A 57,671-nucleotide genomic window follows, 5' to 3' on the forward strand; every position below is an offset into this window, starting at 1 on the left:
TTTTGTGTACTCTTTGCAATTGCTTTATTGATGATAAGTCATGAAAAGCGAAAACCTATATTAGTATTTGCAGAATCTTTATCTGCTGTTATGTTTAAGTTTACTGACATTGTAATGTATTTTGCACCATTTGCAGTTGCCGGAGCTATCGCTTACACAATTTCAAATATGGGTATTGAAGTGCTGCATAATTTATTATTACTATTAGCTACGTTGTATGCATCTCTGATTGTTTTTGTTTTTGCTGTATTATTACCTATCGCACTACTTTTTAAAATTCCGATAAAAAGATTTTTATCTCATGCCGCACAGCCGGTTACTATAGCCTTTGGCACCGCTAGTTCTGAAGCTGCTCTTCCGGTTGCAATGGAAAATATGGAACGTTTTGGAGTGTCTAGAGAAGTAGTCGCATTTGTTTTGCCAACAGGACTCAGTTTTAATCTTGATGGTACCACTTTATATTTATCAATGGCCACAATATTTGTTGCGCAGGCTGCAGGTATTGAATTGAGCATCGGACAACAAATTATTATGATGTTAACGCTGATGTTGACAAGTAAAGGTGTTGCTGGTGTTGCTCGTGCTTCTTTAGTGATCCTTGCTGGCATGGCTTCTTCATTTGGTTTACCAGATTGGCCAATTGCTGCAATTCTTGGAATTGATGCCTTGATGGATATGGGTAGAACAGCTGTAAATACACTTGGAAATTGCCTTGCAACCGCTGTTGTTGGAAAGTGGGATAATGAATTAACCATTCCAAAAAAAGAAGATCAATGGATTGAAGTAGATCACGTTATTGAAGAAACTAAGAAATGATTTCGATTTTAAAAATCGTACCATTTAATGATTAACAACTCCAAAGATTCGTTTTACAAACCATTCAATATCCTCCCCTCTGTTTTCTGGCGATGCTTGATGTTCTTGCATTTCCAGAATGCCATTTTGTTCCTTTAAGTCGAATTTAAAAATATGATTTTTGTCGCTTTCCATGTTTCCGTTAACAGAACCAAATCGAAGATCTGAATATAAATAGCATCCTTCACCTTTATCAATAACGCTATAATAACCATTACTAAACCAAGGCAAAACTTGCTTTGTTTCCTGTCCTTGAAACGAATTTAATAAGTGATGATTTCCACGAATACTGGCTAAATTTTTAAAGACTGGTTCTGCATCCATAATGGAATAATATCCATAGACATAATTGCTATCTTGTTTTGCGATTCCATACCAAAGTAAATTATTTAAAATAGTTGGAACGGTAATGTATGATTGGAATGTGATATTCTCTTTTTGCAAACTTTTTTCAAATATTGTATCAATATTTTTTTTATTAATAAAAGTCAAGATCAAATACATACTACTTATTGCAAGCCCTAAATAAGTATACATTCTCCTTTTAGAATTTATCCGTGGAAGCATCGCTGCACCCAAAATAAATAAAGCAAACGGAATGGTGTACAAAGGATCCGCAATTGCAATAGACGAAATGGAAACCCTGGTATTAGAAAATGGCCAATATAACCTGGTACCAAATGTTGTAAGCGTATCAAGTACCAAATGAAATGTTGCTGAAACAAAAAATAAAATAATCCATTCTTTTATAGACGCTATTTCAAAATGTGTTTCGTTTTGAAATATTTGTTTGTACCGTATGTAAAAAAAATAAATACCAATGGCCAATAATATTAATATAGTCAACCAAGGAAAACTACTTGTTAGCAAGCCTGCAAGTAAACTTAAAATCGTTGCAGCAGCAATATATAATATCACACCAATCGTAAAACCCGTAATTCTCCATGCAAGCTTTTGATGCCATTCTTTATGATATAGGTATTTTAATAATGGAGCGAGTAAAAAAGGAATCAAACAAACGAAAAGTAAAGAATGCATAGGACCTCTATGAAATGCTAGCGAACTCAAAGGGTCCATAATAAATGTTGCTAATACGTCAAAATCTGGTATGCTACCACCAATGCCACCCCAGATCATTGCACGATTACCCAGTTTTTTACCCAACACTACTTCTCCACAAGCAGCACCTAATACAATATGTGTAATTGAATCCATAGTAAGAATCTTATAACAACAGCAAGGAGCCTATAAAGTTGGATTTCATTTTAAACCAAATTTAAAAACTACTTTAATTGCATTTACTTAATTTTAGTTGCTTTAATTAAATAAATATGTGGAATTTTAAGTGCTTCATTCCCAAACTGATATCGATTTACTTCTATTTGTTTCATCCCAGGAAAACAATTATAGGGTGAAAAATCAAACTCTTTAAATACCGTCAATTGCAATCCATGATTTAATAAACTGTTGATTATTTCATCTAATGAATGGGACCAAAAATGAGAAACTATTTGTTTTTCATGAGTCGGATCCGCATAGGTGCCGCTTTCAACTTCAGTAAATGGATTTCCTGTATTAAAATAAGGATAAGAGAGCTGGTTTGTATTAAAATCAAACATATAGAGTGTTGGATGAAAATCGGCTATATAGAATTCACCATTTTTTCGCAATGAATCTGCAATTACTTTTGCCCATAGATCCAAATCCGGTAACCAACAAATAGTGCCATAACTCGTAAATACACTATCAAATAAGCCCAAACCCAAATCCAATGTATCATACACATTGGATTCATAAAATGTTGCATTTAGAGAACATAACTCATTGAGTTTCCGAGCTTCCTGAATAGCCGCATTTGAAAAATCAATTCCAACACAATCAGCACCTAACCGACTTATAGATAAGGTATCCATACCAAAATGACATTGCAGGTGCAATACTCTTTTCCCCGAAACAATTCCAAGGTATTTCTGTTCTATTTCTGTTAATGCAGATTCACCTTTTAAAAAGGCATCTACATTATAAAATTCCGATTTTAAATGAACGGGAACCCGGTCATTCCAGGATTCCATATTTTGTTCAAAATAATTGGAAAGTGAAAGCTTCTCGGTAGACATAAATGAATTCATTAAATTTGCATAAAATTAAAAAACATGAGCGATCAAAACGCAAATAACCAAAATCAATTAAATATTGAATTAACCGAAGATATTGCAGAAGGCGTTTATTCAAATCTTGCAATTATATCGCATTCGCATTCAGAATTTGTAGTCGACTTTATAAGACTTATGCCAAATGTTCCTAAAGCAAAGGTAAAATCCCGGATAGTCCTCACTCCACAGCATGCTAAACGATTACTTAAAGCCTTGAGTGAAAACCTCTTAAAATATGAAAATCAATATGGTATTATTCAGGATCCAGAACCCCAAATGATGCCTCCAATGGCCTTTAATACACCTACTGCACAAGCTTAGCAGGCATCCTTTCAAAAGCCTAAAATTAGCTATTCATAATTTAAACTAGATTAGTCTTTTAAACTTTTAAAAACCACTAAAATAAAAATGTTTGGGATGGACTAGAACCCGCTAGGCCTAAATGTTGATATGCTTTTTGAGTTGCAATTCTTCCACGTGATGTTCTTTGAATAAATCCTTCCATAATTAAAAAGGGTTCATGTACTTCTTCAATTGTACCTGCTTCTTCACCAACTGCAGTTGCAATCGTGGTAAGTCCAACGGGGCCACCTGCAAATTTTTCAATAATTGTGCTGAGGATTTTGTTATCCATTTCATCTAAGCCCAAACTATCTACATTTAAAGCATTTAAGCCATATTCAGCAATTTCAAGTGTAATTTTACCGGAACCTTTAATTTGAGCAAAATCTCTGATTCTTCGAAGTAATGCATTTGCAATTCTAGGTGTGCCCCGACTTCGTTTTGCAATTTCACTGATACCTTCCACTTTCACTTCAATCCCTAAAATTTCTGCAGATCTTGTTAAAATTTTCTCTAATGTAGCTTGATTGTAATAATCTAAATGACTCGTTATACTAAATCGCGACCGCAGCGGTGAAGTTAATAAACCTACCCGCGTAGTTGCTCCTATTAAAGTAAACGGGTTGACGGTGATTTGAATAGATCTTGCATTGGGACCAGAATCGATTAATATATCAATCCGATAATCTTCCATTGCGGAATACAGATATTCTTCCACAACTGTATTCAGTCGATGAATTTCGTCAATAAACAACACATCACCCGATTGTAAATTGGTCAACAAACCTGCTAAGTCGCCCGGTTTTTCTAAAACAGGACCGGATGTCATTTTGAGCTCCGATCCTAATTCGTTGGCTATAATATAGGATAGGGTAGTTTTTCCCAAACCAGGAGGTCCATGAAGCAGGACATGATCTAAAGCTTCCCCACGCAATTTGGCAGCAGCAATAAAGACTTTAAGATTTTCTACCACGTGTTCTTGACCTGAAAAGTGCTGCAATTCTTTTGGCCTTAAGGCTTTATCTAATTGCTTTTCTTCCGGGTTCAATCGTTGATTTTCGCCATCCAGTATGGGATTTCGCATAAATTGTAATTATATTTAGCTGATGGTCAACAAAAGTACTGCTTTCAAAATAAGTCTGCCCAATTTTAAAAATTCGATCCGAAGTCAAGCAAGAATTAAATAATATCTTAATGATTGCAATCCCGATGGAATCAGCACTTTGATTCTTTACATTTGCAGACTTTTAAATATTTAAAATTTTAATTCGAATGGCAGCACAAAAAATAACTTGTAGAGATGGTAAATTAACAGTTCCGGATCATGTAATCATACCATTTATTGAAGGCGATGGTACGGGTGCAGATATCTGGGCAGCTTCTGTTAAGGTTTTGGATGCTGCAATAGAAAAAGCCTATAAGGGTGTCCGTAAAATAGAATGGTTGGAAGTATTGGCTGGTGAAAAAGCATTTAACCAAACTCAAAATTGGCTGCCTCAAGAAACTTTAGATCAGATTCATACGTGTTTGGTTGCAATAAAAGGTCCTTTAACGACTCCTGTCGGTGGTGGTATCCGGTCTTTAAATGTTGCATTGCGTCAACAACTTGACTTATATGCTTGTATTCGTCCGGTTCGATATTTCGAAGGTGTACCTTCTCCAGTTAAAGAACCTGAAAAAGTTGACATGACAATATTCAGAGAAAATACGGAAGATATTTATGCTGGTATTGAATTTCAAGCTGGGACACCAGACGCCTTAAAATTTAAAAATTGGTTACAAACAGAATTTCCAGACCGATATAAAAAAGTGCGTTTTCCTGAAACTACTGGTTTTGGAATTAAACCTGTTTCTAAAGAAGGAACGGAAAGATTGGTCAGAGCAGCCATTCAATTCGCAATTGAAGAAAATAAAAAATCACTAACCATTGTCCATAAAGGTAATATTATGAAGTTCACTGAAGGGAGCTTTATGGAATGGGCATATGAATTGGCTAAAAATGAATTTGGTGGTCAATTACTAGATGGTGGACCCTGGTTAAAATTAGAAAATGGTTTAATAATAAAAGACGTAATTGCGGATGCATTTCTACAGCAAATACTATTACGTCCAGCTGAATATGATGTGATTGCTACCTTAAATTTAAATGGTGATTATATTTCAGATGCATTAGCTGCACAGGTTGGCGGAATTGGAATTGCGCCGGGTGCCAATATTAATTATATAAGCGGGCATGCTATTTTTGAAGCAACCCATGGAACAGCCCCTAAATATGCTGGATTAGATAAGGTAAACCCAAGTTCGGTCATATTATCTGGCGTCATGATGTTTGATTATTTGGGTTGGAAAGAAGCTTCAAATCTTATTGTAAAAGGTTTAGAAAAAGCGATTCATTCTAAACGAGTTACCTATGATTTTCATCGATTAATGGAAGGTGCCACCTTATTAAAATGTAGTGAATTTGGCGAAGAAATCATAGCAAATATGTAATCCTTTACTTACGCTGTTTTTTCTACAATTTATTTACTTATTGGAGTCTTTCCCAATACTCAGGGTTATTCTAAATAGTCGGTATATAAAACATACAGGTTCTAAATTTTATCGAATAAAAATTGTCGACAGAATCAAACATCTCATTTTTTAGAGCCCGGAATATTTCGGATCTCATTTAAATTTGGAGACAAAAAATACCATGGATTCTATAGTATAACCTTAGAATTTGATTTGAATTTTTAGCATAAAGACTTCTTGTAAGGTTGGCACATTCAAATTAAATCGCCTCCATGCAGCCCTCGCGGGCTTACAGTTTTGTTCAATAGGAGTGTTTTAACTTACTTACATAGCTTCCACTCGGCATCTACTGTATTTAGCCAGTTTCCTAGATTAATATTGCGACAATTCAATGCTTACTCCCCTATTTATAAAACTGATTTGATATTTCTTTCATTGAATAGAATAGGTATCTTGAAAATCCTGTCTAAATCAGTTCCAAAATTTGCTTTAAGCTTAAGCACAAAAAAAAAGTCCCACAGAAATTATCTGTGAGACTCCTTTATCTTATTTTATTAGGTATTAACTTTTTGGAGTTAAAACATTGCCTTCATTCTTAGGTAATGTCTGCTCTTCATCGGCAGAAATATTACCTTTAATAGTAACTCTGGTTTCTTCTTCACTTTCATTCGTAGAAACACTAACCGTTTTGTTGATAGGTCCTACGCGTTGCGTGTCATAGCGAATTTCGATTACACCTTTTTCACCTGGCATAATTGGATCTTTTGGCCAAGTAGGCACTGTACAACCACAGCTACCACGAGCACTTTTAATAACTAACGGCTCTGTACCAGTGTTTGTAAAGATGGCTTTACGAAGCGGGTCTGCACCTTTTTTAATTTCGCCATAATCAATTACAGTGGCTTCCCACTCAAGGTGTGGACCACCTGTCTTAGCTGGGGTGGAGTTTGAGGCTGGTGCAGCAGTTTGAGCAACTGCATATCCAACACAGAAAACCATCACAATGAGAGATAAAATGTTTTTCATGTATTTAAATTTTTTAATTTAGTATAACAAATGTAACGTAAACAACTCCTAAGTTAGTTACAAAAATAATAAAATTGTATGTTAACCCCGTGTTAAATATAAATTATACAATTTTATCATATATGCAAATAACAGTAAATCAATTAGTAAACTTAAACTTAACAATCTGTTTTCAAGCATTTTTATCCGTATTAAAAACGAAATTTCAGATTTTTTTAACAATAATTTAGAATTTCCTTTTTAATTAAATTCAAATAAAAAAACAGAAGGAATGTTTTAGGTATCAAATTATTCAAATAATAAGAATCTTAATAATAAGCTATTTTTGTACCTGAAACAATGTCTATGCATATATATGAACCCATTAATGACCTCTTAAGTTCCATCAAAGGAAAGTATGCTGATTATAAAAAGGAGGTTATAAAGGACTACTGGATCTGTTTGGTAAGTAGGGAATGTTCCATATTAGGACGTAAAGAAGTTTTAACTGGCAAGGCTAAATTTGGAATTCTCGGTGATGGTAAGGAAGTCCCTCAGGTTGCAATGGCCAGGGCTTTCAAAAAAGGTGATTTTAGATCCGGGTATTATCGAGACCAAACTTTTATGATGGCATTAGGGATTTGTTCGGTTAAAGAATACTTTGCTCAACTTTATGCGGATGCTAAAAATGATCCTTTTAGCAAAGGCCGTCAAATGAATGCGCATTTTGCGACCCCTTTTATAGATGTATTTGGTGAATGGTTTGATCTAACAAAAGTCTTTAATGTATCCGCTGACATTTCAAGTACAGCAGGTCAGATGGCTCGGGCACTTGGATTAGCTCTGGCTTCTAAGTATTATCGAAAGCTTACACCAGATTTAGAATTTTCTAAGTTTTCGAATTCAGGAAATGAAGTTTCATTTTGTACCATTGGCGATGCATCAACATCTGAAGGTGTTTTTTGGGAAACTTTAAATGCAGCAGGTGTAATGCAAGTTCCTTTAGCTGTTTCTGTTTGGGATGATGGTTATGGAATTTCTGTTCCCATTGAGTTACAAACAGTAAAACAAAGTATTTCAGAAGCTTTATCGGGTTTTGAAGCCAATCAAAATAAAGCCGGAATTAAAATATTTAAAGCCAAAGCATGGAATTATCCTGAGTTGGTAACGGTCTATAAAGAAGGAATTGATCTTGTAAGAAATCAGCATATACCAGCTTTATTTCACATCCAAGAAGTTACACAACCTCAAGGACATTCTACCTCTGGATCTCATGAACGATATAAGTCTAAATCCCGAATGGAATGGGAAGAACGATTTGATTGTATTAAAATAATGACAGATTGGTTAGTATCGAATGATATTTTAGATAAGCCCCAAATTGATTTAATGGTGGAATTAGCAAAACATCATGTAAAAGAAGAAAAACAAAAAGCTTGGAATGACAATTTAAATCCAATTCTTGAAAAAAAATTAGCTTTAAAAGAATTGTTTGAAGCCAATCAAGATGAACAAGAATTGCATTTTTTACAATCGCTGAAGGAACCTGGATTACAAGAACTTGTAGAACGTGTGAGAACTATAATTTTTGATCCATCAAAAAAATATTCAAAAGAAGAACTTAAATCCTGGCTTGAAGTACAACTTCGAGAAGCAGATGCTATTTATCACAATCATCTTTATTCTGAAACTCAATATTCAGCAATCCAAGTACAAGAAATACCTGCCGTTTATTCAGAATTTTCGAAAGAGTTGAATGGATATCAGATTTTAAATTTATTTTTTGATCAGGCAATTCAAAAGGATCCAAGAATTATTGCATTTGGTGAGGATGTTGGAAAAATTGGAGATGTAAATCAAGGATTTGCAGGATTGCAAGAAAAGCATGGAGAACACAGAATTTTTGACACTGGAATTCGCGAATGGACGATCATTGGGCAGGCCATTGGATGTGGCATGCGTGGACTTCGGCCGATCGCAGAAATTCAATATTTAGATTATATCGTCTATGCTTTATCACCATTAATGGATGATTTAGCAACGCTTCGATATCGCACTGCAGGGCAACAAGCTGCAAATGTAATTATCCGTACCCGAGGTCACAGGTTAGAAGGTATTTGGCATTCCGGTTCTCCCATTGGCATGTTAATTAATTCGTTACGAGGAATTTATATTTGTGTTCCCAGAAATATGACGCAAGCTGCGGGTATGTATAATACTTTATTAAAGGGGGATGATCCAGGTTTGATTATTGAATGTTTAAATGGTTACCGACTCAAAGAGTTCGTACCAGACAATCTTTCTGAATTTACGGTTCCATTGGGTATCGTTCAAAAATTAAACACTGGAAATGACCTAACGATTGTTAGTTATGGATCCTGTATTCGGGTAGCGCAAAAGGCAATAGAAAAACTAAATCAATTGGGGATTGAGATTGAATTAATAGATATCCAAACAATCCTACCATTTGATAGAACCCATGAAATTTCAAATTCATTAAAGAAAACGAACAAATTACTCATTCTTGATGAAGATGTACCGGGTGGAGCAAGTGCTTTTATATTGCAACAAATTTTAGAAGTACAAAGTGGCTTCCAATATTTGGATAGTCCACCCATAACTTTAACAGCCAAAGAACACCGTTCCCCCTATGGAAGTGCAGGAGATTATTTTACAAAACCCGGAGTTGAAGATGTTATTGAAACGGTTCTTAAAATAATGCATGAATATGACCCTACCAAATATCGTTTCTAATTGTAAAAAAAACGTTTGAAAGTTGTTACCTTTTTTTTTAACTACAAAATAGTGCATCAAATTAAGCTTATACCATAATTCATTCTTTTAACAGATTCACAAAATAAAATAAAATAAGAATTGGGAAGATTACTCGTCATAATTCCGACATACAATGAAATAGAAAACATTGATGCAATCATTTCAAAAGTACTCTCATTAACTATCGATGTACATATCTTAATTGTTGATGATGGTTCACCTGATGGCACGGGGAATGCAGTAAAAACAAAACAACTGGAATTTCCTGAAAAAATTCACCTCCTGGAACGCGCAAAAAAATCAGGTCTAGGGACCGCCTATATTGCAGGTTTCAAATGGGCTTTAGAGCATGACTATACCTGTGTTGCAGAGATGGATGCAGATTTTTCACACCCTCCTGAAAAATTAATTGAAATGTATCAAACCTGTTCAAATAAAATTGCAGATGTAGCTATTGGATCCCGATACATAAAAGGAGGTGGTGTTGTAAATTGGCCCATGATCCGGTTATTGTTATCGAGAGGTGCCTCCATATACGTGCAGTTAATCACGGGTATGGGTATAAAAGATCCTACTGCTGGTTTTGTCTGTTACAATCGAAAGGTATTGGAAAATTTAAATTTAGATCATATTATTTTTACCGGATATGCATTTCAAATCGAAATGAAATATGCAGTTTATTTATTGGGTTATAAAATGAAAGAAATTCCAATTCTTTTTCCAGATCGCGTCAAAGGAAAATCTAAAATGAATATTTATATTGTTAAAGAAGCATTAACCGGTGTTTTAAAAATGCGCTTTGGAAGATCAAAAAAAGATTACATCCATTAAATATAAACAGTCCTATTTAGCCAAATCTGATTACCTAAAGGAAGCTTTACTTTCTTCCAAAATCTGCAGGAATTTCACCCCAATTTTCGGTATCCCATTTAATAATTGGATTTTCAAATGAATTCTTATTCAACCATAAAATGGCTCGCTCCATTAAGGCTTGCAGCGGTTTGTTTTGTGCGGTAAACTGCAACTTCGAATTTGGTTTTTTAAGTTTAATCCAATTAATCGCTATTTTAGAATCTGAATATATAGCCGTTTTAGGTTTGTGATTCTTTTGCAATAATGCTAATGCATGCACGAGTGCTAAAAATTCTCCAACATTGTTTGTACCATAACTCAACGGACCAACATGAAATAACTGTTTACCTGAAAAAGGGTCTACACCCCGATACTCCAAATCTCCAGGATTACCACTACATGCAGCATCTACTGCAATACTGCCAATCGGAACACTATTTTTCCAATCAAATTTAGATTTTTGCTTCCGTTTGATACTATCATCATAGCTAGCATAATAAGCATCTTCTGCCTCTGCTTTACTAGAAAATGCTTTATATTTGGCATTTGGAAAAGCTTTAACTTGCGACAGACATTCTGCCCAAGAATTATAAATTCCTGGATTATTTCCCTGCCATACAACATAAAATTTTTGAGTTTTAGACATGTAATTATATATGAACTTTATTGATACCCATGCACATTTGTATTTACCAGAATTTGATACCGATAGAGATCAAATAATTGAACGCGCTTTAGAGTCAAATGTAAATAAAATAATATTACCAAATATTGATCAAAAAACTTTAGCCAATGTGATTTCGATGTCTACCAGGTATCCTGGAATTTGTTTTCCAAGTTTCGGATTACATCCTTGTGATGCAAAGTCAGATTTTGAGTCGATTTTAGCTGCGATGGAAATACATCTTTCAGATACACAATTTGTTGCTATTGGTGAAACGGGGACTGATGCCTATTGGGATACCAGCTTCTGGAATGAACAAGTCAAGGCCTTTTCGATCCAACTTGAATGGGCAAAAAATAGTAATCGTCCGATTATTATTCATTCCCGTGAAACCATCCCTCAAAATATCGAATTTGTAAGAAATCACCAGAATGGCAACTTAAGAGGAGTATTCCATTGTTTTACCGGAACATATGAAGAAGCTCAACAAATCATTGATCTTGGTTTCCTTTTAGGGATTGGAGGCGTACTTACTTATAAAACATCCGAGCTTAAATCGGTTTTGCCAAAATTGTCATTAAAACATTTAATTTTAGAAACCGATGCTCCCTTTTTAACACCCGTGCCATATCGAGGAAAGCGTAACGAATCCTCCTATATTCCACTAATAGCTCAAAAACTATCTGAAATTTTGGAAATTTCTATTGAAGATATAGCCCAGCAAACGAGTGCTAATGCCAATAGCCTGTTTAAAATTGACCAAATTGATTAGTTTTGCAGTCCCATTAGAAATTAAAAGATTAATTCTTCTAAACATTGGATCGTTTATTATTAGAATTTGTCTTTAATTTTTAGAAAGGAAGGTTGCAAGAGCGGTTTAATTGGCACGCCTGGAAAGTGTGTGTACTCCAAAAGGGTACCCAGGGTTCGAATCCCTGACCTTCCGCAATAATGTATCCAGTATTTTAAACTGTTACAAAATTAAAGTTCGAATGCTGACATGATCAGGCTTGTCAGCATTCAAACAAACCCATCTTCAAAATCTTTTTCATTGCTCCTTTTATATACAATTTGCTTATTCGTATTATACTAATCAGACATTCCACTGAAATCAGACATTCCACTGAGCCGAAATTAAAATTAATAATTTCATTAAAAATCACCGGACTTTAAATTATCAATGTATCAAAAAGAGCATTGAAGTATCCTAAACAAATGCTCTCCTTAGATTGATAAGGCTTAAATCCTGTATGGTAATAGAATAGTCCAGCGGACTTAAAAAGTAAAGGGAATTCAAAAAAAATAAATCAAAATCTATTTTTGAATTTTAACAAATCGCTTATAACCGATTTGATCTTTATTTTGCACAGATAAGATATATGCTCCTGCTTGTAAGCCTTCCAGGTCTATTGATTTTTGTTTTTTATGGATCAACACTTTTCCATAAAAATCCATCACTTTAATTTCATCAATAGGATCCTTTGTAATTATTTTAAACTTTGAAACGATAGGATTTGGACTTAATTCGAATTGCAATGATTCTAATTGCTTTGTTGAAACTGAACTTGCATTGACAAAAACAAAATATCCCGGGCTCACCCCTGCAGTAAAAACATACTTTTCATCTAAATTAGAATCATAAACATTGACTCTACCGAAACTTTTAAAATCTGTTTCAGCAGCACATATCAAGTTAGATTTTGAATCATAACTCATGCCATAAAAACTTTTACCAATATTTTTATAAAAAGCAGATTGTTTTGTATTTAGTTGAAATAAACCAAGGTCCTCTTTTCCGATTTCCTGATACAAAACAGACTCCCCTACGAGCGTTGATGTGCCACATAAAGAACTCACGTTGGTCAGATTATAATTATCGATTTGATTACTATTTAAATCTATCAAAGAAATTGAACTTCCGGTAAAATCTTTATTATTTAAACTAATCAATTGATCCTTAACCAACATTAAGTTTTCAGGATTTTTTCCTTCCGGTCCTAATTCTAAAATTGCTTCTAATTTCAATGTCGTTAAATTCAACTTTACAATTTTACCAACTTCTTTTCCAAAATCAAAACCATTATTAATTGCAATAAATGCATTATCATCCTTTACGATTATATTTTCAGCAGTATACGGTAAAACTTGATAGGGTACTTCGTAAATTAAATCAAATGTATGCTTATTATAGATTTGTATGTAAGCTGAAAGTTGCTTTAAATATTCACCTCGTGTAACAATGAGGAAGTCTTTATAACAAGCTAATTTTCTCACTCCTTCCAGGGTAAAGGATCTCAATTTTTGGTGCGATAATAAATCATACACAACTATTTCTTTGTCTGCAGCTACCCAATAACTTGATCCATCTTGAATTATATCCGAAGCAAAACGCGCACCAGCTACTTCGTTTAATTTTGTATAAATTCTGCTATTAATATCAAAATTTCCAATAGAAACAGGTTCAATAATGGTGTTTTTAGTATAATCAAAAGCACCTTCATTTAAAACTAAAATTTTAGTTAATTGTGCATTAATTAGAGAATTATATATTAAAATATAAAATAATATAAATACTATTTGTTTGCTTCGCATAGGTTTCAATTTTAGTCAAAAATAAACAAATAAATGAATTCATAGTGGTTGCTGATCCAATTATAACTTAACAGGATAAGCGGCATCTACAATTCCTTTGCGTATTTTATCCAATTTTTTCTGTAATATTTGACGCCTCACAGGCTTAATTTTATCAATAAATAAAATACCTTCAATATGGTCATATTCATGTTGAATAATTCTTGCATTCATTTCGTCATAAACTTCGATATGTTTTTTAAACTGTTCATCCAGATATTGGATTTTGACATGTGTTGTTCGTTCTACTTCTGCATTAATTTTAGGGATACTTAGGCAACCTTCTTCAAATGGCCACTCAGGGCCGGTCTCTTCTAAAATAGTAGCATTAATAAATACTTTTCTAATGCCTTTGTGAATTGATTTTTTTTCATAATAAGGAATTGAATCCACCACAAATAAACGAATCGGTAAACCAATTTGCGGAGCTGCCAAGCCTACACCTTTTGCAAAATTCATAGTATCCCACATATTCACAATCAATTCTTGCAAATTTGGATACTCTATTGGAATATCCCGAGCTTTCGTCTTTAAAATTGAATTACCGTATAAAATAATTGGAAGTACCATAATGAATTAAATATGACCTAGATATCGTTGTAATATTACGACTGCACTCATTTTATCGATAAGTGCTTTGTCTTGTCTTTGTTTTTTTCTAACGCCCGCTTGCACTAAAATTCTGCTTGCTTCAACTGAACTTTTCTTTTCATCATAATATTGGAATTCCATTTCATTCAACTTAGCAGCCATGCGTTCTTTAAATAAAATAATATTTGGTGTAATTGAATTTTCAGCTTGGTCTTTTTGAAAAGGATATCCAATAATTATTTTCTCAACAGGATTCTCAGCACAATACATTTGAATAAACGTTTCTAGATCTTTGGTCTCCACGGTAGTCAATCCATTTACAATAATCTGCAAAGGATCTGTTACCGCAATACCACATCTCTTTAAACCAAAATCAATAGAAAGTATTCTCGCCAAATTTTAAAATTGTCACACAAAGATATTGAATAGATGGATCTACTATCAAAAAAAAGACCCCCTTCGCAACGTTTGCGAAGAGGGGTCCCATCCCAAAAACAGTAAACTCTTTAGAACAAAACGAATTTAGCCTTACTTAATGACAATCATTCTCTTAGTAGCTGTGAATCCTGCCGCATCAATCTGATAGAAGAGTACGCCAGTGACTCCCAACTGAGCATTTTGAATCTCAATACTATTGTATCCTTTCACTGCAGCAATTTCAGACTTGTATAAGACCTTGCTATTAAGGTCATAGATAGTCAACGTTGTAGCAGCAGGCTGTAATAATTCGAAACCTATTACAGTAAGATCAGAGAATGGATTGGGTTGATTTTGGTACAGAATTAATCCTGAATTGTTTTCAACAATTCCGTTATCCGTTCTGAAACCAAGTTTAATATCTCTCTCCTCAGCATCCGTCGTAAATGCTTGAGCAGGAGTAATTATTGAATTTAATTGTAGTATATTTGATATTTGACCTTGCGAAAGAGCCTTGAATTTAAGCGTGAATAATGCTTCACTTTCAAGAATGTCGATATTCTTATTTGTATTCCAGCTAAAGCTAATATAGCCATCACTTGTCCTGATGAGACCTAAATTCTCAGGAGTAATGTTGGATTTTCCAGCTTCAACACCTTCAAATACCAATCTACTTGGATCAAATTTCAAGGTAAACTGATATCCCGCTAATTGTGTACTTTTCTCTAAGAACACAGGGATGGCTACCAATTCATCTTTTGCAAACTCTTTTTCATCAGCAATAAATAGGATTTCATCATTTCCATTTCTTGATGTTGCAGTATGAAGTCCTGCTGATGCATTTCCTGATACATCTCCTATTTTCACGCCTTTAAAGTCTACTCCATTTACATCATTATTAAATGGATTTACATTAAAGGTTCTTGGGTAATTTTCATCTAAAACTTCGACATCTGTTTTAATAAACTGATACGTTGCATCTATAAACGCCCAACTCTCATTATTTGAAAATTTGTCGACGATACCTAATATCAATCTTCTTAAATCACTAATATCTTTGGATGTGATTTTCTTATCATTATTAACATCCGCTGCAATGATTTTGTATGGGGAACTTAATAATTCCAATCCTAAAATATGTCTTTGAATTTTTACAATATCTGCAGTCGTAACACCATTTAATGGATCTGAATTTTTACCAGGCTTAATCGTGTAATTTCCACTATTAAAAGGCATATTTCCAAATGCATATTTACCATCGGCAATGGTTTTAATCGTAGACATGATTTGCTTTGTAGGCGTAGCATTGTCTGTCAATAAAACATCTACATCATTCATGGTATTGTTGTCCACATTATTAGACACTAATCCATTAATCGTTCCGGTATTTGTAATCGTTTGACCACATGCTTTATTATTATCCTGAACTTCAACAAAAGTTCTACAGAATGCTTGATTCCCTGTAAGTCTGTCTGTTACCCAAAGTTCAACCGTTTGTTGTCCTAAGGTATTGCAATCAAACATTATAGATTTAATCGTTGTATCACTTGAGAAACTCAATGTAATTGGATTTTTACAAGCACCATAAGACCCTTGATCTACATCACTTGCCCAAACTTCAATCATACCCCAATCAATTTTACCATCGCGATTTGTATCGATTGGCATTAAATCGATTGCAACTCCATTTATACAATAAGGTGTTGGAAGTTTACAGTTTATAATGGTAAATAATCTTTCTATTGCAGTTTTATTTCCGCAACGATCTTCAAATACATATTTAATTCTATGCGTACCTAATGGATATCTACCATCTGCGTTTATTGTTGGACCTACACCACTGCGAATGATATCATAAATACCATTGTTATTATAATCTATTAAATACTCCCATGCTAATTCAATTCCAGGTGTACAGATATCACTACCTGTTGCACGCAGACTAATAAATCCGGAAGTACAAGAATCTAATGTACAAACAGTTGTATCGGTTGTTGGTATTGGATTAACCGTTGGATCATCTAAATTATGTATTTTTATAATTTGCTCATGGGTTCTAAATTCATAATGAGCACCTGTGCCATTATAATATACCTGACACCAATCTAATGCCTTCCATTTACGTATGATTTTATAACAAGCATCACCACCTTGAACAATTCTGAAAAGATGATCTTCCGAACTTAAGCCGACCAAATCACACTTGTCTTCATTACGTAAAATAGGTTTGCTATTTAATTTTTCAGGTGTCAATTCATTTGGATCCAAACACATATATAATACAGTGTCTCTTGGCCACCAGATAGAATCAAAATTATAAGGACTATAATTATGGAAATAAATTACTTGCCTACAAGTATCCGATCCATTATTATCTGCTACAACCCAAGTTCTTACAATGGTACCCACGTTACATTGTGTTCTGTTATCAACAAATGAATGCGTAATTGTAAAATCACAATTGTCATGTGCAAATCCATCATGGAAGTTGACAACTTCTTGCAATCCTTTATTTCCAATAAATTTAATAGTTCGCTTATTATTGAATAATGCTGAATCTTTTTGCATCACTCCAAAAACGGACAAATCATTAATATTAAAATGGAAATCACAGGAAACCGTTAAATCAATGGGTGCTGTACAAACTGGCTTTAATTTATCTTGTACTTCAATCTGTACCATACAATCATTGAAATTGCCATGTTTGTCTTTTGCGCGGAAAATAACTGTGATTGTTTTACCAACATCTGCACAACAGAATTCTGCATACGGTCTAAACCATGAAATTTTTTGGCCACATGGCGCACCATTATCCATTCTTCTTACAAGGAATGAGTCGATATGGCAATCGTCATAAGATCCATCATCAAAAGTTTTTGCATACACATGTGTTGTACCATATATAGATAAGGATACGACCGTTTCCCGATCACAAATTGCAACCGGAGCTGTTCTATCCAATACATGAACAGTCATTGTTGATGTACTTGAATTGTAACAGTTATCATATGCACGATATTCTATTACATTATCACCTACTGGCAATATAACAACACCTCCATTTTTATTTGTAAGGATTCCACCAGGATAGGATACATCAACACGTACAGGTCCTCCACAACTATCAAAAACAATAGCCGGTGGAAGTACAACAGTCGCCTGACATTTATAACCACCATCTGTTGTTGCATCAAAATCATAAGGAGCATGTACATAAGGAGCTTCTCTATCTACGATTTCAAGAATCTGGATGCATACTCTTACAATTTCAGTATTACACCACCATTCCCGGATCGTCCACATACGCATATATTTGTGAACACATCCGATAATTCCTAAATCAATATCTTCATAGTTAACCGCAATATTGCAATAAATATCACGTACTGGATAAAGATCAATAGTGACCGGATTTCCACCTACTAAATCAGTATATCTTGGAACACCGGTATAACTTGGGCTGGGATGGCCATTCTTATCAAGTGGGATCCGATTGTAATAAATATCTTTACAACTAATCGGACAATTATTAGCTATTGTATAATTTTTTGGACATTCTACTTTGGACGTATCAAAACGTTTTAATAAAGTAGTATCAGCACAGATTGCAGATTTATTACCATGAATATCATAGGCAATGTATTTTCTAACAATTTGTTTGATATAATTTGGATTACAATTCAGTGGTTGGATAATTTCATCCACTAATAATACGGTATCTAAACCGCATCCATCAAATGCTTCTGGAATCCATTGAGACGCTACAAAACAAGGAATTGTATCCCGTCTGCAAATAATTGTTGGAGGAAGTTTATCTTCTATTTTTGCATATCCCCAACATCTGTTACCAGAAATATTATCTGTAACTTCCACAGTTAATGTTTTTCCAACATAGATACCTGTAACAACAGGTGATCCTGGAATAAGCTTATTATACTCAAGGACACGAACACTAAATTGTCCATTTGGACAGGTCGTAATCGTATCATTAAGCATCATTGAAGGTGTGATCGTAGCTACACAAAACGAATCCAATGAAACTTGAATGGTTCCATTGCAAGCCAGCGAACACTGAGCATTGATTGAACTGGTTTGAAATGAAAATACCAGCCACATAAGGCAGACAGAAAAAGCATGGCTAAAGCCAAGATTCAAATTTTTTAATCTGCGGATTTCAAACGTAAAGTTCGTTTTCTCCATGAGATCCTCTATTTAATTGTTAAAAAATGAGTAAATACATATCGTTTAATTCTGAACCACTACTGGTCAGAACGGTAATCCAAAATGGACGACTGTATCCTGAGAGAATCTCGGAATTGTTAGGTTAAAAAAGCCCGGATAGTCTTAGGAACAGACTAGAGGGTCTAATATCATTTGGTTGTAAAAAAACTAGGTGCTAAAACGAATGTTTTATAGAGAGGAACTTATCATTTTGGGTTGGGAAAGCGTACTTCCACCACAAAGGTAGAAAACATATTCAAACTTCCAACTATTTGTTAATTATTTTTTTTCAACGATTTACAAATAGCATTAAGTCGTAATACATTGCAAAGGTAAATTTTGAATATATATTAAATATACCTTTAATATGTGATATTTCAAATAATGTATTTTTATAATATTTAAAATACTGTAGCACAATATTTTACATATTGTGCTACAGTAAATTTATTATTCTGCTTTTACAACTTTTCCATAATATGTTTTATCACCTAATTTAAAATGATATATATAGCTGCCTGGATTCATTGATGTAGTACCATCTATTTGTACTGTATTGTTACCTTTTAAGATTCTTTGATTTCTATTAATGATTACTTTACCTGTTAAATCAAATAAAGTAAAATAGGCCTCTTCATCAACATTTGAAACAAAATTTAGATACACTCTTTCCCGAAATGGATTTGGATCTACATTCCAATTACTTAATTCTGGTATTAGTGTTTCAATTTGTTTATAGGTAAATAATGCTGTCAATGGAACATCTAAGTTTAAGTAAATTTCATTTCGAATTGCAAATGATGGTTTTAGAATCGCAGACACCTTATTATTCTTAGTAGCCCGAAACAAGAATTTAAGGAGCTTCCCCTGAGGTTCCACATGAACGGAAGCCTGATCTATAAGTAATGAAATATTAATTATCCCTTCCGAATTGGTATATTCATCTTGAACAAGCGGCCTGCCATTTTCATTATTTAGATATTCCGTTATTTGGAAAAGCTCTACAGAACTATTGTCTAACTCAAAGCTTAACTGCATTCCCTGAATATCACTTTCCTTTTGTAGCTTCAAATCAACTGAAAAGATTTCTCCTTTTAGAAATTCCTTCTCTTCTATAATGATTTCTGCTTTCCTTAATCTGTCTTCCAGTGAACGAATATTATTTATGGAACTCACATCCCCAACTTTAATGGCATCAAAATCAATCTTTGCATTTTGCCAATTGCCATTTAATTGAACGTTTTCTTCAATTTGCGATTCCAAAGGATATTCCGTTTTCAAGAACTTAAAGTTTTTCTTGATAAAACGCCAGGATTCATTACCAGGTACACTTGCAACTTTACCAATGATTAATCTTCGAAGCCAGGTGATGTCTGCCGCGCTAATTCTACCATTCTTATCAACATCTGCTGCCACCCATTCAAATGGATGTGTAAACGATTCAATTCCCAAAATATGTCTCTGTATTTTTACGATATCCAATGTGGTAATTCCCTCTAACCAATTCTTATTGTAGGATGGCGATATGGTATATAATTTATTTGTTATAATATCATTAAAAAGATATTCACCATTCAGATCTGATAAAATAGTTTTATTCCATCCGTTCAAAGCTACTTCAACTCCTTCCATTGGGGTGTGATCATTGATTCGTATCAAACCATTTACATCGCCTATTCGAATGGCCGTCGTACAATAAAAATTTGGATCGAATACATGAACCCTTGCGATACAACTTCCAATATTTCCGGATGAATCTTTTACGAAAATAGTAAAATCAAAAGTATCTGGAATTGAACTTAAATCAGCGCAGGTTATTATCCGAACTGAATCATTAAAATTACTACTCGAAAACGCAATTTTCAAATTATCTGAAATAGTACAATTATCAGAATAACTCACTAATAATGATCTGGCAGTAAATTGTAAAGAATCATTCATTAGCATATCTACAAAAATAATATCGCAGGTTGCTCGAGGGCTTTCTTGATCTCGTACAATGATCGTTGTAGTGTCTCTTATCAAACCACAGGAATCCTTTGCCGTAAAAATAACTTTTGTAGTACCTAGTGGATAAACTCCACTTGCATTGGCTCCACCGCCATTAAATGAATTTGTGATGCTTGTAAATCTACCGCATCCTGTTAAAGTTGCAGCTAGTAACTTAACGAATCTTGCACAAGAATCACTTCCATTTGCAACCGTGGTATCCCGAGGACCTGTAAGTTTAGATCTTTTTAAACTTATACGAATAATTACCTGGGTATCTTTCACAGTTTGGTGTGAACACGCTGAATATGCCGACCAGATCCGATCTACTATTTCGCAACTATCCAGTGTAAATCGCACTGGGCGGTCTATAAATGTAAAATAAACACTGCCACAGGTATCTCTTGGATTTGAAGGAATACTTCTTAAATCATCTGGCTGATATCCTATGCACTCAGGAATCGAAGTATCCCGAGTCCAAATTATATGTAATGGATTAAAAATATAGGAATTAAAAATAGTTATTCTTTGCTTACAGGTACTATCAATAGAACCATCTGGATATTGCAAATAAAAGGAACGTTTTATAATTCCATTCTTGCAACTATCTACGCCAAGACTATCTATATAAGTTCCTTGTATAAAATCCTGGCAAGCAGTAATTGCTGAATAATTACCAGTTACATCCGTATCAAAATAATCACGCGCACAGGAAACTGTAATATTCGCTGGGCATACTGGTGCTGCTATTGGATTCTTATCTTGAACATATACTTCAATCATACAAAAGTTCATGTTCCCACTACAGTCGGTAGCTTTCAAAACAATCATGATAGTATCCCGAATATCTTCACAACAAAATTGAATTCTATCTCTAAAAAAAGTATCCTGTGGTCTTCCACATGAAAAATTCATTCTCCTTACTAAAATCGTATCAATACAACAGTTGTCCGAGATCAAACCTCTGGCTGCAACTTGCTCTGCAGTCAATATCACATGGCCAGCAGGATCTAAGGATACCACTAATGCCGGCGGACAAACTAAAGATGGGGTGATCTTATCTTTAACCCAAACCAATGAAGTACAGGTATCTGAATTACCACAAGGATCAATGGCTATATAATTTAAGGTGTGTTTCCCTGTATCCAAGGCTACAATTTGCCCTGGTCTTAATAAAAAGCTGCTGTCAACGCGCACAACATAAATTAATAAAAAGGAAGGACTACATGCATCGGTTGCATACACATTTGGAATTGTATAATTTACTTTACAACTATTATATGCAGAAAATAAAATGGTGTCCCGTGGACAACTAATATCAGGTCTTGTGGTATCCGAAACTAATATTTCCTGTGTTGAGGATCGCATTACCATGGTACACCAATCAATAACGGTCCATAATCTTCTGAGCTTAAGCATACCTCCACACACTATGATAGAGTCATCAACATGCGTAGAAAGCAAATTACATAAATGGCTTACTGTATCTCCATAAAGTGTTGGTACCCCTGTATGTGAAAAATCCGGATTTGGGCAATATACTGTATCGTTTGGCGGAAATACGATACTATCCACAGATGATTTTTTAAAATAAATATCCTGTAAACAAGTATTTGTATTTCCATAATCGTCAATAGCTGTCCATTTTAAATGAACAACGGATGAATATCTTGAATTGGTACAATCAAAGAGGCTTAGGCTGAGGTCATAAAATGCACTTACATTCGTATCACAATTGTCTGTAATTACAACGTATGGTGTATAGTCTAAAGTAAATGGATCGTTCGCGCATGAAACGGTATCGGCACGACATAAAATAACAGGTTTCAATTTATCTTCTACTTTTACTGCAGTCCAACACATCATACCATTTGTAATATCGGTAACGGTCGCTGTAAGTGTTTTTCCTATATCCCGACAACTAACCAAATTGGATCCTGTTTGATTAATTACCACTTTAAAATTACTAAAACTTGGATAGCTTCCAACCAAACACATACTTGGTGTAACGATTCCGTTTCCAGTAGAATCAAGTGATATTTGAATACTTCCCATGCAATTTAACTGCAGGATCTCTGAAGATTCAGGATTCACATTGCTTATTCCGTCTGGTGAAGGCCAATCCTCTGGAATGGCCTTCAATTCAGTACAGAAAAATACTACTAAATAAATTGCAAACATAAACGTTGAATTTATGCTTACAAAGCGTTTTGGGATGGGATTTATTAGCGGAAAATTTTTCATAATTCGAATTGAATGTGAGGAATAATTGTAATTAAATTACTCAGCTATAATTTTATAATATTTTGAAATTATATCATTGTATATGTGCAATAAGAATACACCTTCACTTCCGATTTCAGTTTTGGTTAATGTAATTTCTGAAATTCCTAGTGGAGCATTTATGGTCTTCGTTAAAGTCTTCTTACCATCCAATGAAAATAAATCCAACTTCATACTATTCTCTTTTGTAAGATGAAGTCGGATGCTTAAGTTTTCATTGAAAGGATTTGGAAATAGTTCTATAATATCTTGTTGATTTGTATTTTCAAAACCAAATGGTTCTATTCCTTGAATAGAAAAAACTTCGCTTTGCTGATAACATTCATTTATGAAAGAATTTCCAAGATATAAATACGGATTGCAATTTTTATCTATCGTTTCAATTGGAATTCTAAGGATTGCAGTTTCCATTCCATTTAATAAAATGTCAGACTCCGCATATGAAACAATCAACTTATTGCCTTCAACTTTATAGTTCGATTCATTCCATCCAGGCAAGTCGCTTTCTATTCTATCACTTGATTTAAAGCAAAATCCTTTATGTAAAAACTCGAATTGAAAACCATTAAACAATCCTGATTGATTCATGTATACTTCCAAATATGCATTCTTTACCTGATAAAAAAGAATGGCTGTTTTTTGCATAGGAAGCTGTATATTATTAGCAGTAAAGCTATTGTTTACATCTCCTAATTTAATTGCTGTAAAGTTTGCTGGAGGTGTATTTGCTTTCGTTTCAAGATTAAATTTTTCTGCATTTACCAATTCTGCATATGGATCCTCAGGATATTGAAATACATAATTATTGTTTAAAAACAAATAACTTTGATGCGAAGGAAATTCCGTCATCTTTCCTAAAATCAGGTTTCGAATCAAAACAACATCTTTCGTTGTTATTTTTTGACTTTTATCAACATCCGCTGCTAACAATTCATGTGCATTTCTTAATAAGTCAATGCCAAGAATATGTCTTTGAATTTTAATTATATCAGCAGTAGTAATTCCTGCTGTAAAATTTTGATTACAACTAGAACTCAATTGAATAAACTTATTTTGAGGAATTGAATTGAAACGAAATTGCCCATCTTTATCTGTCATGGTTTGTACTAATTTCGTATCATATTGCAAACTAACTTCAGCATCTTTTATCATCTGCTGATTTTTTGTTTGGATTTGACCTAAAACTTGTACACCCTGAAGTGTTGTTGGACATAAATTATGGACATCATCAATTGTTATAAACGTGATCACTTCACTAGAATTTCCTTCTAAATCCCAGACTACTAAATGAATGTCTCTTTTACCTAAGCTATCGCAATTGAATATGCGAAGGGTATCATTTACATCCGCTGAAAATGAAAATCTCAATTGCGAAGCAGGGGTACAATTATCTGAGCTTTTAATATCAAACACTTTTGCGTGAATTGAAACCATCGGTCCTGCAGGCATTAAACTTAGGCTACTTGACAAACCATAAATTGCATTTGCATTTGGAGATTTTGAATCTATTATTTCTATATTTATAATTAATATACCGGTATTATGACAAGAATCATTTGCAAAAAATGAAATCGTATGGGATCCTATGGGAAATAAACCACTTGCATTTTTTCCGATGGAAGATCGATCGATGTCGCCATCATTGTAAAAATCAATTTCATAACGTATGGTGATATTACTAATTGAACCGCAATCACTAGCACTGATATCAGGCAAAATAATATTACCAGCTAAGCAATCTGGTGTTTGAATTCCAATAACAGTATCTCTTAAACCTGAAAGTACAGGAGCTACAGTATCCATTATTTTTATTTCCTGGATATAGGAATAATATGCATTCTCTGGAACCCGCGGATTTGGGCTGTAATTTTTGTTGTACTTACAATAATCGATTACTTCCCAGTATCTTAGTATTTTGGCACATACTCCACCTCTATCAAAATTATATTTTTCATCCCGTTTTGCTATGAGTACGTTCGCACAACCGTCTTCTTTAATTTCTGGTATTCCTGCATTTATAGTATCGGGATCAATTCGACATGCGAAAACAATTTTATGCGTTGGCCATTTTAATTGATTTGGATCTAAACCGTTAAATGTATTGACCCTATTTACGGTAATAATTTGTGTACAGGAACTTGTTTGACCGTATCTGTCGAATGCTATAAAAGTTCTTCGAATGGAACCAGAACCACAGGCATCCAAATTATGGTCTACTAAGGTATCAACATTTACTAATGAGCAGTTATCGATAATAACAGGGCCCATATTTAATAGCACACTATCCAAATCCGCACCACAATTCACGGTTACATCATAAGGACAGGTGATATCAGGAGCAATTTTATCTCTTACAATTGCCTGAATCATACAATCCACATAATGACCCCGATGCAAAGAATCATTTACAATTCCATTTCCAGGATATACATCATAAACCCGAAGTATAACACGTATGAAATTTGAATCTACATCACTGCAACAAAATCGGATATTGTCATCAAATGCATTGGAAGGATTCACCGGATTATCACAAGTATGTGGGGAAACGGCAAACATCCGTTTTATCTTAAAATAGACATGGCCACAATTGTCTGAAGCTCCACCATCAAAAATAGTTGCAGGTACATCTGCAAATCCATTACTTGGAAGATTAATTGTTTGCTGCGGTGCACAAACTAAATTCGGCACTAAAGCGTCATACACAGTCACAATCGTTGAATCTATTCCTGTCATACCACAGACATCGGTCACCATATAAATGACCTTATAGACTCCTGTAGTAAAATACATTAAACCACCATTGGTGCTTAAACCAGTAAAAATACTTGTAGTTGAAAATCTCAGAATTCCGGCACATTGGCCAGAAAATATTGCAGGTGGTAAAATGAAACTTGTATCACAAATTGTGGGCCTCTTGATATTAATTGTAATATCCGGCGGAGCTGTGACTTGAATAGCCATTGTTGAGTTTGCTCCATGTGCACCGGAACTGTCCATGTAAAGAAATAGAATTACAAGGACAGTTCTGATGGATGAAAAATTAAAATGATTTTGCCAAATTCTGTCTAAAGAGTTTATGGTGCACATATATCGTGAGTTTGCTAAATTCAATTTTTAGCTGCGTATAGCACTAATACTTACTACAGCAGTAAGTATTCACTCCTTAATTATTCTGATTGAAAAATGGTTTCTCAAAAATTCAGTCAGTACAATTCATTCTATAAATGTGAATCAACACATTCATGATGATATTAAATGTAAATGTTGAGGCAAAGACCTCTTTGTGCAAGTCTGGCAGGATGAATACCTGATTACTGAAAATGGGATAAAATTTTGCTGCTTTGGGGTGGGACTCCTATGGATGAATATAAATCAGGATTTTTATCCTAATTCATATTGCAAAAATATGTAATGTTTATTACATTAATATACAATACGTTATAGTATTTTTAATATTTTTATTTCATATATATAACCATGGTAACTGAATGCCTTAAAAGAGAGGGGTTTATAAAGATCGGGCTGAAAGTTCATAACATTCTAATGCTTCATTAAAAATCAAGATTCCTATGAAGGCTTTATGAATTCGAATTTCAGATTTCATAGCTTATATGAAATACTGAATGGGCAATGGATTTAGGACAAAAAAAAAGCCCCCTCCCGATCACTCGAGAAGAGGCCATCCCAAAAACCGATTTAACTTTTTCTCAATTGACGACTTATAATTCGTCTAACTAAGAGAACTCTTTGGGAAGAGAAGCAATAATCGACTAGTCGATTACTACCATTCTCTTAGTTGCTGTATGGTCTGCGGCATCTAATTGATAGTATAATACGCCTCCTGCATTCAATTCAGCTTTCTGAACTTTTACAGTGTTCAAGCCTTTTACGCCTGTTAACTCATATACTCTCAATACTTTACCGGTTACGTCATAGATACTCAATTTAGCATTTCCTGCTTCTGGTAATCTATAGCTGATTGTAGTTTCTTTTGCAAATGGATTTGGTGTATTTTGATACAACTCAAAGATTCCACTTTCTACAACGCCTCTTTCTGTACGTACTCCTAAGCTGATGTCTTTTGTATTCAATTGTGCATCATATGCTTCTGCTGCTGTTACATCTCCAGTGATTGCGATTAAGCTACCAATGTTGCTGTTACTGTTTGCGCGGAATACTACTGTAAATAACGTTGCTTCTGATTCTACACTCTGTGCTACTTTGCTATTCCAGCTTGTAGTTAAAATGCCATTTCCTACTTGGTTTGTTCCAAAGTTTGACTCATCAACATTTAAAGATCCTGCTTCAATTCCTTCGAATGTCAATGCTTGACGATCAAATTTCATTGTAAACTGGTATCCTGCGATGTTGTTGAAATCACTTGATTTGAATGCTACTTTGTACAATTCTCCGGATACCGTTGTATTGTTATCAATTTCTAAATGTAACTTACCATTGTTACGACTGCTGCTTCCAGCTACATTGTGACCTCTGGCGTCTGTTGTTACATCTCCCATTTTAACAGCTACAAAGTCTTCAAAGAATTTCTCTTCTTTTATTACTGTAACATTCACCTGTCTTGGTGCATTCCATGGACTTGTTGGTGTTGCAAATACATAGTTCTTTGGTACAAATGTCCAAGATTCTGATTTATTGAATTTGCTGCTTACTCCTAAGATTAATTTACGAATCTCAGATACGTCTGCTGCAGTTATGCTAGCACTTGTATTTACGTCTGCTGCGATCAATTTGTATGGAGAATTCAACGTTTCAATTCCTAAGATATGTCTTTGGATTTTAACGATGTCTTTTGTACTTACACCATTTAATGGATCATCATTTCTACTTGGTTTAACACTGTATGTGTTTGGTTTCAAATCTCCAAATAAGTATTCTCCACTATTTGATGTAACCATGTTTTTCATCATACTTGATGAAACTAACAATTGTACATCTGCTAATTCTGTTTGATCATCATTTTCAGTTCTTAAGTTTCCTTCAACTTTACCAACTGATCCTGTATTAGGACAGATATCCTGATTGTCCTGGATGATGATTACGGTTTTACAATAATCTGTATTGCCTTCTTCATCTTGAACCCACATTTGAACATCTACTAATAACTCATCATTTGCACCTGCTGCTACGAAATCATCACAACAGATTGTAATGCTTGTTGCACTCGTATCTCCGTTGAAATAGAATAATAAATCATCAGCATTTGTACAGTTGTCAAAACTTCCTCTGTCTAAATCTTTTGCCCAAACCGTTACACATTTAGAGGCTGGCATTGGAACTGTAATTACTCCTGTCAAACAGTATGGTGTTGGTGCTTTGCAATCCTTCACTTCAAACAATTGACATAAAGTACCTATGTTTCCACATCCGTCTTCTACAAACCAACAGATTTTGTGTATTCCTATTGGATACGTACCACTTGCTTCAAATGGATTGTTTTCATTATCTGCTAATGGATTGTGGTGGAACAATGGTGTTCTTCCTGCTGCATATTCTTTTCTAGTCAATGGACCTACTTTGAAATCATATCCCTGGTGAGTTCCGATTCCATCATTATATAAGTCTATTTTATAGTCATAGAATAACCAATCTAATGGGCTACAGTTGTCTGTTGCATCAGCTACTATGCTGATATGGCCATAGCAAATATTATCCGTTGCATTCTTTACTGCAGGTTCACATGGACCTACTTCAATACTTACAACTGGTTTATCTGTGTCGTGTACTTTTATAATTTGTAAGTACTCCCATCTTCCTTTTACTGGATCGATACTTGGGTCATACTGACACCAGTCAATTACTACCCATTTACGCAATACTTTGAAACATGCATCTGGTTCAATTGTAAAGATCTCATCGAAATATTCGATACTGATCAATGCACATAAATCATCTGCTCCGTTTTCAACTACTGGTCTTCCTAATAATGGATTATCTGGGCTAATGTCTGCTCCACAACCAGCAATTGTTGTTGCTTGTCCTGTGCAATTTCCTGGCCAGGTAATGTCATCATCTGGATCGCAATTATCTGCTCTATTGATATAGAATGGATCACAATCAACTACCCAGATTATCTGAGTTGCTGTTACGCTAATTCCATTTGGTCCTCTTGCAACTACTGTACGTGTAATTTGACCTTGACCGCATTCCCGGTTGTCATTTACACTGATCGTTGGTGTATTTCCGCATGAACTTAAGACATAACCGTCAAAGCCCCATACTAATTCATATTTTCTGTCATAATGTGCTGTATCGAATAAGCTTCTGTAATAGTCACATGCTTTATTCCATGCTGGTGGATTTGATGGTGGTGCGCCTGGTACGAAACCTGGGTAACCTGTGATATCATTTCTCACACAATAGTTATAACATACTAAGTCTGTTGTTTTAACTTTTGCTCTGTTTGATAAGTCTGTTACCACTTTACCAAATGTTGCATCATTAGGATCTACTAATTTGTCAACATCAAACCAGAACCAGCAGCTTACTACGATATTTGGTGGTGCTACAACAGTAGGTACACTCTTATCTTGTACTTCTACTTCAACCATACAATCACTGTAACGATTGAATAAGTTTCCACCAGAGTTCATTCTACTTGGCGCGATTGGACCATTGCCTGGTTCGCGATCAAATACTCTGAACACTACCATTATTGTTTTTCCTACATCTGAACAGCAGAATTTAACATGGTCATCAAAATAGATTTGATTACCATCTAAAATTGCATTATCATCTCCGTTTATGGATGCACAATTTGTTCCATTGTCTGGTTGGTTTGCATTGCTACCATTGTTTGTTCCTCTTAAGTGTTCCATACGGATTACTTTGAAGAATATATGTGGCTGGCAATTGTCAAAACTTCCCTGATCAAATGACTCTGCAAATATTTTTGCAAAATTTTCTCCAGGACTTTGATTTCCATTGATACTTACTACCGTTTTTGCTTCGCATACTGCGATCGGTGGTACGTTATCAAATACGTTTAATGCAATTCTTTTCTTTGTAATATTTCCACAGCAGTCTTCTGCGATTACATAACCGCTTTGTACTCCTATTGGCATATCTACTACTACATATCCACTTGTTTCATTACCTAATACAGTTCCGTCTTCAACTTCTACTGTATAATGTAACTCATTGCTACAATTGTCAACAATCCAGGCTGGTGGTACTTCCCATCTGCCTGTACAAGTCCATACTTCCATGTTTACATTTACAGTATCTGGATATAACACTTTTGGTGCTTCTGCATCTACTACTTTTATGATCTGGTTATGACCGCCTACTTCACTTGTACACCAGTCTAACACAGTCCATTGTCTTAATACTTTATAACAGCCTACCGGACCTGCATCACAACCTGGTTTTGCCAAGTCGATTACGATATCCTGGTATGTTACTCCTAAGTTTCCGCAATTTACGCCACCTGGAAATCCTGTTCCATGCCACATAACTACTTCATCAGGACCCCAACATACTGGATTATTTGGTCTCCAGTTTGGATGTGCTGGATAGTATACTCCATATGGGCTTGGATGACCTGCATATGGACCTGAATCCAAGCAATTCCAACCTAATGTTCTTGGTAAACGCTCACCCGCTAAGTCTCCATTTGGACTTGGTAAAAATCCTCCTGTTGCAAACCAATGTGCAGAGTCTAATAAATAGCCATCTACACAATATGGGAATGCTAAATAATGTGGTGTAACATCTTTATTGTGATCTATTTTCTCATTACAATTTAACATTGGATTCTCAATGTTGTCATAGTTTAATGGAACTACTGCATCTGATAATGAACCTAAGCTCACCATGATGGATTGTACGCAAGTAGCTTTATTATTGTATGCATCGATTGCTGTCCAGGTACGGGTAATGATTCTATCATTTCCTGCTGGGCAACCGCCTTTTGCTACATTGTCTTTAAAGCTAAGGCTATAACCTCCGCAATTCTCAACAACTACTGGAGATCCAGTAAAGTCTGGAGATACTGGTGAATAACATGGTACACAGGTATCTCTTGGACAGGTAATTCTTGGTGGTAATTTATCTTCCACTGTAGCATGTCCCCAACAGCTATTGCCAGTTGCTGGATCCCGTACGGTGATTTTTAATTCCCTTCCAATATCCTGGATTCCTACTTGTATTCCAGGTACGTTTGGTTGACGATCTATGATTGCATTTGTTACCCAATCTCTGATTTCAACGATATAGTCATCATAACATTTGTATGGACCTCCTGATAATACTTCATCAGCACTGATTGTTGCAAAGCAATTCTCATTTAAACTGATTTGGATTTCATCATGACATGCTAAGGCAGTTACTGTATTTGGATATGCATTTACACAAACATCAAACGTACAAGTAGCTCTGTTACCTGCTGCATCTGTTGCCTCATAACATAGTGTAGTACAACCTACTGGGAAGTAACAGCCAGGACCGTATGGTCTACCACAGGTCTGTCTTACTCTTACCATCGTTTCTGCTCCAGCATACATTACGTTTCCTACATATCCGATTGGACGGCAGGTTCCTAAGTTACCAAATACAGTCGCAGTATTACTTGCAATACCACCGGTTATTAAACCTGTATTGATTTGACATATTCCATCTCCAAATGGACGACCTGCATTACAGGATCCAAAGGCTGGTGCAATCATCTCAAATCTTGTTCCTAAAGCTCCTCCTATATATATACCTCTGGTTTCTCCAGCAGATAGTATTAAGTTTGAACTTAAGCCAGATCCGATATTAACTGTAAAGGATCCATCGCATGCATACACCGTATCTCTCGATGGTGTAACTGCTGCTCCTAATAACATGGTATCTAATGCTGGCTGTGTTACCGGTAATGCCCGGATTCCATCAGCCGCAGTAGAAGTTTTTACTAAGGTCCATAATGTCTTTGGTGAAACACCATTACAACCTTGTGTCGCTGGATTACCATTATATCCTGTTAATCCAACTTCCCAACCTGTATTTGGTGTCGTTTTTGCAAATACTGAGAATATACCTGCAGTACTTGTTATACCCGCACAACCCGCTGAAAAGAAACTTGGAAATCCAAGAATCGCCATCGGTCTTGCTGTATTGTTTGTTAAGTTAAATAAAAATCCTGATGGGTTAACAGCATCATATCCACAAAATGTGAATGATGTCTGACATCCAATAGAATTTGCCTGATTCAAAAATGTTGCTGCAGGACAGTTATCCATCGCCATAAACGGTGGTGCATCCCAACTAGCTTCACATTCTCCAGGACCTAAATTGATAATTACTGCTTTCGGACAACCGATAATTACCGGTGGCTCTAAGTCTTGGACTACAATAGGTAATACTGCTCTAACCAATTGACATGTTGATGTTTGGAAAGATCTAAAAACTCTGTAATATGTTCCAGCCATAGCACTAAATGTATCTAAGCCGGCACCCGGAGTCATATTACTATCTATACAAGCTGCAAATGCACCACCAGTTCTAAATTGAAAGGTAGGTAAACATTCACCGAACGTGGTATTACCGCCCCAAGCATGGTCAGGACGAATGTAGTTATTTCCTGCGGCTGTATATAAACCTGGAGCAATTGTGTAAAATTGAGTTACACCATTTCCAGAAGTATATGTTCCAAAAGGTGTATAAGGTCCCCCTGGAGCAGGCGCTATTGAAAGTGTATAAGTATCTCCAAAAGATGCTGTACCTAACTTTGCAATTACTAATTGTATTGCAGGTATAAAAGGCTGGCATAATGGAGATGGTGGCGTTGTTGGTGGCCCTGGAATTGCTAAAGCAACACCTGGAACTGCAGTTGTAGTAATTACTCCACAACCAAAACATGTATTACAACCTTCTCCAAATGAACAACCAGTTTCATCTCTTGGTGTTACTGGACCATTGTTTGACAACTGGATACTTGCACATCCAGGAGTATTCAATGGTGGTTTTGGTACGTTTATTGTTGCTGCGCGGCAAGATCCTGGAGCTAAGCCAACAAAAAGTCTTGGCAAGGTGTCATTTGTATTGACCCCATTAACAACAGTTTCTCCCACAAAGTAGCAAGTACCAGATTGCGGTTGCGCAAAGATACCTGTACTTAAAAATAGAAAGATCAACATCAAGGCGTTGCTTCCTATCTTAAAAGGATTAGTTAAAAAATTTATTTTCATGAGATTTGGTTTTGCTAATTAAATTTAAAAATGAGAATATACAATTAGGTTTAAGAATTCGATCTTTGAACAAGGAATAACCGAGTTCAATTAACGTTTAAATTTTTGTACAATCTCTGAATAAGGTTTATTCCAGCTTTTAGCATAAAAACCTGCAGAATGGGTAGCGGTGCCATCCTGGTCTGAGTGCAATACAGCATACAACTGCGCCAAAATTAATGGCATATCAAATGTAGGCTCAGCTGCATTCATAATTACAAAAGTGTAAGCATCCCAAAGCATCCGAAGGTCTTTATTATTCGGATCTTTTTTGATCGCTTCACTAATGTCAAAGCTTTCTTTTGTTGCAATATCCACACACTCTGCTTTTGATTTGAGTGCAGGTAAAACCGTTTCCGGGGTCGGAACGGAAAGTTGAGCTGATCCATGATTCGCAAAAGCCATGAAGACCAGTAAAAATGAACCGGTAATCAGAGATTTGAGAGAACATGAAACAGTACGGAAAAAGTAAACATTCGTCTTTTTCATGAGAAATAGTTTTGGTTATTAATTAATTTATACTTCGTCTTGATATATAACAACTCTTTAAGACTATGACAACCAATTGATTATCAAAATCTTAAAAAATCAAACACATCCTTTTTTTTCAACAGAGGGAATCGCTTCGTCGGCTTCATCCTTCCTTATTGGGTTTGCTTCAAATATTCTATAATATACCCAACTTGGATAACTCCATCTACGCAAAGATAGACAGATTATTTATTTAGGAAATATTTTTTTAAATATTTTATAAATAAATATATAACTATTTGTTTATCAGTACCGTACACGGAAATTAAATTTTATTTAACTTTTCAATTTTAAGAAAATTCCTTTGAATCTCAGTTTTTATATAGGCTCGTGAATAAGAATTAAGACTTTAGAAAGATTTAACTCCTTTAGACTTAGACAACAAATATTTAAGCCTTTTTGTAAGATCTACCCTCATTAGGGTTACTTTCGTTTGAGCCTGCAAAATTGGATATTTTATCCATTCTTAATTGGCTATTGTAATGCTTTGCTATTTTGAATAGAAATTATTTGTATAGGTCCGTTATTATTTGCCACAAGAATGAATGGGTTGCCAGAATAGGTCTTTTTAAGTATCAGGATATTTTTAACATCGCCCATGGCATATAAACCTGAGCTATTCGGACTCACTTCATCAAACCAGGATTGTTTATTTCCTTTTAAGAATAAACCTACGCCTGCATCTGCATTCCCTGTTTCTACCTCTGAGACGAAAAGATTGCCTGCAATTACCAGATCATTAATTTGGTCGTTGTCCATATCATCATAAATAATTCCATTAACAGGTGAAATCTGAGCCCGATTTGGAAGGGGCTTCATTTCAAAACTACCCTTATTATTAATTAAAATGACACTTTGGAAGGTCTTTGCCTCATAATGCAATGCTGTTGTAAGGATATCTCCGTAAATATCTTTCAAGGTAGATTTTCCATAAAGGTCATAGGTTTTAAACTTGTCTAATATCATTGGCATTTGTTCACTTGAACACTGACGCCCTCTGACTGGAAATAAATTTCCATCTTTTTTATACCAACCTAAAACGATATCCGATTTACCATTTTGGTCAAAATCACCGGCATAAACCTGAAAAGGCTTGGTTCTGGTCGTTCTATATTTATAATTTGTACCCAGGTTTCCAATGATAAAATCCTGGTCACCATCTTTATCTATATCAGCCGCAATAATTCGGTTCCACCATCCCCCGGTTTCATCTAATTTGAATTCCTTTGTCTGATTGACTAATTTTCCATTTTGATTAATAAATGGACTAATATTCATCCATTCTCCAACTACCATCAGGTCTACTTTACCATCCCCATTGATGTCTGTCCATTCTGCATCGGTCACCATCCCACAATTTGATAATCCTATAGACCATTTCGCAGTGGCATCGGAAAAAATGCCCTTATTGTTTTCCAACAAATAGGAGCTACCTGGAAATGGGTACTTACCAGGTTCCAAACGTCCACCTACAAAAAGATCCAAATCACCATCGCCATCAAAATCAATTGACTTTACACAAGAACCACTGCCTCCTGTATTTGGTAAGGCCTGAATCTTTTTAAACACCCCTTCTCCATTATTTTCATACAACCGATCCTGATACGCCTTTGGGTCATCAAATTCATTACCTCCACTGACGACATATAAATCCAGGTCACCATCCTTATCCTTATCAAAAAACAATGCCCCGACATCTTCAAACAATTTATCAGCTTCAAAATCAAGGTTAGGTTGCACAGAAAATAAACCAGAAGTATTTTGTATGTATAATGCCCCTGCCTGTCCTGTAGCGCCTCCAACATAAAAATCATCTGCGCCATCTGCATTTACATCAGCAACCGCAATTGAAGGTCCTAATTGAGACATTTTATGAGGCAATAAAATTTGCCTTTTTCGATAATCATCATACACATTTTCTTTGTGTATAAAATTTGCATTAAATTGATTTGTTTTATCCGCAAATAATAATACTTTATTCTCTTTTGTCTTATCTGCTTTTTTAGCATCAGAATAGTTTAATTTAAGGATTTGATCCGCAGAGACATTTTCAAGTATTTGCACTTTTTGGTCTGCCCAGGTGATTTTTAATTTTTTAATCGAATTTTCTTCACCTATTCCAAAATAAATATTATCATCAACAACAGATTGATATCCCCGGGTCGTAATTAATTCAAATAATTGAAATCCAGTAGTTGTTTCAATTTCAACTTTAGAATTTAACTTAACTGCATAATTTGATGCCTCTAATTTTATTTTCAAAAAATGATTTGCAGAGCGTTCAATTGCATTATTTTTATAAACTAATGCGGGTTCATCAATATTATTCACTACAAGATCAGGATCGCCATCATTATCTAAATCGCCATATGCAGCCCCAGAAGAAAAACTTTTATAATTTAAATTCGCATCCGCAGATTTATCAACAAAGGTAAGGTCCCCATTATTCTCGTAATAAAAATTAGCAACTTTGGTTGCTACCATGGTTGTATTTTGCTGTCTTAAAAATCTCAAAATTGTTTCCATAGATTCACCTTTTTCTCGCATTTCATTGGCATGTTTAACCATGGGTTTAAAAAAATCTTTATTTAAAAAATCCCGATAATATCCATTAGAAATATAAATATCTTTTTTCCCATCCAAATTAAAATCAGTTAATAAAACACTCCAACTCCAATCGGTATTATGAATGCCACTCATTTGTGCAATTTCACTAAATGACTTGCTTCCATTATTAATTTGCAACATATTCCGCATATAGGAATAATGATATCCTGCATTAAAATAATCCCAAAATCGATCGATATCCATACTTGCCATATTCACCTTCTCCCGGTAATTATCTTCCGCCAACATATCCAACACTAGAAAATCCATTAATCCGTCATTATTGATATCTGCAGCATCAATTCCCATACTACTATGACTTGTATGTTTAACGGCAGAATATAAAATATTTTTAAATGTTCCGTTTCCTTGATTTTCATAAAAATAATCTGGCTGTTCGTGATCCACTGAAATATAAATATCTGGTAAACCATCGCCTGTAAGATCCGATGTAACTAAACCAAGAGTCCAACCATAACTCAGTACGCCAGCCTCTTTTGTAACATTTGTAAAGCTTCCATTGCCATTATTTCTATACAGCATATTAGAAGTTTCAAAAGGTGGGTTATGAAACCTTCTATAATGTTCACCTGATCCAGTCATTCGATCTGGAGGGTGATTGCCGACAATTAAATCAAGATCAGAATCCTGATCCATATCAAAAAAACTTGCAGTAATACTATAGCCACTATCATTGATCCCTAATTCTTTTCCTTTTTCGGTAAAGGTCAAATCTCCATTATTTATGAACATCAAATTTGTGCGTCTGTCAGGACCTTCCAAGACATAAAATGAACGACAAATATAAATATCCAAAAATCCGTCATTATTAATATCGGCTACTGCTGCACCTGTAGACCAACCACCAAAACCAGAAAGACCTGCTTTTTGAGTTATGTCTTCAAACTTAAAATTTCCTTTATTCAAATATAATTTATTTTCAACCAAATTGCCTGTTAATAAAATATCTGATAATCCATCATTATTAATATCACAAATAGCAACTCCACCCCCATTAAAAACATTTATGTACTCCAATGGATTTGGCAATAAATCGGGTCGCAAATTATTTGCAAATGTAACACCTGTTTTCTCTGGAGTCAAGAGTTCAAATTTTGGTAGATTCGTGTCTGCTGATGGTCTATTCGTGGATTGATTACATGCAAAAAATCCCACTATTAGCAGTATATTAAATGTAACTAATCGAATTCTATTAAACCGATTAGTGAACAAATATTTCAACGTATTTAGATTCATAAAATTCTTATAAAATATTTCTAAAAAAATACAAGGCATTATTATTAATTCCAACTAAAATACAAGGTTTTCCATTTACATGAATTGTTTTCATGTCTTTTACGTCATATGGAATAAAAAATCCAGAATTTTGTGGTTTTATAAATTTTCCTAACAAATTTTTCTCAGAACCTTTATAAAAACATCCAACGGATGCATCACCACGAGTCGTTTCAATTTCAGCATTAAATAAATTCCCACCTAAAACCAAATCATTCATTCCATCTTTATCAAAATCATCCGTTAATATACTTTGAACTGTAGAAAATTGAGTCTCCTTAGGCAAAGGAATAACTTTAAATTTTCCTGCATCATTTTGCAATATAATGGATTCAAAGAGATGTGCTTTATAGGCAAGACCTTTCTCCAACCCATCTCCATAAATTTCTTGCAAATTTGCATTTGCAAATGAATTATAATTTGGAAATTTTGTAGCTATTGAAGGAACTTGTTCCGAAGAACATTGCCTTCCCCTGACGGGCACCTGGTCTTTACCATTAAATTTAGCTAGCACAATATCATAACTTCCATTTTGATCATAATCATCGCAATACACCATAAATGGTTTATCCACACTTGCATGAAATTTATAATTTTCACCGAGGTTTCCTGCAATAAAATCCATATCACCATCTTTGTCATAATCTGTTGCGACAATTCGATTCCACCAACCCTCCGTATTTTTTAAATTAAATTTATCATCATTTGCTTTTACTAAATTTCCATTTAAATTTTCGAATACTGTAATTGGCATCCATTCACCAACTATCATTAATTCTGGCTTTTGGTCCCCTGAGATATTTGACCAAACAGCAGAAGTTACCATACCTACCAATCGCAATTCTTTTGCTTTTTCATCTGTGACATCTTTAAATTTTCCACTACCGATGTTTTCTAACAAATAGGATTTTGGGGGATATGGATATTTGTCTGGAATTGTACGACCGCCTCTAAAAAGATCCAAATCTCCATCGCCATCAAAATCAGCAGCGGCAATACACGATCCACTGGATCGAATAATCGGAAGATTTGAAAGATCTTTTGAAAAATTTCCTGTACCATCATTTATATAAAGCCGGTCCTGATAAATAGGTAATGTTTCTTCCATTTCTGTACCGCCGGAAACCACATATAAATCTAAATCTCCATCCGCATCTGCATCTAAAAAAAGACTTTGCATATCTTCATAATCTTTATCTTTTTCAAAGATGGGTACTTTTTTTGCTCTGAACGTGCCGGAATCTGTTTGCATATATAATTGTCCAGCTTTAAAATGAGCAGCGCCCACATAAAAATCTTCTTTACCATCTTTATTTACATCGCCAACAGAAATAAAAGGTCCTAATCTGCTAAGCATATGCGGTAAGAGTTTCTGATTTTTATAATCATTAAATTGATTTTCAATTTGATAATATTGGGGCAAAATACTTTCCGTAGTATGTTCAACAAAAATTGGATTGATTTGTCGTTGCTCATTTGATTGAGCAATTTTTGGATCATATTTAATCTCCAAAGTTTGATTTACTTTCACATCTTTTAAAACAGTTTTTCTAAAGTCAGGCCAAAGCACTTCAAGCCGATCAATTTTACTAATGGCTGCTAAACCAAAATGTGCAAAAGGCTCACTGGATGAAAGATAACCTTTGTTGGTTCTCATTTCAATATATTGCATTTGATCTCCGTAATAAATTGTAATTTTTGCTCCAATACCAAACGTGTTAAAAGGAAAACCTTTACAGGATATGCGCAAATAGTTTTGAGAAGCATTTAAATTATTTTTATAAATAAACGCAGGGTCATCAATATTATTCACCACGAAATCAAGGTCACCATCATTATCCAAATCTCCCAAGGCTGCACCATTTGAAAAACTGGTTTCATTAAAGCCCCAGTCTTTCATCATTTTTTTAAAGGTTAAATCCTTATTATTTTTATAAATATAATTTACTAATTTAACAGAAGGTAACATCCCTAATGCTTGTTCAACACTATCAACAAGATTATTTTTTGCTTTTAAAAACTCTTTAAGTTTGGCATTCATATCCCGGTCATAAACATCCCTTCTATAACCATTTGTGACAATAATATCTTTATAACCATCATTATCTAAATCATTAATCATTGCAGCCCAAGACCAATCTGTTTTGTCGACACCTGATAGCTGCGAAATATCTGTAAAAAAGCCATTGCTATGATTATATTGTAATGCATTATGCATATATTGATCCTGAAATCCTAAACTTTTAAGTTGAAGAAAATATTCAGGTTGCATGGCAGGCATTGTTGTTTTAGAACGCTTATAATCTTCAGGTCTCATTTCTACAACTAAAATTTCATCATCACCATCATTATTAATATCTCCAAAATCTACGCCCATAGAATAATATGGAACATGATTGGTTAATGTTTTTACACTTTCTTTAAATGTACCATCCCCATAATTAATATAAAAATAATCATTCTCAATAAAATCATTGGCAACATATAAATCCTGCGTTCCATCTTTATTTAAATCCCCAGCAACCGCACTTAAGCCATATCCATAACTAGGATATATTCCCGCATCCTTACTAACATCTGTAAACGTTGCATTCCCATTATTTCTAAACAATTTATTTGCAGTTAATGGATCATAAATGCCTTTTTTGAAAGATTCTTTTACACTTATAATGGTATCTTCTTCAACTTTCCACTTATGTGGTCGATTTGTGACAAATAAATCCAAATCCCCATCTAAGTCATAATCAAAAAAAGTTGAAGCAATCGAATACCCTGGATCAGCAACTCCATATTTATCTGCCTCATCCACAAACGTCATGTTTTTTTGGTTGATTAGGAGTAAATTTTTATTTTTCTCTGGAATATTTAAAAAACCTCCTCTGCAAATATAAAGGTCCATATAACCATCTAAGTTAATATCAACTGTTGAAACCCCATTTCTCCATCCATCAAATTTTGAAATTCCAGCTTTATCCGAAACATCTTCAAATTTAAAATCACCATTATTTTTATACAGTTTATCCTGCACCTGGTTACCTGTAAAATAGATATCTTGCAATCCATCATTATCAAAATCTGCAATCGCCACACCAGCACCATTATATATATAATTGAATGTATATATATGCTCGGTCGGTGATTCAACGATCTTATTATTAAAATCGACCCCAGTCTGACTAACAGGCAATAATGTAAATAACTGACCTGAAAAAGATTCTTTATTTGTTTTTGAGCAGGAGCCTAATAATAACAAAATAAAGAAAGTTAACTTAGAACTATAAGGTACATTAGCCATCTTTTAAAAGAAATTTTGACTGCAAATTTATCAAAGTACTAGGTCAAAATAGAACAATTAACAAAGTATTGAATAAATGAAAATAAAAATAAATATAAATTTGCACCCTTAATATGCCAATCTATGAAAATCTATAAAACTCATTTTTTACTATTATCGATTATTATTAGCTTATTGAGCTGTAAAGAAAACCCTCAAAATGAAGCTAAAACGGAGGCCAAAAATCAGTCTCAAATGAATACTTCACAAGAACCAAGTGATGCTTCTGGAACAGGTTCAAATGCAACAATGAATTCAGATGATCCTTTAATGGTTGAAACACCATCACACTTTTATGCACCAAAAGGACTAAAAAAATTGAATTTGAAAGAAATGTATGAATTAGGGACCCGAACTGATTTCAAGAAAGATTTTCCACTTAAAGATACAAATGGAATTGCTGTCGATTGGGCGTTAATGCAAAATCCAGAAAAAATTATGTTTATGCAAATGTATACTGATTCTGATGGTAAAATTATTGAAGCTGTAGTCTTTCCGGTAACCGATGAAGTAAAGGCTATGATTACAAAAACCAGAATGAGTAGTAAATAATACATAAAAAATCACTATTCATATATCTAATCACTTGAGCGTTTTAAGCAATCCTTAAAGCTATTTGATTATTGAACCTGGATTGCATTTGTATAGGTTGGTTAATTTTCTGGGCAGCAATCGTTAATGTAAATTAGCCAAAACCGATTCAAGTGGTTTGTGTACTCAATTCATGTTAAATTGAACACCAACCCCTTGAAAGCCTGCCTGCGGTAGGCAGGGGACTTTTGCATTGTGTTATGATCAAATTATTTATTCTTAAGTTTTATTTTTATAATACTAAACTCAGTAGCGATCGGAGTCATTGACCGATAAATTGAAAAGTCACATCCAACATGTTGGGTTTGTGTAACCTGCTAATGTCTAACATTTCAGTGTCAGGCTACTAAATCTCGATAATTAGACTAGTCCAATATTTAGAGCATTTGTATCCTTTTTGAAGAGGCTAAGGTATTCGACATAATTTCTGAGCTAAAAATTATACTTTAAATCAGCTTATTAAACTTTTCTGACTTGTTATATTTAGAAATTATACACCTTTTTAAATGGGTGAACTATTTAAATAGTAAATAAAACAAATTGAATTACTTGTTCATAGGAACTGCACCTTCTTCCTTCATCATACCTTCGTCTGTTTTTACAACTTTTGGCTTTGGTTTGAATAAATCGAAGGAGAGTGTTAATTCATGCGAACCATTATTGTAGTTCTGGAATTCAAGATAGGATTGGTCATATGAATATAAGAAACTAAGGCGGTCAATTTTAATACCACCTAATAATGAGATTCTATGCCAGGAAGGATTATAGCTATAGGTAAACCCAGCAAATAATCGATCGTCCAACATTTTAGCCAATACATTTAAATCCGTACCAAAAGGTACATCAGATATTTTCCGCAATCCAATAGATGGCTCAATTACTAATCGATATTCAGGTAATCTCCAAATAGCACCTAAAAACCCTATAAAATTAGTTGGTTTGTCTGCTTTAGGCTCTGTATTTGTTTTATTAGAATCATCCAAACGAGTTTCTACCAAATGAGGAATACTAATCCCTATTCTGAATTTATCTGATATTTCTGTATAAAAACCGAAATCTGCCCCAAAATACTTTTCGCCATTCACAGCACTGTTTATATATGAATCTGGACTTTCATGTAATGGGTCTGTAATTGCTTCATTATCTAAATTATATTGAATATAAGAGCCTGAAATTCCAAAAGCAAATTTCATATTATCATTAGCTTTAAAATTATAAGCATAATTAATTTGACCTGCAAAGCGATTCGCCACTCCAAAATTCTCTGAATAAATCATTGCACCAAGTCCCATATTATTAGCCGGACTTGCATCTATAGCGAGCGTTAAGGCCTTTGGAGATCCTTCAAACCCAGCCCATTGATTTCTAAAGTTAAAGAGTAATTTACCATCGCCATTAAATCCAGTATTTGCAGGATTCACTAAAAACAAATTCACAAAATAGTGATTATAAACAGCATGTGTTTTTAAAGACGTGGCATAATCTTGCGCCTTAATATTTGTATTCAAACATATAAATGATATAAATACAATTAAATATATATTAATATTTTTCATAATATTCAATTTATAAACCAGCTAATTATCTAACAATCGTTACAGCACCTTTATAATAAGCATCATTTTTTCCTGCTTCTGTGACTTTTAAAATCCACATATAAGTCCCTTCTGTTAAATCATCCCCATCACTGTCAATACCATTCCAGGTGTTGACATAATTGACAAATTTGTTAACCTGGTTACCCCAACGATCAAAAATCGTAAGTACGTTATCAGTTTGTGATACACAGCTTATTTCAAGAACTTCATTGTATCCATCGCCATTTGGAGAAATAGCCAGTCTGCCTTTGTAACATTCTGGTGATTGCGTTTGTCCGCAAACGGTAAAGTTTTCAACTGCTGTACAACCATTTACATCCGTTACTTTCAATAAACAAGGTCCTATTGGCAAATTATCTGCGATCTTGCTTAAGCTACCGCTGCACCATTCAAAACTGAAAGGTGAAGAACCACCCGTAATCAGTGCTTCGTATTTACCATCACTGGTACTGCTATTGCTGGCACAATTTAGTCTTTTGGCTACCAGGCTAATAGCCGGTGCATCTGGAACTATCAGCGGAGTTGAAACTTTGGAGTTTCCAGCTTCATCAGTTACCGTGACTGTATAACCAGTACCTGGGCATAAATCAGTTGCTATACTTGAATTCAGATTTATATCGTGTGACCATTTATACTTATACGTATGTGGTTTTGGATCAGAATGCGTCACTGTAACAATTATTTTACCATCGCATTTTCCATTGCAGGTAACTGCCGTCCCACCTGCTTTTGGGTCTACTTTTAAATCTACAGTAATCGTTGGAGGAACAGAATTTTCATTTTGCACCACGACCGTATCACATTTAGTACAATCATTTTTATCGGTTACACAAAATGTATAAGTATCTGGTGCTGCATTCCTTAAGTCTTCTTCTGTACTTATGATAACGCCGCTAGAATTTTTCCATTGAAAAGATTTATAAGCCAGGGTTCCACCTTTTATTGTAATAAAAGCTGCACCATTTGTTCCAGATGATTTTTTAACACTATCAATTGTAATGACTATTGCATCAGGTTCTGTAATTACAATTACTCTGGTCGCGGAAGTTCCAAGTGCATCCGAAACCGTTACTGTATAAGATCCTTTACATAAGCCATTTGGTGGATTAATCGTGTCCCCATTACTCCAAATAAATCGGTAGGGTACTTTTCCATATGCTCCACTCACAAAAGGCTTAGCTCTACATTCCCCATTGCAACGGTTTGAATCCGCTAAAGTGACAGTAAGGATTTCAAATTTTCGAGGATTAACCGTAAATGTATCCATTTTAATACAACCATTTGCATCTGTAACCATGATTTCATAATTACTTGCAACTAAACTAGTTATGTCTTCTGTTGTACCAACATTAATTGGATTTGCACTTAATCTTCTCCATTTATAGGTAAAGCCAGGAGTTCCGCCAATGACTGTTAAATCAATGGCACCATCACTAGAAATTACTACATCTTTCGTGATTGCTGTCAATTCAATTTCTGCTGGTTCATTAATTTGGATTGCTATTGAAGTTGTAACTTTATTGCCATCCCCATTATCAATTACTGATAATTTATAAGAGCCTGGGCATAAATCGTTAGGTTCTAAAACAGTAGAAACTGTTACATTCGATGGTTGTAATTTCCATTCGTACGTAAAAGGTCCTTTGCCCCCTGATATTACGGTTCCTTTTACAGATCCATTACAATCTCCAAAACACTTAACACTGGATACTGTACCTAATGAAATGGAAACCGGAGTTGTGGAAGTTTTACATTTGACAGTAAAATCGGGTTCTCCTTTAATTACATTAAAATTTTTACTATTGCAATCTGCGAATTCCATTGGACTGCCAGTAAGATCTGTAAAAACCAATTTTGTATCAAATGGACATGGAACACCTACCCTTGATTCGAAACATATATTAAATAAGATACCACCATTTGGTAAATCTTGAGAACCTGACTGTGCATCCCAGGTAACCCGAACTGAATCCTTGATAATATTAAAATTATTTGGACCTAATCCTGGTAATGTTATGCCATTGATTCTTAATAATTTAAGTTTTGTTGTATCATAATTTGTACTAAACTGAAAGCTACTAACACATTTAAAATTATCAACCCGAATCGGAATACAAAATTCTGAGCCTTCTTCCACGGTTGTATCCCGAACGTATAGATTTAAGCTGGCTGCCGGAGCATCTGTAATGGTCACTTTACCAGAGGTAAATTTAGGTGTTACTACATCTCCATTGCCATTTGTCACTTCAATCAAAACTGGGGTACCATCAAATGTCACTGCAGACATTGCTCCAGGAGCTCCAACTGGTTTAAGACAGACTTCAAATAACGTGGCTCCATCTGCAATGGTAACCGGATTTGCACCAGCATCCCAATTAATTCCAACCCCTGATCGATCTGGTAGTGAAGCATAATTTTGGCCCCATGATAGCTGAATCGATCCAACGGGTGGTGTTGATGAAAGTGATTTTATGGTATCAAACACAACAACTGCTTTGTCCCAATGCATGGTAAATTGCGCTGTTTGTATGTTTTTAAAACCTTTTGCGGTTACTTTTAAACAGGTCACAACACCTTGGGGTGTTGTCTCTGTGGAGGCAATAATTTGAAGAGAAGAATCAACAGGAGGTGGTCCTCCCTGGCAACCAGTGCCATTAATTTTTACTTTGCCTGTGGTTGCATTTAATGTTAAATTATTGAAATTACCATCCAGTACTTCAATAGAGGCCGGTTTATCTGCCAACTTCACAAACGAAGAATCACATTCCTTTCCAATTAATTTAAATCGCATTGAAAAAATGGTAGTTCCATTGGTAATATTCTTCCCAACACCACCAGGAGCATCCCAAGTAAATCCAATCTGACCATTTTTTACTGATGTACTACCTACATGGGTAGAGAAATTTACATCGAAATTACCAGTTTTGATGACATCCACAATTGCCAAAACATTGGAATCATAGTGCATAGAGAACTGTGTGGTTAAGACATTTGTAAAACCAGTTACAGTAACAGGTACTGAAATAGTATCATTTTTATTTCCTGAAACATTTGCGATCTGGAAATTGAGCTGAGCCTGACCCAGAACGTAGCAGCATAGCACCGCCAAAGAGATTATATATTTTTTCATAGCTTACTGTATTTGGGCTAAAAACATTGAGTCCAAACTTAGAACAAATTTAATATATGTTTAATAATCTTTATAATGAATATAATAATATTTTATAATACAATACCTGTTTTTAAGCATTTCTTAAGCTTTGACCTCTAATTTTCTATCGAAATAGAAATTACAGGAACTATAAAAACATTGGTTTTGAGTTGATTTGCTTGAAAAGAATTGTAAATTCAAAAGTGTCTTCCTGCAAATTTACACTATTCTCCGGATTATCTGCAAGAATCTAGCCAAAAAATGATATCGCGTTTAAATGTCTTTTGCTAATAGAGAGCATAGGGTGCAAATAGTAAATGAGTATAACACAAAACCCATATCAATTTACAAAAAAAAACCTGACCATGTGAACATGATCAGGCAATAACACTGCATTTACTCAATCCTTATCAACGGATAAGAATTAATCTTTTTGTATCTGTAAAGTCTTCGGTATTCATTTGCATGTATAACATTCCGAATGTATTTAATTCTGTTTGCTTCAATTCAAATTCATGATAGCCTTTCGTGTAGTGCTTCGTTACCCGATGTATTACTTTTCCATTCATTTCGTAAAATATAAATTCTACTTCCTGTGCTTTTGATATCTCAAATCCTATGTTCGTAGATTCCTGAAACGGATTTGGTTTGTTCTGATATAATACGGTTGCTATTTCTCCTCCACTTCCATTGGATCCTCTACTCTGTAATGTTATCGGATGAATCTTAACTTCTGCATCATACCATTGTGCAGTTAGGATTTCCTCTTGCATCCGGATTTGATTCGTAAGTTTGATTTCTGCTTCCGATTTTACAACCAAGGTAAATAATGCTGTTTTCGGTGTTACTATTTTACCTTTGTTTTGTGTTACCGACATGACCACTTTGTTTCCATTGATTACATACTCATCGGCTGTAATTTCCAATTGTCCACTTTCTATACTTTCAATTTGTACCTTTTGTGCATCCAACTCAAAGGCCATTTGCATTCCTTCAAAACTCATCCCTTCCGTTGCATAGATCGCTATCCTTTGCGTATTGCCTGCTCCTAACATTTGCTCCTGATAATACAGGGGCATTTGATTGGCATTCCTACTGGTGCTGTTCTGCGCATTTCCTGCATCTACATCGATATTAATATCTCCCATCTTGATTCCATAAAAATCAGCATTCATTTGATTCCTATTAATCAAACTATAACTAATTGAATGTTCAAATCCACATGGGTTATCTGTTGGTACGATGCTATTCGTTGGTACAAATTTCCACGATGGACTTTGTGCAAACGCATTGATCTTTCCTAATATTAATCTTCTGATTTCTGATATATCCGCGGCTGTGATCGAACAGTTTGCATTTACATCGGCTGCCAAATATTTATACGGACTATCAAATGTTTGGATTCCTAATATATGTCTTTGGATTAATACGATATCATACGTACTTACACCATTTATAAAGCCCGTATTCTTTTCTGCTTGTATCGTATAATTCATTCCTGCCGTTAAGCTTGGAAATGTAAATACTCCATTCGCATCCGTATACGTCGAATTCGTTCCTGCTGGTGTTTGTCTTTGCCAACTCACGATCGCATCTTTTACGGCTCCATTCGCAATCGTTACAATCTTACCTTGTACTGTCAGTCCGGTAGGACATACATGATTCGGATCCTGTACTTCTAAGGTCGCTTCGCAATAATCTGAATTGCCGGATGAATCCACTACATATACCCGCAATATATTCTTGCCAATATTCGAACAACTAAATAACATCGATGCTTCAAATCGTCCGTTTAACAAAAAGTAATAGTTCAATTTATCTTTCTGTGTACAATTGTCTTCACTATTCAAATTAAAATCTTTCGCCCAAATTTCAATACTTTGGGTACTTGGCATCACGGTCGTTACAATATGACCAATACAATAGGGCGTTGGCTTCTTTGCATCCCGTACGGTCAATAAAAATGAACACACCGATTCATTGTTGCAGGCATCCCGTACTCTGAATGTTATTTTATGGATTCCTACTGGATATATTCCCGATGCATTTTTTCCACTTCCACTATACGCTCCATCTACCGTCCCATTATTATTTATATCGACATCATGCGACCATACTAAATCTGTTGAATCCGTACAATCGTCTAGTGCAGATGCTACCAAACTTACCTGGCCTGAACATCCTGGACCAAATACATCCACTGCTCGATCCAAACAACTCGTTTGAAATACTGGTGCTACTACATTGCTTATTTTAATTACCTGCGTCCACGTCCAATATCCTACTGGTGTTTTATCATTTGGATTATATACACACCAATCTATTACGATCCATTTTCTTAATATTTTTAAACATGCATCCGGATCTAAGGTAAATATTAAATCATCATAAGTCTGTATGATATTACTACATTTATCGGCTCCTGTTATCTCTGGTTTTCCAGTAATATCGGGTGTCAAATGCAGTTTACTCATACACGTTGTATTACTTAAATAATCCAGGGGCCATTTTACTTTTACATTATCCGGTGTATAATCATTGATCTGTATTATTTGTGTACAACTTGATACTAAGCCTCCTGGATCTGTTGCTTCAAATCTTCTGTAGATTTTGCCCTGACCGCATTTCAAATCATACGTTACAAATTCTTTTATCGTCACCCCACAGCCATCGTATGCATATCCATCTATTTTGGCTCCGTTAAATGTTGCTTTAGGATCATTGATCACAATTGCTTTGCGATCGGCAGCATTGGTTCTTACCGTGCCAAATACATTTAAATCTGTATAATCAAATTCACAGCTTACCGTAATATGCGGTGGACATACTATAATCGGTACAAGTTTATCTTGTACTTCGATTTCTACCATACAGGTATTGTTATTTCCATGGATATCCCATACCCGCATCGATACCATTAAGGTCTTTCCTATATCTGCACAACAAAAATATACATAGGGACCCCACTGATCTGCATTCGATGTACCACAGGGTACTCCAAGATCCATTCGTCTGGCTTCATATCGATCAATGCCACAATTATCTAGCGAACCATCATCAAATGTTATTGCCGATACTTTTGCCGTACCATCTGAGGTCAGGGTCACTACGGTCTTTTGATCACATACTGGAATCGGTGGTACCTGATCTTCAACCAATACTTCGGTTGCACAGTCTGTATAATTTCCACATTCATCCGTTACCCGAAAAATTACCCAGCTTAATCCCAATGGCAAGCCACTGATACTATAAAACCCATTGCCTAAATAGACTATATTATTCGTATTTGCTCCATCTAAGGTCGCTGTATCCCCATTCCTTACTAATTTATAACCTACTTGTACCGTCGTCTTCGAACACTCTTCAATCACTGTTGGTGATGGTAATATTACTGAACCCGTACAACTCCAAATATCTGTACTGATCGTTACATTCTGACCACATGCTATGATCGGTCCCTTCTCATCGATTACTTTGATCACCTGATAATGCGTGATTACATTCTGACCTGATGGACGGCACCAATCAATGTACGTCCACTTACGCAATACTTTAAATGTATATGGACATACTGGTAATAACTGATCTTCATACGTCAATGCAATTTTACAGACCCCCCAACTCGGATACACTGCTTCTCCGCCTGCTGTCGGTACCCCCGTATGTTGCGGACCAGGGATCGTATCAAAACAAATCTTAGACAGACTATCTCCTAAATGAAATATCGTATCGCGTGGCCATACAATATCTACCGCTGGATCGATCTTTTCAAAATATACACATTGATCACAGGTATCCGAATGATTCCCACTCGCATCCGTATAATAATAACTGATCGTCCGTTTTCCTGCCAGGATCGAATCGCATGGATATTTTACCGTCACATCACTTAATACATGACGCGTTACCGGCGAACAATTATCAATAACTACTGGACTAATCAATACATACTTAGTCCGATTACAAAATACGGTGTCATTTACCGGACATGTGAGTACCGGTGGTAATTTGTCTTCTACATAAATTGTGCCCCAACAAGAATTGTTGTCTAAATAGACAGCAACTGTTAGTGTTTTACCTATGTGCGTAGAATTCACTGTTGCATTTGGAATTGGTAAACCATTTGTTCCAAAAACAACGACTGTATAAATACAGCCAACTCCTGGATCTTCCAGGATCATATCAGGCGTAATGATTGCTAGACATTTTTCATCCAATGAAACTTGAACTAAATTATCACAAGCCAATTGACATTGCGCTGATACATTTTGAATGGACGCTAAAAACATCAGAACAGTTACTATGAATAGCTGCCTGGTTTTTTGCTTTCCATTTTTTAAAAGCGTAGTAAACGATTCCTTTTTCATTTTTTACTCGGTTTAAAGGATTGAAGTAATTACATGTTAATTTTATAATATCCTGAATTAGCTTACGCTATTTCTGTTTTTTATTCAATGCTATTGACCTGGGGGATCAAATTAAATTATATTCATATGCCACTTTGATTAAACCAGATGCATTTTTTACATTTAGTTTTCTCATCAGATTCTTTCTATGCACACTGACTGTATCTTTACTTATAAATAGTAAAGCTGAAATATCCCGATTGGATTTTCCTTTAGCAATTTGTTCAAGAATTTCTCGTTCTCTTTTTGTCAATTGATATTTGGCATTAAATCGCGTTAAATTTACATTTGCATTCATGGTTTTCTTATCAGGATTTGTAATCTTGATATTTGAACCAAGAACCATTTCACCTTCCATGACTGCATCAATTGCATTTGCTAATTCGTCGAGTCCAGTATTTTTAGAAAGATACCCGTCGGCACCTTTTCGCAATGCTTCTCTAACAACTTTATCATCGGTATACATACTGATACATAAAATTTTTAGATCGCTATGCAGTTCTTTCAATTTTGGTATTAATAAGGCTGCATCATTTTCAGCCAAGTTCAAATCCAGAAATAATAAATCCACATGTTCAGGAGAAATCAAACGCAATAATTCTTGTCCGTTGGATGCTTCGCCAATGCATTCCAATGGGAATCTGCATTTGATCCGTTGGAGTAACAAAATGAAACCTTTAACATATAGTTGGTGATCATCTGCTACGACGTAACGTATCCTGCTCATGTGTATCGTTCCAGTAATTCGTTGAACATATTATGAATAAGCAAAATAAGTGCCAAAAATGTGTCTGACCTGTTTATAAGACCTTGAAAATCATTGACTTATCAATGAAATATTGTACTTAAATTACTAACAATAAGAATATTATACATGGCAAATTTATTTAATATGAAAAATAAAAAATAATTTTTTCATCATATATCATATTTGTATTACAGGTGTAAAGAATTATAAATTCAGTCTATTATATATTTAATTTAATCCAGATATTAAAAGCAAAATACCTTCCGATTGCATTGGAAAAAATTGCCATTTTTCTGCAACAGGACGATCCAATACTATGCAAAATTTTTAATTTGATAATCTATAGTATGTATCGGAATGTAAGTCGAATTAATTTCTATTTAACCCAGATCATGCATCCCTAAAATAAAAAAACCTGACCATGTTTCCATGATCAGGCAATAACACTGCATTTACTCTATCTTTCTATAGCTTAATAATAAGGCTTATGAAGTACACTGATTTGATAATATCAATGTTTCCTCTTTTACAAATTAAATTGTTGAATTGATAATCACAGAAACTTTCAAGAATGCCAATTAGTACTTTAATAACATTAAGGATTTGTACTTATTCTCATAACCCAATTTTAAATAATAAACCCCTGGTAACATTTTTACTTTATTATCTAATATAAAGTTATTCTTTCCTTTAAATGCTTGTACGTTTGTTTTGTAAATATTCTTACCTGTGATATCACTCAGTTGAATTTTTACTTCACCTGTCAATGGAATTTCATAACTAATAATTGTCTGATCAACAAATGGGTTTGGAACATTTTGATACAATTCAAATGAAATTTCATTTGTGGTCACTCCAACTTTTCTACGCTCTATACGAAGCTCTTTTGCTTGTACGTTTGCATCATAAATCTCGGCTTGAATTGTTGTCTGATTTAAATGTATTGCACTTTGTATGCTACCATTCAATGTAGCCTTTCCAAGCAAATAAAATAATACATCTCCCTCTTTAATTTCAATATCTTCAAGCGCAGTATAACTCAATTTAATACTCTGATTCGAGCTGCTAAAATGTTCCTTACTAATATTTATTTTTCCATTTGCAATATCAGAAAGTTCCATCGATTTATCCGTTTCAAAAGCCATCTGCATACCTGACACGTGCATACCTTGAGATGCATATACTGGCACTTTAATTTGTTGATTTGCCACAAAATCTTGTTCCTTTAAATACATTGTATACTGTTCCTTTGATCTTGAAGATGTTCCTTGAACACCACTTGCGCTTGCATTACCACTAACATCGCCGATCTTGATTGCATAAAAGTCATTGTTGTTCTTTGAACTTAGCAATTCCTGATGTTTAATCTTTTCTTCAAATGGCCATGGATTATTTGGTTCTACAAATGCATAGCTTTGAGGTACAAATCTCCAGGATTCATTTTTCGCAAATTTATCCGTTATTCCTAGCACAAGTTTTCTGATTTCTGCAATATCAGCTACTGTAATTGTACCGTTATTATTTGCATCTGCTGCAATATATTTATGCGGACTATCAAACAATTGGATACCCAATATATGTTTTTGAATCATTATAATATCCTGTGTACTTACACCATTGATATGATTTTGATTATAACTTGCTTTTATTTGAAAATCTGATCCTTTGTTTAGATTGACAAAACTATATGCTCCTTGATTGTCTGTATAGGCCTGATTGGTTCCAATTGGATTAGATCTTTCTAAAACCATGGTAACATCTTGCATGTTCCGGTAATCTGTTGTCGTAATCTTTCCACCTACACTCAAATTGGTATTTCCGCATACTTTATTTGGATCTTGTAAATCTAAAATTACTTCGCAATAATCGGTATTACCAGCTTGATCTTTTACATATACCCGCAAAGTATTTTTACCAATATTCGAACAATCCAATGTTAAGGATGGTACTAATATATTATTCACAAGAAAATAATATTTCAAACTATCCTTTGGAGTACAATTGTCTTCAGAATTCAGGTTAAAGTCTTTTGCCCAGATGTCTATGCTCTTTGTTGATGGCATTACTGTTGTAACAATATTTCCAATACAGTATGGCGTTGGAAGTTTACCATCGATAACGTTTATTAAAAATATACACCAACTTTCATTGCCACAAGCATCTTTCACTCTGAATGTAATCTTGTGGGTTCCGATTGGATAATAATTGGATGCATCTGCTCCCGGACCTGAATGTAAATACTCAATTCCCGGTGACTTGCCGTCATTATATAAATCCACTTCATGGTACCATACTAAATCTATTGAATCGGTACAATCATCCGTTGCCTTTGCTTTTAATTCTACCTGACCTCCGCATCCTGGTCCAAACACTGCTACCGTCCGATCTTTGCAGGATGTCGTGAAGGTAGGTGCGATTATATTATTTACTTTGATCACTTGTACCCAACTCCAATAACCTTTTGTCTGTGGGTTATTTGGTTGGTAAATACACCAGTCAATTACTGTCCATTTTCTCAATACTTTTACACATGCATCTGGTTCCAATGTAAATACTTGATCCACATAATTGATCATCATTGTATTACATTTATCCGCCCCATATACTTTTGGTCTTCCTAAATTATCTGCATTAAAATCTGGTTTAGTAGTACATATACTATTACTAAATGTATCTCTTGGCCACACGACCGTTACATTATCCGGATTATAATCAAACACTGTAATAATTTGGCTACATCTTGATTTAAGACCTCTCGGATCTGTTGCTTCCCAGGTTCTTGTGATGGTTCCTTTTCCACACGGCAATGCATAAACTGGTGGCAATTCAATGACTGTTACTCCACATCCGTCATAAGCATATCCATCAATAGCTGTTCCGCTAAATTTTACTTTCGGGTCTTTGATAACAATAGCCTTTTGATTATTAATATCTGTTACAACGGTTCCAAATACACTTAGATCTGGATAATCATATTCACAACTAATCGTTATATGTGGTGGACAAAAAATAACGGGTGCAATTTTATCCTGAACTTCAACTTCTACCATACAGGTATTACTATTTCCAGCTTTATCCCAGACTCGCATCGATACCATAATTGTCTTTCCGATATCTTCACAACAAAAGTATACATAAGGACCCCATTCTATTCCTCTTACAGAATCACATGGATATCCATTATCCATTCGCTTTACTTCAAAATAATCTAATCCACAATTATCATGGGAGCCATCATCAAATGTCAATGCTTCTATTTTTGCTGTTCCATCTATCGTTAAGGATACTGTTGTCTTTTGATCACAAACTGCGATCGGTGGTACAAAATCTCTTACAGTAACTTCTGTAAAAGATTCTGATGTATTCCCGCATTGGTCTGTGACATGAAATATCACCAAGTTTAATCCAAGGGCTAAACCAGTCACTGAATAATATCCATTTGGCAATCGTTTTACATTATTTTTATTGGTACCATCAAATGTGAGTACTCCATTTTTTCCATTTATTTTATATTCTACTACGATGCTTACACTATCTGAACATTCCCAACTTATTTGAGGAGGTGGGATTATTACAGTGCCTGTACAACTCCACACATCCGTGCTTACGGTTATGTCAGGTACACGTTCTAACTTAGGACCTTTTTCATCTAATACTTTTACGATTTGATAATGTTTATATACATTATCAGGTGATCTTTTACACCAATCCAATACCGTCCACGTCCGTAATACTTTAAATGTTTTTGGACAAATCGGTATCAATTGATCTTCATAACTCACCGCCATCTTACATAAAAACCAATCTGGATACAGCGGATAGCCTCCTGCCATTGGCACTCCTGATATGGATGGTGGTGGGATCGTATCCCAATCTTCACATGAAAACATAGTATCTAGTGGCCATACGATATCAGAAAAATTAATCTTCTTGTAACAGATTATTTTCATGCAGGTATCGCTGCGATTTCCGTATTGATCCTGATATGTATAGGTAATTTTACGTCGTGCTATGCAAAAAGAATCACAAGGATACTTTGTCGTCTCATCTGCTATAATAATTGTTTTTACGATACCTCCACAATTGTCAAGTACTTTTGGTGGTGTCCAGTTATAGCCTGAATTATTACAAAATACTGTATCCGGATTTTCACATTCTATTTTTGGTCCTAATTTATCTTCAACGATTAAAGTTCCCCAACATCTATTTTTTGTACAAGTATCTACTAATTCATAGGTAATCGTCTGGCCAATATATGGGCCACATATTCTTGGTGAACTTGGTATTATATTGCCAAATTTATCTTTTAATACTACCTTCAAACAATTTAATGGATAATTGCCTTCCACCACCATTGCAGGGGTGATAATCGCACAACAATTTGAATCTAAGGATACATTGATGTGATTGTCACAGGATAAGGATGGTGCTGGGCATTTATCAAAGCAAAAATTATCAACGTAAATATTTTCAACAGGATTTGAACCACCTGCAAAATCTACAGGGATATAAACTCCATCTACGTTTTGAATCAAGTTGTCCCATTGTGCTGCAGTTGGACCTACCCAGGTACCTAATGCATTGGAAGGTAGGTTCCCTCCACTTGATTTTTCAATTGGCAAACAAACTCGAACCCAAGAATTTCCAATTCCAACATTAACTTTAAAACTAGCAGAAATTGCTGCTAAGTTTGGATTTAGATTTCCTACAGGTCCATTTTGAAATATTGTAATAGGAAAAAAACCTAAACCTGGATTATTAGGTCCTCCATCATATCTGATATCAAAACAAAATTGGCAACCTCCAAATTTTGCATACCAATCCAAATCATAATCTGTAATGTTACTAAAATAAGACCCTCCCGAAGCGTCACTGGCTCTTAGCACAGGACTTAAGGTGATAGGGTCTGTCTGAAAATACAAATCAGATAAAACGGAATGCCAATTTCCAGCCTGACTAACGGGTCCGATTGGCGAATGGTTGTTAAAATCTTCAATACAAGTATTTACCTGAGAAAAGGAAAGTTGCGTTGAAAATAATGTAAGAATCAGTAATACATTAAATTTTAAATTTGTAAAGCAATGCAGTTTCATAAGCATAGATTTTGTTGGTTAATCGCAGACTTTTTGGAGTCCGCTTTAATTCAACAAAACATATGCCAATTTTTAATAATATGTAATATATTGCTATATAGTTGATATTAAATTATATAATTTTGTAATATAATACATTTAGTATTACATTGAAATTTAATATTTTACATATTTAAAAATTATTATTTGTGGCTATCTTGAATATTTAAATAAATAATACTCAATAAGACTTTGAAAAGGTCTTTTATAAAAATTCTCCATTTTATCTAGAAAAATTGGATGGATGGCCGCTATGAATTACTTAAAAAAGGACTGCGCTTTTATTAATTGAAAGCCATTTTCTGTAATCACAGATGCTTCAAATCCAGGCCTCAAAGACCAGGCACCAAGTTCCCCCTTTTTATTGACCGCTATATAGCCAACCTGAAATTCATCCTTCGTTTTTATTGTAAGCAGACGTTTTACGGCGGCTTTACAAGCTTTATTGGGATGCATCCCATGGCGCATCATTTCAACAATAGAAAATGCACCGACTTTTTTTATAACCGCCTCTCCTAAACCAGTTGCTGTCGCCGCACCTACTTCGTTGTCGACGTATAAACCAGCTCCTATAATTGGAGAATCCCCCACTCTACCATGCATTTTAAAAGCTAAACCGCTGGTAGTGCAGGCTCCGGATAAATTACCTGCATTGTCTAAGCCCAGGATTCCAATAGTATCATGACGTTCGACATTAATTTTTGGTTCATACTTTGATTCAATAAGCCATTTTTTATACTCAGTCTTTGCATGCTCTGT

28 protein-coding genes and 1 tRNA gene (2 of these 29 cut by a window edge) are annotated in these 57,671 nt (G+C 34.8%); 8 read left to right on the forward strand and 21 right to left on the reverse strand.

The window, feature by feature from the left end:
* Positions 1 to 816, forward strand: partial view of a cation:dicarboxylase symporter family transporter gene (locus IPO86_14235; GenBank protein ID MBK9729263.1) — the 3' portion only. It extends 597 nt beyond the left edge of the window; 816 of the gene's 1,413 nt are visible here — the last part of the coding sequence; its start codon lies beyond the left edge, outside the window; it ends in the stop codon at positions 814 to 816.
* Between the two features lie 24 nt (positions 817 to 840).
* On the opposite strand, the gene IPO86_14240 is transcribed toward IPO86_14235, so the two are convergent.
* The gene (locus IPO86_14240; protein ID MBK9729264.1) at positions 841 to 2,070 is read right to left on the reverse strand and encodes a metal-dependent hydrolase; all 1,230 of its coding nucleotides are present in this window, start codon (positions 2,068 to 2,070) and stop codon (positions 841 to 843) included.
* Positions 2,071 to 2,153: 83 nt separating this feature from the next.
* A complete protein-coding gene (locus IPO86_14245; protein MBK9729265.1) occupies positions 2,154 to 2,972 on the reverse strand; it encodes a class I SAM-dependent methyltransferase in 819 nt (272 codons plus the stop codon).
* Between the two features lie 36 nt (positions 2,973 to 3,008).
* Between IPO86_14245 and IPO86_14250 the strand changes: the two genes are divergently transcribed.
* The gene (locus IPO86_14250; protein MBK9729266.1) at positions 3,009 to 3,329 is read left to right on the forward strand and encodes a DUF3467 domain-containing protein; all 321 of its coding nucleotides are present in this window, start codon (positions 3,009 to 3,011) and stop codon (positions 3,327 to 3,329) included.
* A gap of 76 nt (positions 3,330 to 3,405) precedes the next feature.
* Here IPO86_14250 and ruvB read toward each other — a convergent pair whose 3' ends face one another.
* Complete coding sequence (gene ruvB, locus IPO86_14255) at positions 3,406 to 4,434, reverse strand: Holliday junction branch migration DNA helicase RuvB (GenBank protein MBK9729267.1); 1,029 nt, start codon at positions 4,432 to 4,434, stop codon at positions 3,406 to 3,408.
* A 188-nt stretch (positions 4,435 to 4,622) separates the two neighbouring features.
* Here ruvB and icd point away from each other — a divergent pair, with 188 nt between their 5' ends.
* Positions 4,623 to 5,840 (forward strand): NADP-dependent isocitrate dehydrogenase, encoded by a 1,218-nt coding sequence (gene icd, locus IPO86_14260; GenBank protein MBK9729268.1) that lies wholly within the window; start codon positions 4,623 to 4,625, stop codon positions 5,838 to 5,840.
* Between the two features lie 582 nt (positions 5,841 to 6,422).
* Here the strand turns inward: icd and IPO86_14265 are convergent.
* Positions 6,423 to 6,887 carry a DUF1573 domain-containing protein gene (locus IPO86_14265; protein ID MBK9729269.1) on the reverse strand — a complete coding sequence of 155 codons (465 nt, stop codon included), beginning with the start codon at positions 6,885 to 6,887 and terminating at the stop codon, positions 6,423 to 6,425.
* A gap of 339 nt (positions 6,888 to 7,226) precedes the next feature.
* Here IPO86_14265 and IPO86_14270 point away from each other — a divergent pair, with 339 nt between their 5' ends.
* Complete coding sequence (locus IPO86_14270; GenBank protein ID MBK9729270.1) at positions 7,227 to 9,620, forward strand: transketolase; 2,394 nt, start codon at positions 7,227 to 7,229, stop codon at positions 9,618 to 9,620.
* Positions 9,621 to 9,740: 120 nt separating this feature from the next.
* On the forward strand, positions 9,741 to 10,472 hold the full coding sequence (locus IPO86_14275) for a polyprenol monophosphomannose synthase (protein ID MBK9729271.1): 732 nt from the start codon (positions 9,741 to 9,743) through the stop codon (positions 10,470 to 10,472).
* A 46-nt stretch (positions 10,473 to 10,518) separates the two neighbouring features.
* Here the strand turns inward: IPO86_14275 and IPO86_14280 are convergent, their stop codons facing one another.
* Positions 10,519 to 11,139, reverse strand: a complete 621-nt coding sequence (locus tag IPO86_14280; protein MBK9729272.1) for a ribonuclease H family protein — start codon at positions 11,137 to 11,139, stop codon at positions 10,519 to 10,521.
* Between the two features lie 10 nt (positions 11,140 to 11,149).
* Here IPO86_14280 and IPO86_14285 point away from each other — a divergent pair, with 10 nt between their 5' ends.
* Both IPO86_14285 and IPO86_14290 read left to right on the forward strand, forming a co-directional pair.
* Entirely contained in the window at positions 11,150 to 11,929 is a 780-nt protein-coding gene (locus IPO86_14285; protein MBK9729273.1) for a TatD family hydrolase, read from the forward strand.
* 86 nt (positions 11,930 to 12,015) lie between these two features.
* A tRNA-Ser gene (locus IPO86_14290) sits at positions 12,016 to 12,103 on the forward strand.
* Between the two features lie 368 nt (positions 12,104 to 12,471).
* Here IPO86_14290 and IPO86_14295 read toward each other — a convergent pair.
* The 10 genes from IPO86_14295 to IPO86_14340 form a co-directional block, all read right to left on the reverse strand.
* Positions 12,472 to 13,749 carry a T9SS type A sorting domain-containing protein gene (locus IPO86_14295; protein MBK9729274.1) on the reverse strand — a complete coding sequence of 426 codons (1,278 nt, stop codon included), beginning with the start codon at positions 13,747 to 13,749 and terminating at the stop codon, positions 12,472 to 12,474.
* A 60-nt stretch (positions 13,750 to 13,809) separates the two neighbouring features.
* Positions 13,810 to 14,358 carry a peptide deformylase gene (gene def, locus IPO86_14300; GenBank protein ID MBK9729275.1) on the reverse strand — a complete coding sequence of 183 codons (549 nt, stop codon included), beginning with the start codon at positions 14,356 to 14,358 and terminating at the stop codon, positions 13,810 to 13,812.
* 6 nt (positions 14,359 to 14,364) lie between these two features.
* Positions 14,365 to 14,775 (reverse strand): Holliday junction resolvase RuvX, encoded by a 411-nt coding sequence (ruvX, locus tag IPO86_14305; GenBank protein MBK9729276.1) that lies wholly within the window; start codon positions 14,773 to 14,775, stop codon positions 14,365 to 14,367.
* A 132-nt stretch (positions 14,776 to 14,907) separates the two neighbouring features.
* On the reverse strand, positions 14,908 to 18,996 hold the full coding sequence (locus IPO86_14310) for a T9SS type A sorting domain-containing protein (protein ID MBK9729277.1): 4,089 nt from the start codon (positions 18,994 to 18,996) through the stop codon (positions 14,908 to 14,910).
* A 471-nt stretch (positions 18,997 to 19,467) separates the two neighbouring features.
* Positions 19,468 to 23,187, reverse strand: a complete 3,720-nt coding sequence (locus tag IPO86_14315) for a T9SS type A sorting domain-containing protein (GenBank protein ID MBK9729278.1) — start codon at positions 23,185 to 23,187, stop codon at positions 19,468 to 19,470.
* A gap of 99 nt (positions 23,188 to 23,286) precedes the next feature.
* Positions 23,287 to 26,289, reverse strand: a complete 3,003-nt coding sequence (locus IPO86_14320) for a hypothetical protein (protein ID MBK9729279.1) — start codon at positions 26,287 to 26,289, stop codon at positions 23,287 to 23,289.
* A gap of 773 nt (positions 26,290 to 27,062) precedes the next feature.
* On the reverse strand, positions 27,063 to 33,479 hold the full coding sequence (locus IPO86_14325) for an HYR domain-containing protein (protein MBK9729280.1): 6,417 nt from the start codon (positions 33,477 to 33,479) through the stop codon (positions 27,063 to 27,065).
* Between the two features lie 90 nt (positions 33,480 to 33,569).
* Positions 33,570 to 34,007 carry a hypothetical protein gene (locus IPO86_14330; protein ID MBK9729281.1) on the reverse strand — a complete coding sequence of 146 codons (438 nt, stop codon included), beginning with the start codon at positions 34,005 to 34,007 and terminating at the stop codon, positions 33,570 to 33,572.
* 516 nt (positions 34,008 to 34,523) lie between these two features.
* The gene (locus IPO86_14335) at positions 34,524 to 37,898 is read right to left on the reverse strand and encodes a VCBS repeat-containing protein (GenBank protein ID MBK9729282.1); all 3,375 of its coding nucleotides are present in this window, start codon (positions 37,896 to 37,898) and stop codon (positions 34,524 to 34,526) included.
* Positions 37,899 to 37,920: 22 nt separating this feature from the next.
* Entirely contained in the window at positions 37,921 to 41,247 is a 3,327-nt protein-coding gene (locus IPO86_14340) for a CRTAC1 family protein (GenBank protein ID MBK9729283.1), read from the reverse strand.
* Positions 41,248 to 41,370: 123 nt separating this feature from the next.
* Here IPO86_14340 and IPO86_14345 point away from each other — a divergent pair, with 123 nt between their 5' ends.
* The gene (locus IPO86_14345; protein ID MBK9729284.1) at positions 41,371 to 41,838 is read left to right on the forward strand and encodes a hypothetical protein; all 468 of its coding nucleotides are present in this window, start codon (positions 41,371 to 41,373) and stop codon (positions 41,836 to 41,838) included.
* Between the two features lie 584 nt (positions 41,839 to 42,422).
* On the opposite strand, the gene IPO86_14350 is transcribed toward IPO86_14345, so the two are convergent.
* The 6 genes from IPO86_14350 to IPO86_14375 all read right to left on the reverse strand — a co-directional run.
* Positions 42,423 to 43,433, reverse strand: coding sequence for a PorP/SprF family type IX secretion system membrane protein (locus IPO86_14350; GenBank protein ID MBK9729285.1), 1,011 nt, complete (start codon positions 43,431 to 43,433; stop codon positions 42,423 to 42,425).
* Positions 43,434 to 43,458: 25 nt separating this feature from the next.
* Complete coding sequence (locus tag IPO86_14355) at positions 43,459 to 46,605, reverse strand: gliding motility-associated C-terminal domain-containing protein (protein ID MBK9729286.1); 3,147 nt, start codon at positions 46,603 to 46,605, stop codon at positions 43,459 to 43,461.
* Positions 46,606 to 47,036: 431 nt separating this feature from the next.
* A complete protein-coding gene (locus IPO86_14360) occupies positions 47,037 to 50,993 on the reverse strand; it encodes a hypothetical protein (protein MBK9729287.1) in 3,957 nt (1,318 codons plus the stop codon).
* 106 nt (positions 50,994 to 51,099) lie between these two features.
* Positions 51,100 to 51,759 carry a response regulator transcription factor gene (locus tag IPO86_14365; protein ID MBK9729288.1) on the reverse strand — a complete coding sequence of 220 codons (660 nt, stop codon included), beginning with the start codon at positions 51,757 to 51,759 and terminating at the stop codon, positions 51,100 to 51,102.
* Positions 51,760 to 52,358: 599 nt separating this feature from the next.
* Complete coding sequence (locus IPO86_14370) at positions 52,359 to 56,873, reverse strand: HYR domain-containing protein (GenBank protein ID MBK9729289.1); 4,515 nt, start codon at positions 56,871 to 56,873, stop codon at positions 52,359 to 52,361.
* Between the two features lie 297 nt (positions 56,874 to 57,170).
* Positions 57,171 to 57,671: the 3' portion of a N(4)-(beta-N-acetylglucosaminyl)-L-asparaginase gene (locus tag IPO86_14375; GenBank protein ID MBK9729290.1), read on the reverse strand. The gene runs 465 nt beyond the window's last position; the window shows 501 of its 966 coding nt (coding positions 466-966); its start codon lies beyond the right edge, outside the window; it ends in the stop codon at positions 57,171 to 57,173.

The organism is Saprospiraceae bacterium, assembly GCA_016717265.1.
Taxonomy (GTDB): Bacteria; Bacteroidota; Bacteroidia; order Chitinophagales; family Saprospiraceae; genus Vicinibacter.

What these genes read in the sequence shown, in the direction of transcription:
- IPO86_14355 (MBK9729286.1), bottom strand. Translation starts at nt 46,605, where the DNA reads ATGAAAAAATATATAATCTCTTTGGCGGTGCTATGCTGCTACGTTCTG.
- IPO86_14330 (MBK9729281.1), bottom strand. Translation starts at nt 34,007, where the DNA reads ATGAAAAAGACGAATGTTTACTTTTTCCGTACTGTTTCATGTTCTCTC.
- IPO86_14325 (MBK9729280.1), bottom strand. Translation starts at nt 33,479, where the DNA reads ATGAAAATAAATTTTTTAACTAATCCTTTTAAGATAGGAAGCAACGCC.
- IPO86_14340 (MBK9729283.1), bottom strand. Translation starts at nt 41,247, where the DNA reads ATGGCTAATGTACCTTATAGTTCTAAGTTAACTTTCTTTATTTTGTTA.
- IPO86_14310 (MBK9729277.1), bottom strand. Translation starts at nt 18,996, where the DNA reads ATGGAGAAAACGAACTTTACGTTTGAAATCCGCAGATTAAAAAATTTG.
- IPO86_14350 (MBK9729285.1), bottom strand. Translation starts at nt 43,433, where the DNA reads ATGAAAAATATTAATATATATTTAATTGTATTTATATCATTTATATGT.
- IPO86_14315 (MBK9729278.1), bottom strand. Translation starts at nt 23,187, where the DNA reads ATGTTTGCAATTTATTTAGTAGTATTTTTCTGTACTGAATTGAAGGCC.
- IPO86_14365 (MBK9729288.1), bottom strand. Translation starts at nt 51,759, where the DNA reads ATGAGCAGGATACGTTACGTCGTAGCAGATGATCACCAACTATATGTT.
- IPO86_14250 (MBK9729266.1), top strand. Translation starts at nt 3,009, where the DNA reads ATGAGCGATCAAAACGCAAATAACCAAAATCAATTAAATATTGAATTA.
- IPO86_14370 (MBK9729289.1), bottom strand. Translation starts at nt 56,873, where the DNA reads ATGAAACTGCATTGCTTTACAAATTTAAAATTTAATGTATTACTGATT.
- IPO86_14345 (MBK9729284.1), top strand. Translation starts at nt 41,371, where the DNA reads ATGAAAATCTATAAAACTCATTTTTTACTATTATCGATTATTATTAGC.
- IPO86_14245 (MBK9729265.1), bottom strand. Translation starts at nt 2,972, where the DNA reads ATGTCTACCGAGAAGCTTTCACTTTCCAATTATTTTGAACAAAATATG.
- IPO86_14295 (MBK9729274.1), bottom strand. Translation starts at nt 13,749, where the DNA reads ATGCGAAGCAAACAAATAGTATTTATATTATTTTATATTTTAATATAT.
- IPO86_14280 (MBK9729272.1), bottom strand. Translation starts at nt 11,139, where the DNA reads ATGTCTAAAACTCAAAAATTTTATGTTGTATGGCAGGGAAATAATCCA.
- icd (MBK9729268.1), top strand. Translation starts at nt 4,623, where the DNA reads ATGGCAGCACAAAAAATAACTTGTAGAGATGGTAAATTAACAGTTCCG.
- IPO86_14240 (MBK9729264.1), bottom strand. Translation starts at nt 2,070, where the DNA reads ATGGATTCAATTACACATATTGTATTAGGTGCTGCTTGTGGAGAAGTA.
- ruvB (MBK9729267.1), bottom strand. Translation starts at nt 4,434, where the DNA reads ATGCGAAATCCCATACTGGATGGCGAAAATCAACGATTGAACCCGGAA.
- IPO86_14320 (MBK9729279.1), bottom strand. Translation starts at nt 26,289, where the DNA reads ATGGACAGTTCCGGTGCACATGGAGCAAACTCAACAATGGCTATTCAA.
- def (MBK9729275.1), bottom strand. Translation starts at nt 14,358, where the DNA reads ATGGTACTTCCAATTATTTTATACGGTAATTCAATTTTAAAGACGAAA.
- IPO86_14360 (MBK9729287.1), bottom strand. Translation starts at nt 50,993, where the DNA reads ATGAAAAAGGAATCGTTTACTACGCTTTTAAAAAATGGAAAGCAAAAA.
- IPO86_14285 (MBK9729273.1), top strand. Translation starts at nt 11,150, where the DNA reads ATGAACTTTATTGATACCCATGCACATTTGTATTTACCAGAATTTGAT.
- IPO86_14270 (MBK9729270.1), top strand. Translation starts at nt 7,227, where the DNA reads ATGTCTATGCATATATATGAACCCATTAATGACCTCTTAAGTTCCATC.
- IPO86_14265 (MBK9729269.1), bottom strand. Translation starts at nt 6,887, where the DNA reads ATGAAAAACATTTTATCTCTCATTGTGATGGTTTTCTGTGTTGGATAT.